Origin of the sequence: Bradyrhizobium genosp. SA-3, assembly GCF_004212635.1 — a bacterium.
GTDB lineage: Bacteria > Pseudomonadota > Alphaproteobacteria > Rhizobiales > Xanthobacteraceae > Bradyrhizobium.
The window spans coordinates 1-55,411 of sequence record NZ_PSRT01000043.1 but is presented as its reverse complement, the minus strand read 5'-3'; the positions used below and the strand labels follow the sequence as shown (position 1 = coordinate 55,411).

Genomic DNA, 55,411 nt, shown 5'->3' with positions numbered 1-55,411 from the left:
AGTGTCCGCGCCGCCTCTTCGATGGTGCGCAGCATCAGGGGCGCGAACGGCGCGGTGGCGGGGTTGTAGACGACGAAGACGCGGCGGACGGGCGGCGTGACCTGCGTCAGCATCTCCAGCCATTTGCCGGCGAGCGGGCCGTCGTAATCTGTGAAGCCGGTGACGTTGCCGCCGGGATGCGCGAGGTTTTTGACAAAACCCTGGCTGACGGGATCGGTGACGACGGCGAACACGATCGGGATCGTCGCGGTGCGCTGGCGCAGCTCCTCCACCGAGGGCGTGCCGACCGCGAGCAGGATGTCGGGCTTGAGTGCGACCAGCTCGTCCGCAAGGCGCGCGATCCGCGCCCGGTCACCGCCGCCGCTGCGCCAGTCGATCCGCAGATTATCGCGCTCTTTCCAGCCATGGCCGGCGAGCGCCTCGACCAGGATGGTGCTGCGCGCCTGCCCGATCGCATCCTCAGCGGCCGTGACGGAGAGCACGCCGAGCCGGCGCGTCGCATTCGGCTGCTGCGCCCGCACTGAGGCCGGCAGCGCCGCGATCATCCCAAGAAGCGCCAGGAGCTCGCGGCGATTCATGGGGCACACCATCAAATCCAGCCCTGAAGCTCGCGCAGCACGAGAGCGCGGATCACGTCCATGCCAGGCTCGCTGTCGTTGAGACAGGGGATCGCGGAAAACTGCTCGCCGCCATTGTGTTTGAAGATCTCGGCGTTCTCCTGCGCGATTTCCTCCAGCGTCTCCAGGCAGTCGGCGGAAAAGCCCGGCGTCACCACCGCGATGCGGCGTACGCCGTCTTTCGCCAGGCGCTCCATGGTCTTGTCCGTATACGGCTGAAGCCACTCGTCATTGCCGAAACGAGACTGGAAGGTCAGCAGCAGCTTTGTCTCGTCCATGCCGAGCCGGCGGCGCAGTGCCTCCGTCGTGGCGATGCAGTGCTGCTGATAGGGATCGCCCTTGTCGACATAGGATTTGGGCATGCCGTGGAAGGAGGCGACGATCAGCTCCGGCTTGAACGGCAGGCTCGCCAGATGCGTCTCGATCGAGGTCGCGAGCGCCTCGATATAGGCCGCGTCCTCGTAATAAGGCGGCGTGACCCGCAGCGTCGGCTGGTTGCGCAAACAGGCGAGCACGCGGAAGACCTCGTCGCAGACGGTCGCCGAGGTCGAGGCGGAATATTGCGGATAGAGCGGCACGGCGAGGATGCGCTCGCAGCCCTGCGCGATCAGCGCGTCGATGCCCGCCTTGATCGAAGGATTGCCGTAGCGCATCGCCCAGTCCACGACCACATGACCGCGATCCGACAGCGCGACCGCGAGCTTGTCAGCTTGCGAGCGCGTGATGGTCTTCAGCGGTGACTCGTTGCGCTCATTGTTCCAGATCTTGCGGTAGTCCAGCGCCTTGGTGCGGGGACGGCTGCGCAGGATGATCCCGTTCAGCACCAGCTTCCAGACCAGGCCCTGGTCCTCGATGACGCGGGCATCCGAGAGGAACTCCTTCAGATAGACCCGCACGGCGGGCGCATCGGCCGTGTCGGGCGTGCCGAGATTGATCAGGAGCACGCCGACGCGCGGCAGAGCGGTTTGGGCGGCCGGTTTCGCGCTTTCGACGGGGACGACGCTGGTCATGGTTCTGTGCCTCGCGCGTTGGTCCGAACTTGTCAAGATGAGGCCGGTTTCGCTAGGGTCGCTACCCACGGGAGGGAAGATGACACTCGCGGAATGGTGCGTCCTGGGAGCGCTGCTGCTTTATCTCTCGACGATCGCCTCGATCAAATGGATCAGGTTTCGCACGTTCGACAATTCCCGGCCGCGCGACCCCGCCTTCTATGAGGATGCCATCGCGCAGCGTGCGCTCGGTGCGCACCAGAACGGCATCGAGACCTTCCCCTTCTTCGCCTTCGCGGTGCTGCTCGCCGAATACAGGGACTCGCCGCAGCGGCTGATTGACGAGCTCGCGGCGCTGTTCCTGATCGTGCGGGTCGCCTATGTGCTGACCTATCTCGGCAACCGGCCGACGCTGCGCTCGATCCTCTGGAGCATCGGCTTTGCGATCAATCTCGGGATCTTCTTCATGCCGGCCTTGAAGCGGTTTCTGCCGGTGTGACTCTCATCCTCGCTGCCGTGTCCCGGACGCGGAGCAGCGCCCTTGCGCTGCTCCGCAGAGCCGGGACCCAGAAGGCGACACACTACCATAGGGAGAGATGGGCCCCGGCTCAGCAGCGCACCGTCGAAGAGACGCTGCGCTGCGTCCGGGGCACGAGAGTTCACCTTCAAAAACACGTCGTCCGTTCGGCGGCAATGTAGCCGAACAGCAGCCCGACGCCGAACAGCAATACCAGGCCCGCGGCGCCGAATTCGATGCCGCGCATGAACAGGGCGCCGCCGCCGTCGCGCCCGGCGCTGAGGCGGGCGGCGATGTCCTTGGCGGAGACGGCGATGATCGCAATGGCCGCGACCGTGATCGCGGTGCCCAATCCCATCAGGAAAGTCGCGGCGATGCCGGCCCAGAACAGGCCCTGCGCCAGCGCGAACACCAGCACCAGGATCGCGCCCGAGCAGGGGCGGATGCCGACGGTCAGGATCGCGGCGAACCCGCGCCGCCAGCCGCCGGGGCCGGCGAGCTCGCTGGGGGTGGGGCCATGGGAATGGCCGCAATGCTCGTCATGGACGTGGTCGTGCCCGTGGTGGTGATGTGCATGGGCGTGACTGTGATCGTGGTGATGATGATCGTGGCCATGATGGTCGTGGGCATCATGATGATGGTGATGATCGTGATCATGGTGGTCGTGCGGCACGCCGGCGATCGCCGGCACCGGGTGCGTGGCCTGGAGCGCGCGGATGAACGCACCGCCCTTGACCCAGACCAGCCTCAGGCCGAACAGCGCAATCAGTCCATAGCTCGCGATCTCGATCGCGCCTTCCGCCTTGCACATGGTCTTGGCCGTCGCATTCAGCAGCCAGGCCGAGATGCCGACGATCAGGATCGCCACCAGCGACTGCATCAGCGCGGAGGCAAACGACAGCACAATGCCGCGCCGCGCGGTTTCGCGGTTGGCGACGAGATACGAGGCGATCACCGCCTTGCCATGGCCGGGGCCGGCGGCGTGGAAGATGCCATAGGCAAACGAGATGAACAGCAACGTCCACACCGCCGAGCCGTCGGACTTCGCGGCGCGGATGGTCGCCGACATCTGGCGATAGAATTCCGATTGCTTTGCCAGCAGCCAGCCGATCAAGCCGCTTGCCTCAGGGTCCGCCGCCGGCGAGGTGCGCGGCGCGCCGAACGGGTTTTGCGCGAGAAGATCGTGGAGCGCGGCGTCGGCCACGGACACGACCAGTAGAGCGGCGGCGCAGGTGAGAAGCCCGCGCGCGAACCGGGAGAGTTGCGGTTTCAAGGGCAATCCACCGTGATCTTGTTGGCGAACATCATGCCGAAATTCGAATTCTCGCCATTCAGGAAGGTCTGCTCGTTAAGCTTCTGCGCACTCGCGGTGCCGTCGTTCGGCCGCTCCAGCTTCATCTGGCAGCCCGCGGGCGCACCCACCAGCTTCACCGGATTGTCCTTGGCCATCTGGAAGTCGATGAAGAAGGAGCGGTCGAACACTTCGAGCACCAGCTGCTTGGACTTGACCGGGTTCTTCAGCGGCAGCGTGAAGTGGAGGGTCAGCACCGTATCCTTGTAGTCGAGGAAATAGTCGACCGGCTCCTGGAATCGCTCCTTCTTGCCGTCGGCTCGCGCAAAGGTGAAGTAGGCGTATTCCTTGAGCGACTCGACATTGGTCTGCGCCAGCGGCCCGAGCTCCTCGCGCGTATAGGCGCCCTTGGTCTTGCTCTCGAGCCCCTGCACCGCATAGGCCGAGAACATGTCGTCGAATGTCCAGGCGTGGCGCACGCCGGTGACGCTGCCATCCGGCGCGTAGAGCAGCTCGCTGGTCGCGGTGATCCAGACATGCGGATGCGCGCTCGCCGCACCCGCCACGAGCGTGAGGCCCGCGGTGAGCAGCAAGCCGAACAGGCGGCGCATGCCCATCAGGCCGCCTTCGGGGCGTCGAGCAGGCCGCGGCGGCGCAGCAGCGCGTCCGGCTCCGGCGGGCGGCCGCGGAAGGCCTCATAGGCGGCTTCCGGATCGACCGATCCGCCCGAGGCGTAGATGTCGTCGTGCAGGCGCTTGGCGACCGCGGGATCGAAGATGTCGCCGGCCTCCTCGAACGCGCCGAAGGCGTCGGCGTCCATCACCTCCGACCACATGTAGCTGTAGTAGCCGGCGGCATAATGATCGCCGGTGAAGATGTGGCCGAACTGCGTGGGACGATGACGTAGCGAGATTTCCTCGGGCATGCCGATCTTCTCCAGCTCTTGTCTCTCGAAGGCGCGGACATCCTGCGCGGCGGAAGCCGGCTGGGTGTGGAATTCGAGATCGACCAGCGCCGAGGAGACGAACTCGACCGTGGCAAAACCCTGGTTGAATTTTCGCGCGGCGAGGAAGCGTTGCAGGAGGTCGTCCGGCAACGGCTCGCCGGTCTGGTAGTGGCGGGCGAACTTTTGCAGCACCTCGGGGCGCTCCTGCCAATGTTCGTAGAGCTGGGATGGCAGCTCGACGAAGTCGGTGAACACGGAGGTGCCCGACAGCGAGGGATAGGTGACGTTGGAGAGCATGCCGTGCAGGCCGTGGCCGAACTCGTGGAACAGGGTGCGGGCGTCGTCGGGCGACAGCAGCGAAGGTTCGGCCCCGGCCCCCTTGGCAAAATTGCAGATGTTGAGAACCAGCGGCGCGACGTCGCCGTCGAGCTTCTGCTGGTCGCGCAGCGAGGTCATCCAGGCGCCGGAGCGCTTCGAGGGCCGGGCGAAGTAGTCGCCATAGAACAGCGCCTTGTGCTTGCCGTCCCTGCCCTTCACCTCCCAGACCCGGACGTCCGGATGCCAGACCGGAACGTCCCTACGTTCCTCGAAGGTGATGCCGAACAGGCGCGTGGCGCAGTCAAAGGCGGCGGCGATCATGTGGTCGAGCGAAAGATACGGCTTGATCGCGGCGTCGTCGAAGTTGGCGCGCTGAAGGCGCAGCTTCTCGGCGTAGAAGCGCCAATCCCAGGGGGCGAGCTTGAAATTGCCGCCCTCTTCCGCGATCAGCGCCTGCATGTCGTCGCGGTCGGCGAGCGCGCGCGCCCTCGCCGGCTTCCAGACCCGCTCCAAAAGGCCCCGCACCGCTTCCGGCGTCTTGGCCATGGAGTCTTCGAGCCTATAGGCGGCGAAGGTCGGGTAGCCCAGGAGCTTGGCACTCTCTTCGCGCAGCTTCAGGATCTCGACGATGGTCGCGTTGTTGTCGTTGGCGTTGCCGTTGTCGCCCCGCGCGGTGAAGGCCTTGTAGACCTTCTCGCGCAGGTCGCGCCGCGCCGAGCTCTTCAGGAACTGTTCGACCGAGGAGCGCGACAGCGTGACGATGGCCTTGCCTTCCATGCCGCGCTCTTCTGCCGCAGCCTTGGCGCCGGCGACGAAGCTCTCCGGCAGGCCCTGGCGGTCGGCCTCCCCGAGCTCCAGGACCCAGTCCTGCTCGTCGCCGAGCAGGTGATGGCTGAAGCTGGTGCCGAGCTGGGCGAGCCTCTCGTTGATCTCCGCCATCCGCGTCTTGGCCTCGTCGGAGAGGCCGGCGCCGGAGCGGTGGAAGCGCGTGTAGGTGCGCTCCAACAGGCGCAGCTGCTCGGGCGTGAGACCGAGATTGGCGCGGTTCTCGTGCAGCTGGGCGATGCGGCCAAACAGCACGGCGTTCATCATGATCGGATTCCAGTGCCGTGCCATCCGCAAGGAGACCTCCTTGTCGATCTCCAGGATGGCCGGGTTGGAATGCGCCGAGACGAGGTCGTAGAAGACCGCCGCGACTTTGCTCAAGAGCTTGCCCGAGCGCTCCAGTGCCGTGATGGTGTTGGCGAAGTCGGGTGCGGCCGGATCGTTGGTGATCGCCGCGATCTCGGCGGAGTGATCGGCGAAGGCCTGCTCGTAGGCCGGGAGGAAGTGCTCCGGCTTGATCTCGTCGAAAGGCGGGGTCGCGAACGGCGTCACCCAGGCCCTCAGCAGCGGGTTGGTCTCGGCGTCCGTAGTTTGGCGCAGTTCTGACATCACAAGTCCCGATTTTTGAGCCGATTTGTTGCAGCCAGCTATAGCACGCGATGGGGCTTTTTTGGGCCGTTTGCCCTTGCTCCCGGCCGCCTTTTCAGGGAGATTGCGGCCCTCGAAGACACGGGATCCCTGAACTCATGAACGCGCCTGCCTCCTCTTCCCGCCAGATCGCCTGGCCGAGCGTCATCACCGTCATCAGCGCCGCCATCCTGATCGGCGCGGAGGTGTTCGGCGCGGCGTTTGCCGGTGGCTGGGCGCTCGCGATCCTGTTCGGGCTCGGCGACCAGGGCGCGCACATCCTTCAGGCCGTGCTGTTCACACTCGGCGTGCTGGTGATGACCGCGTTCATCCGCGGAGCTCAGCGCGTCGAGCCGTTCACGAAGCGCCGCTGACGCTCGCGCGCGACAGACGCGCGCGCTGCACGGAAAAACTTAACGCCTGTTCATCTTCCGCGTCGCTCGCGCAACACTGCGCAAGCAGGTGTTAGGCAATTCTGTTCTCAGCCTAAAAAAATTCTTGCGAAGCAGAGTCAAAACGCTTATGTGCGGATTTGCCCAATTTCGCACGTGCCTGTGGTCGTGTGTCAGTCGGTAGGTATCCGGACAAGAGGCCGGACAGCCGCCAAGGGGTGAAGAAGCCGAGGGGCTCTTCGGAAGTGCGGAAGTCAAAGGACCGAAGGTCGCAAGACCTGAAGGTCCGAAGATGAAGCAAACCCGGAGCGTCCAGCATCTCTCTCAAGAGATGCCATGTCGAAGGTGACTTCACTTTTTGCAACCGTGACTGGCAGCCGGAGGCGAACCGGCGCACCCCGCTCTCAACGGGGGACGCGACTTAAAGCAACGACGGATCGGGCTTTTTTGGTCTCTACCGGCAGTCCAACGCCGGCGCGGGCTACTGAAAAGGCTTGTCCTTCATTGCCAGGTGAGCGGGCGGGAAAATTCCCAACCAATCCACGGCAGCACAATTCGGTCCAGGGGTCTTGCCCTGTCGCGTCTCCATCGTGCGGCAGCGGCGTAGCACCCTCGTCCGAGAACCACTTTGAACGAGCTCCGTCGCTGGGGCCGCTTTGGAGAGTGCTATGACCGAACGTATCCAGGAATTCCTGCGCAACCGCCGCAAGGATGGCCTCGACACCGAGCCGTGCCTCGTCGTCGACCTCGAGGTCGTGCGCGACAATTACCAGAGCTTCGCCAAGGCGCTGCCCGACAGCCGCGTGTTCTACGCCGTCAAGGCGAACCCGGCGCCGGAAGTGCTGGCGCTTCTCGCCTCCATGGGCTCCTGCTTCGACACCGCGACGGTCGCCGAGATCGAGATGGCGCTGGCCGCGGGCGCGACGCCCGACCGCATCTCCTTCGGCAACACGATCAAGAAGGAGCGCGACATCGCACGCGCCTTCGCGCTCGGCATCCGGCTGTTCGCGGTGGATTGCGCCGCCGAGGTCGAGAAGGTCGCCCGTGCCGCGCCCGGCGCGAAGGTGTTCTGCCGCATCCTTTACGACTGCGCCGGCGCCGAGTGGCCGCTGTCGCGCAAGTTCGGCTGCGATCCGGAGATGGCGGTCGAGGTGCTCGACCTCGCCAAGCGCCTGGGCCTGGAGCCGTGCGGCATCTCCTTCCATGTCGGCTCGCAGCAGCGCAAGGTGAAGGCGTGGGACCGTGCGCTGGCGATGGCCTCGCAGGTGTTCCGCGACTGCGCCGAGCGCGGCATCAACCTGTCCATGGTCAACATGGGCGGCGGCTTCCCGACCAAGTACCTGAAGGACGTGCCGCCGGTCGTGACCTACGGCCGGTCGATCTTCCGCGCGCTGCGCAAGCACTTCGGCAACCAGATCCCGGAGACCATCATCGAGCCGGGCCGCGGCATGGTGGGCAACGCCGGCATCATCGAATCCGAGGTCGTGCTCATCTCGAAGAAGAGCGACGAGGACGAAGTGCGCTGGGTGTACCTGGACATCGGCAAGTTCGGCGGTCTCGCCGAGACCATGGACGAGTCGATCCGCTACGCCATCCGCACCAGTCACGACGGCGCGGACATGACGCCGTGCGTGCTCGCAGGGCCGACCTGCGACAGCGCCGACGTGCTGTACGAGAAGACCCCGTATCCGCTTCCTGTCACGCTCGAGATCGGCGACAAGGTGCTGATCGAAGGCACCGGGGCCTATACGTCGACCTACTCGTCGGTGGCGTTCAACGGCATCCCGCCGCTGAAGACGTACCACATCTGATCCGCCTCTCTCTCGAGGCCTGACGAACCCGGGAGCCGGCCGTGCCGGCTCTTCCCTCACATTTTCGATTTCTGACGACGTCTTGGACCGGCGTGCCTCTCGCACGTCGGTTCAAGCGGGGACTGACGCGCCATGACTGCTCCTCGGAAGCCACAGATCGCCCTCACCTCGAAAGCCGCTCCGTTCGCGATCCGCAACGAGCGTGCTGGCGACGTCGCGATGCGTGAAGCGCTGCTCGATGCCTGCTTTGGCGAGAACCGCCATGGCCGGACCTGCCAGCGCCTGCGCGACGGACGCGCGCCTGCCGCAGGTCTTGCCCTGTCGGCCGTGCGCGAGGGACGACTCGTGGGAACCGTGCGGCTGTGGCACGTCAGCGCCGGAGGCAGGCCCGCTCTGGTCCTCGGACCGCTGGCGGTCGACCCTGCCTGCCGCGAGCTCGGGATCGGCGCCACGCTGATGCATCAAGCGCTGGCCGCCGCCCGGGCGCGCGGGCATGGTGCCGTGATCCTGCTCGGCGATGCCCCCTATTACGCCCGCTTCGGCTTCTCGGCCGCCAAGACCGGCGCGCTGTCGCTGCCCGGCCCGTTCGAGCGCGAGCGGCTGCTGGCGATCGAGTTTGCGGAAGGCGCGCTCGACGGCGCCGAAGGGATGATCGTTCCGACCGGAGCGGCTCTGCCCAAACGGAGGGCGGTTCGCGCTCTCCAGGCGCACGCGGCCTAAGGGATTGCCATGATGGCAACGACCGAAGCCGCATCCAGCGGCCATCCCCGGCCGTGCCTGACTTGATGCCTGTTCCTTTGGGGTTGCGCGGGCCCAAGAAACGCCCTTTAACCCCGCGAAACATCTCCCTTCAGTCGAGGTCCGAGAGCATGTCCCGTCGCCTGATTTCCACCGGCTCCCCGTTCGAGAAGACCGCCGGCTACAGCCGCGCCGTGATTGACGGCGAGTTCGCCTTCGTCGCGGGAACGACGGGCTATGACTACACGACCATGACAATGCCGGCCGATGTCACGAGCCAGTCACGCAACTGCTTCAAGACCATCGAAGCCGCCCTGAAGGAGGGCGGTTTCGAAATGGCCGACATCGTCCGCGTGACCTACTACCTCACCGACATCAAAGATGCCGACGCGCATTTCGTCGTCTGCGGCGAAGTCCTCGGCGACATCCGCCCGGCCGCAACGCTTCTCGCCGTCTCGGCACTCTACAAGCCCGAGATGAAGGTCGAGATCGAAGTCACCGCCAAGCGCCGCAGCGCCTGATCCACCCCTCACCCCTTGTCTGCCAGCACGTTCCGGAGAAACCATCCCATGAGCCCCGCCTCGCAGATCTACGCGAAGATCACCGGTCCCATCGTCATGGTCGGCTTCGGCTCCATCGGCAAAGGCACCTTGCCGCTGATCGAGCGGCATCTCGATTACGACAAGTCGCGCGTCACCGTGATCGATCCCAAGGACGAGGGCCGCAAGGCGCATTGCGAGAAGCACAATGTGCGCTTCATCCAGAAGGGCGTGACCAAGGACAATTATCGGGACTTGCTGACCCCACTGCTCGCCGAAGGCGGCGGCCAGGGCTTTTGCGTCAATCTCTCGGTCGACACCGGCTCCACCGACATCATGGAGCTCTGCAATGAGCTTGGCGCGCTCTACATCGACACGGTCAACGAGCCCTGGCTCGGCTTCTATTTCGACGCTTCGAAGGGCCCGGAAGCGCGCTCCAACTACGCCCTTCGCGAAGTGACGCTGGCCGCCAAGAAGGCGCGGCCTAAGGGCTCGACGACGGCCGTGTCCTGCTGTGGCGCCAATCCCGGCATGGTCTCTTTTTTCGTCAAGCAGGCGCTGCTCAACGTCGCCGCTGATCTGAAGCTCAATGCCCCCAAGCCGAAGACCAAAGCCGAATGGGCGGACCTGATGCGGCAGGCCGGCGTCAAGGGCATCCACATCGCCGAACGCGACACCCAGCGCTCCAGGAAGCCGAAAGAGCCCGACGTCTTCGTCAACACTTGGTCGGTGGAAGGCTTCCTGTCGGAAGGCGTGCAGCCCTCAGAACTCGGTTGGGGCACCCACGAAAAATGGATGCCCGAGAATGCGCGGACCCACGAAGCCGGCTGCGGCGCCGCCATCTATCTGATGCAGCCCGGCGCCAACACGCGCGTGCGCACCTGGTGCCCGACCCGCGGCGCGCAATATGGCTTCCTCGTTACCCACAACGAGTCGATCTCGATCTCCGATTACTTCACGGTGCGTGACGCATCGGGCACGGCGATCTACCGGCCGACCTGTCACTATGCCTATCATCCGGCCGACGATGCCGTGCTGTCGCTGCATGAAATGTTCGGCCGCGCGGCGAAGATGCAGGAAAAGCACCACATCCTCGATGAGAACGAAATCGTCGATGGAATCGACGAGCTCGGCGTGCTGCTGTTCGGCCACGACAACAATGCCTACTGGTACGGCTCGCAGCTCTCCATCGAAGAAACCCGCAAGCTCGCGCCCTTCCAGAACGCCACCGGCCTGCAAGTGACCTCCGCCGTGCTCGGCGGCATGGTGTGGGCGCTGGAGAACCCGAACGAAGGCATCGTCGAAGCCGACGAGATGGATTTCGACCGTCTCTTGGAAATCCAGCTGCCCTATCTCGGTCCGGTGAAGGGCTTCTACACCGACTGGACGCCGCTGACGGATCGCCCGGGACTGTTCCCGGAAGATATCGATACGAGCGATCCCTGGCAGTTCCGGAATATTCTGGTGCGGTGAGGGCGGCCCTCTCGACTGGTCATTCCGGGGCGACGCGCAGCGTCGAACCCGGAATCCATCGGGCGCAGAGCCTGCGGGCAAATGGATTCCGGGCTCGCGCTTCGCGCGCCCCGGAATGACGATGGGTGCTGGCTCCCCACACCGCCGTCATGCCCCGGCTTGGCCGGGGCCTCCAGTACGCCGCGGCTTCTCCGTATCCACGCACGGTCTCTGGAATACTGGATTGCCCGCCTTCGCGGGCAATGACACCGGGTGTGTGGGGCTGGCTCCTACTTCTTCTCAATCGGCGGCGCGACCTTCTCCGCTGGAGCCGGCGGCAGCGCCGGCTTGGCGGCACCCGCAGCACCCTGCGTCTGAGGATCGGGCCGTGCGGGCTCGGGGGCCGGCGTGGTCGGGCGATCACCGCCCGGCTTGGACTCCGCGGGTGTCTTACCCTGATCGTCGGACGGAGCGCCCTGGAGCGGTGGCGTTGCCTGCGCCATCTGCATCCGGCTCTCGGCGCGAATCTGCGCCAGCGACAGGCCCGACACCACGACGCCCGCTGCGAACAGCGAGCAGGCGATCATCAGGTCGAGCTTCAGTCTGCGCTTGTCATTGCCTGTCATGTCGATCACCGCATTTGTCCGTGGGATCAACGAAATGGCCGCACGCGGGTTCCGCGCCTGGCCGGGCGGGAACCGCACGCCTGCGCGCCAGAACGCCGCGCTCAATCCGTGGTGCTGACTTCCCAGGTGGCGTGGCGCACGCCCGGAAGGTGCTGGAGATCCGTCGCCACTGCGTTCAGCTCGTTCGGATCGACCGCGGTCGCAACCAGCTTTGCGACGATCTCCAGGATGTCGTCCCCGATCTCGACCACATCGATATCGGCGACCGAATATTTCGCGGCCTCCAGCCTCTCGACGAGGCGGTCGCGCATGTCAGGCAGCGCGTCGGCCGCGACCGCCAGCTTGAAGTAGTAGGTCGCTTCCAACGCCCGCTCATTCAGTGGAATGCGGTTGATGGCATTGACCAGCGGGCGCAGCAGCGTGTTTCCGGCGATGACGAACACGGTCAGCGCGGCGGCTTGCGCCACCATGTCGGCGCCGGCACAGGAGCCGACCGCGGCGGAGGCCCACAGCGTGGCCGCCGTATTGAGCCCGCGCACATCCATGCCCTGCTTCATGATGACACCGGCGCCGAGGAAGCCGATGCCGGAGACGACGTAGGAGATCACCCGCACCGCGCCGTCGGCGCCGGTCAGATGCATGGCGAGATCGACAAAGGCGGCGGCGCCGACCGCGACCAGCACGTTGGTACGCAGGCCCGCCGTGCGCTGGCGGTACTGTCGCTCGGCGCCGATCAGCGTCCCCAGCACGAAGGCCGTAAACAGGCTGATCAGCGTGTCCGCAAAATCGGCAAGCTGGAAGGTCGTCAGAAACCGCATGGCCCCCTATACGGCGGGAACCGTGACAGATTAAAGCTCCAGTAGGCCGCCATCCCCATTTTCATCCGCGAACGCCAGCAGCGTGCCCTTGGCGTTCCAGGCGAGCGCGGCCACGGGCGGGGTGCCGTTGCGGCGGACCAGGATTTCCGCGCCGTCCTCCAGCCGCACCATCAGCACGGTGCCATCGCTGTAGCCGGCGGCGAGGATATCGTTCTTGGGGTGGCAGGCCACCACCGCCACGCGCGCTTGCAGCGGCGCGAGCATCGCGGGCTCCTTGCCCATCGGACCGTCCTTGCCGGCGAACGGCCACAGGATCACGGTGTCGGCACCCGAGGTCGCCAGCGCCTTGCCGCCGGCGCTCCAGGACATCGAGCGGACGCGGCCGGGATAGCCGGTCATGCGCATGTGCCTGTTGTCGGCGAGCCGCCAGCCGTGCAGCGCCGCCTCGTGCATCGCAGTGACCAGGAACTTGTTGTCCGGGCTGAAAGTGACGCCGAGATGCGAGCCGGCCCAGGGCAGGAATTCGGCCGATCCTTCCATATTCGGAAACCACAGCGTCGCGCCGTTGTAATGCGCGATCGCAAGCCGCAGGCCTTTTGGTGCGAAGGCAAGGCCGCCGACGGTCGAGGGCACCTCGATCGACTTCTCCTCGTTCTTGCCGCTTTTGACGGTCGCCGTCTTGCCGGCCGACCAGGCGAAGGCGCCATCTGGATGCAGCGCCACCGCGTCGATCCAGCGCCGCTTCGGATCGGTGGCGAGCAGCGTCACCTCGCCCTTGGCGTCGAGCGACACGACCTTGCCGTCGTCACCGCCCATGACGAGGCGCTTGCCGTCGGAGGCGGTCGAGAGGATGCCGCCGCTGTGCACGGCGACCGTGCTGATCTCGCCCTTGGCATCGACCAGCGCGACGTTCTCCTCGCCGCCGATGAAGGCGGCCCGATCGGCGAGGAAATGCACTGACGTCACGGCCATGCCGAGCGCGACCGGCTTGACGCGGTCGGTGACGGAGACGATCGAGGCGGAGTCGGGAGCCGGCGTAAACTCTTTCATCACAAGACGATGCAGCTCTCGAAGCCTTTGCGGATGGCCTCTTCCGGCAATTCGCGGCCGATGAAGATGAGGCGGCTCTCGCGCGGCTCGCCCTCCTTCCACTTCCGCTGATGGTTGCCCTCCAGCATCATGTGGACACCCTGGAAGACGTAGCGGTCGTCATCGTCGTGGAAGGCGAGGATGCCCTTGGAGCGCAGGATCTTGCCGCCCTCGATCTGCACCAGGTTCTGGAGCCAGGGCATGAACACGTTGGGATCGAGCGGCTTGTCGGTTTTCAGCGCTAGCGATTGCATGTCCTCGTCGTGATAGTGCTTCAGGCCATGGCTGTGATCATGGTGGTGGTGATGGTCGTGGCCATGGTGATGATGATCATGATCGTGGTCATGATCGTCGGCCTCCAGGAAATCAGGCTCGATGTCGAGGATGCGGTCGAGGTCGAACGCGCCGCGATCGAGCACGTCGGCCAGCGCCACCGAGCAGCGCTCGGTGCGATGCAGCTTCGCATAGGGGTTGATGCCGCGGATGCGGGCCTCGACCTCGGCGAGCTCGCCCTTGTTGACCAGATCGGTCTTGTTCAGCACGATGACGTCGGCAAAGGCGATCTGGTTCTTGGCCTCGGGCGCGTCCTTGAGCCGGTCGGACAACCACTTTGCGTCCGCCACAGTTACAACCGCGTCGAGCCGCGCGTTCTTCTGCACGTCCTCGTCGACGAAGAAGGTCTGGGCGACCGGCGCCGGATCGGCAAGGCCGGTGGTCTCGACGATGATGGCGTCGAACTTGCCCTTGCGCTTCATCAAGCCGTCCATGATGCGCACGAGGTCGCCGCGCACGGTGCAGCAGATACAGCCATTGTTCATCTCGAACACTTCCTCGTCGGCGCCGATGATGAGGTCGTTGTCGATGCCGATCTCGCCGAATTCGTTGACGATGACGGCGTATTTCTTGCCGTGGTTTTCCGACAGGATGCGGTTCAAAAGCGTGGTCTTGCCGGCGCCGAGATAGCCGGTCAGTACGGTCACGGGAATTTTTGGGGCAGTCGCTTCAGACATAACAACTCCGGACTTTAAGGCTTATCGCGCGACGCGAGGCGGGGTGGCCCCTGCCCTAGTGGTCAAGCGCGCTGGTCAGGGCCTTTATATTGTGCCTGACCATGTCAATGTAAGTGGGTGCAGGCCCCTTTTCGCCGGTCAAACCGTCGGAAATCAAGGTCCCGCCGACCTTTGCCCCGGTCTCGGCCGCGATCCGCCGGATCAGCCGGTCGTCGCTGATATTTTCCAGGAACACGGCCGGGATTTTCTGGGCCTTGATCTGGCCGATGATCGCGGCGATATCGCGCGCGCTGGGCTCGGTCTCCGTGGAGACACCCAAGGGGGCGATGAACTGGATACCATATTCGGCGGAAAAATAGCCGAAGGCGTCGTGGGTGGAGATTACCTTGCGCCGCTCCAATGGGATTTTCGCCACGGCCTCGCGGACCTCGCGGTCCAGCGTTTCGAGCTTTTCCAAATAGGCTTTGGCCTGGGTGCGGAAGAACTCCGCGTCGTCCGGGGCGGTCGCGGCGAGCGCATTGGCGATGTCGGTGACGTAGATCTTGGCGTTGGGGACGGACTGCCAGGCGTGGGGATCGGCGGCCGAACCTAATTTCAGGGGCGTGATACCGGCGCTTGCAGTCACGACCGTCGCCTTGCTGCCCGAGGACTGCACGAGGCGCGGCAGCCACCCTTCGAGACCTAGCCCGTTGACGATGACGAGATTTGCATCCGCGATTCGCTTCGCATCGCTCGGTGCAGGTGTGTAGACGTGGACATCGCTGTCGGCGCCGACCAGCGTGGTCAGATTGATCCTGCTACCGCTGACATTGCGGACGAAATCGGCGAGGATCGAGAAGCTCGCGACCACGTTGAGCCGCTCTGTGGCGTGCAGTGGCGGGGCGATCAGCAACAGCGCACAAAGCAGAATGAGCCGCATCGTCACGCTTCCAGATGCCGGCCGGGAAACAATTGCCGGACGATACCGCCGACGCGGCCGAACAGGACGGAGACCACGTAGAGCACCGTCGCCACGAGAATGATCGCAGGGCCCGACGGCACGCGGGTCTGGAACGACAGCACGAGGCCGGCATAGCCCGAGACGGCGGCAGCGACGACCGCGATGCAGATCATGGCGGTGAGATCGCGCGACCAGAACCGCGCAATGCCAGCCGGCAGGATCATGAGGCCGACCGCAAGCAGCGTGCCGAGTGCCTGAAAGCCGTTGACGAGGTTGACGACGACGAGCGCGAGGAAGGCGAGATGCGCAGGTCCCCCGGCGCGGCTCACCGTGCGCAGGAACAAGGGATCGACGCTCTCGATCACCAGCGGGCGGTAGATCACGGCGAGCACGAGCAGCGTCACCGTGGCGTTGAAGGCCACCACCAGCAGCGTCTGGTCGTCCATCGCGAGGATGTTGCCGAACAGCACATGCAACAGGTCGATATTGGTGCCCTTGATCGAAACGATGGTGACGCCGAGCGCGAGCGAGGCCAGATAGAAGGTGGCCAGCGAAGCGTCCTCCTTCAGCCCGGTCGAGCGTGCGACCACACCGGCGAGGATCGCGACCGCAAAGCCGGCGAAAAGGCCGCCGGCGGTCATCGCGAACAGGTTGAGCCCGGACAGCAGGAAGCCGACGGCGGCGCCCGGCAGGATCGCATGCGCCATGGCATCGCCGACGAGGCTCATCCGCCGCAGCATCAGGAACACGCCGATCGGCGCGCCCGCCAGCGACAACGCGATCACCGCGGCGAGCGCCCGCCGCATGAACTCGAATTCGGTGAACGGACCGATCAGCGCGTCATAGGCCATTTGCGATCACGCCGCCTGCGAACGCCCGTCGTCGGCCGCGCAAGCCGCGGCGCTATCGTCGAAAGCCTCGCACATCCGCATCGCGACCATCAGGTTTTCCGGCGTCAGCACCTCGGCCGTCGGTCCCCACGCCACGGGGCCGCGCGCCAGCACCAGCGTCTCGCTGAAATGGGTGCGCACCATCTCCATGTCATGCAACGCGGCCAGCACGGTGCGACCCTCGGCGTGCCAATCCTTCACCAGCGCGAGCAGATCGGCCGTGGTCTTGCTGTCGATGGCGTTGAAGGGCTCGTCGAGCACGATCAAGCTCGCGTCCTGGAGCAGCACCCGCGCGAACAGCACGCGCTGCATCTGGCCGCCGGAGAGCGTGCCGATCGGGCGGTTCTCGAAACCGTTGAGGCCAACGGCGGCGATTGCGCGCAGGATTTTTTGCCGCGCAGCCTTGCCGATGCCGCCGAACAGGCCGGTCCCGCGCCACAGCCCGGTGCCGACGAAATCGAACACCGAGATCGGAAAGCTGCGGTCGATCTCCGCGCTTTGCGGCAGGTAGGCGATATCCCTGCTATCGCGGCCGCCGAGATGGATGCTGCCGTCGAGCGGCTTGAGGATGCCGACGATACCGCGCAGCAGCGTCGACTTGCCGGCGCCGTTCGGGCCGATCACGGCGACCAGTGCACCGGGTGCGACATCGCCATTGAGATGATGCACAGCCGGATGCCGGTCATAGCCGAGCGTGACGTTGTGGAAGGCTAGCTGTGCCATGGTCACCTCATCGCCAGGAAGACCATGCCCCAGAGCGCGGCGCAGACGGTGAGCGCGGCCGCGAGGCGCCCCGCCATGGTCATGCGCAAGATCGACCACGGCGCCGCCTGGGCCGGATGCGGCGAAGCCGCGTCATGGACATGGGCATGGGTGTGGTCGTGCCCGTGCGAATGGGCGTGGTCGTGGGAATGGTCGTGATGGGCATGAGACGCGGCGGGAACCATGCCAAGACGTTATATTATAACATTGCGCCTGTCCACGCCGGGCTCAGGGCCGGCCGATCAGCATGGCGATTGCGGCGGCCACGAACGGGAACGGCACCGACACCGCGCAGCGGAACCAGACGAAGCGGGCCGGCATGAACGGGATCTCCCACAGGATCACACGCTGGAACGCGAACAGGGCCCAGGCGACGACATAGGCAACCACCTGGGGCACCCCGCCGCCCGACTTCAGCGCCACCGTGCCGATGGAGAAGCCGATCACAGGTCCGCCCGGCGTGGCGGCGCCGGCGACCACGGCAGAGGCGACCCCAAGCCAGCCGCTGTCCGGCCCGAGCCAGCCGGTAATCACCTCCTGCGGGATGATGGCGGCGATGTAACCGGAGCCGATCACCCCGAGCGCAATCCGCGGCACGATGTTGATGAAGTCCATCGAGCCTTCGCGCAGCGAAGCCTTGAACACGGCAGGGCCGCGGCGGAAGGCGATCAGGCCGACGCCGAACACCGAGCCCCACAACAGGATGTCGATCAGGAGTGCCGCGCTCACGTCTCGTCGCCCTTCGAGATCTGTTTCGGATAGAGCCGGACATAGACGAAGCGGCCGAGCGCGCCGGCGAGCACCGGCAGCGGCAGCGAGATCACGATCCGCCACAGCGTGAAATCGGTGCCCATGATCGGGATTTCCCAGGCCACCGCCCGGCCGTAGCCGATCAGGGTCCAGCTCACGACCATGGCGATGGTGGCGCCGAAATCGGCACCGACCGCGAGCAGCGCGCTCGCCACCGGATAGGCGGTGAAGGGACCGCCGGGCAGGATCGCGCCGAAGGCGGTGCCGATCAGAAGCCCCATCAGGCCGGATTTGGGCCCGAGCGAGCGCGAGACCTTTTCGTGCGGCAGGATCTCGGAGATGAACGCACCGAGCAGACAGCCGGCCAGCACGCGCGGCAGGATGCCGCCGAATAGCGAGAGGTCGTGGGTGAGAATGTCGAGAACACCATCGGTGCCGTCACGCCGCCAGACCAGACCCGCGCTCACCGCCACCAGGGCCGCGATGATGATGGTCGACCAGCCGATCGGCTTGCGCACACGCCCAGGCCGCGGCTCGGACTCCACGTCCTCGGCAGGCGCCGGGTCTTTCGGGGAAGGTTCTAACAACGGGCTCTGGTCGGATCGAGGGTGATGCCCGTCCTGCTTAAGGGGGCCGCCTGGGCGATGCAAACGGAACGATGACAGATCTATACGCGCACCGCGCAGGGCAATTCCGCACAGCAAAAAGGCGGCCGCGCGTGCGACCGCCTTGTCTGTCATTCCGGGGCGGCGCAGCAGCGCCGAGCCCGGAATCCATCGAGCGTCAGCCCGAGTGGACAAATGGATTCTCAGATGCGCAATTGCGCATCATAGCTCGCGCTTGGCGCGCCCCGGAATGACTCCAAATGCTCACGCCTTCTCGAACAGCGACTCGACGTATTCCCAGTTCACGAGGTTCTCGACGAAGGCCTTGAGATAGTCCGGACGGCGGTTGCGATAGTCGATGTAGTAGGAGTGCTCCCAGACGTCGCAGCCGAGGATCGGGGTGGCGCCGTGCACCAGCGGATTCTCGCCGTTCGGGGTCTTGGAGATCTCGAGCTTGCCGTTCTTGACCTGGAGCCAGCACCAGCCGGAGCCGAACTGGCCGACGCCGGCCGCCTGGAAGTCGGTCTTGAATTTATCGAAGCCGCCGAGGTCCTCGTTGATCTTCTTCTCGAGCTTGCCCGGCAGCTTGGTGCCGCCGCCATTGGGCTTCATCCAGCTCCAGAAGTGGATGTGGTTGTAGTGCTGGCCGGCATTGTTGAACACCGCGGGGTTCTTGCCGAACGAGCCCTTGACGATCTCTTCAAGGGATTTGCCTTCCCATTCGGTCCCCTTGAGCGCGTTGTTGCCGTTGGTGACGTAGGCCTGATGATGCTTGTCGTGATGATATTCCAGCGTCTCCTTCGACATATACTGGCCGAGGGCGTCATAGGCGTAAGGGAGTGGGGGCAGCGTAAAGGTCATGGCTTCTTGTCCGCAACTGGTGGGGAACGAGTTCTAACGGTCACCCCTTATAGAAGGTTCCTGCGTCGTTAAATACCGCCAATTTGCGAAAATGCGTGATGCCAACGCTTGGCACGATTGCATAAAATCGTCGCAGCACGCGGACATTCGCGCGGCCTTGATGGCGTGATGCAAAATATCATTGCCTTTGAGGCGCTTATGGCAGAACGAATGCACCACGGACCGACGTTGCGAAAGACAGAGCCATGAGCATCGAGATCGACATTTTGAACGGCGACGCCTCGTGGCCGATCGCAGAGCCGCTGCACCAGGCAGTCTGGGGCCCGCACATGGTTGCGGATAAGCCCTGGGCTCACGTCAAATGGGATAACGCTCATCTTCGCGTGCTGCTCGATACGCCCGAGGATGGCCTCGTCTGCCATGTCGGCGTCTACTTCCGGACCGTCACCTGGAACGGGCAGAAGGTCCATGTCGGCGGCATCGGCGGCGTCTGTACCCGCGAGGACCGGCGCGGTCGCGGCTATGCAACCATGGCGATCGACGCGGCGGTGCACACCATGCGCGCCAACGAGGCGGTGCGCTTCGCGCTGTTGTTCTGCGAGCCGCACAATTTCGCGTTCTACGAGGCGCGCCGATGGCAGCCCTTCAAGGGCGAGGTCTATTGCGAGCAGCCGGAGGGGCGAATCCGCTTCGACTACATGGCGCCCTACGTCTTCGACATCGTCCGCGCGCCGACGCTGGGTACCATCGACCTATGCGGCCTGCCATGGTGAGCCCTGCGTGAGCGGAGGGCTGCGCCGGCAGCTTCACGCCCTATAATATGTTGACCATCATTTAATATTCCGCCCGGTGAACATGACGATCGACGCCCCTGCAGACGCCGTCCCGCCGCTTGCGCCGGTCGCCTCCCCCATCGCCAGCCTGCTGACAGCGCCGATCCTGCCGACATTGCTGCGGCTCGCGATCCCAAACATGATCGCGATGGTCGGCAGCACACTGGTTGCGATCGCCGAGACCTCCTATATCGGCCGGCTCGGCACCATCCCACTCGCCGCGATCGCGCTGGTGTTTCCGTTCGCGATGCTGACGCAAATGATGAGCGCGGGCGCGATGGGCGGCGGCGTCTCGTCAGCGATCAGCCGCGCGCTCGGCGCAGGAGATCGCGACCGCGCCGCAACGCTGGCGCTGCATGCCGCCATCATCGGCCTCTGCGGCGGCCTGTTCTTCACGGTGATGATGCTCGTGTTCGGCCGCTCGTTCTTCGCGCTGCTCGGCGGCCGCGAGCGCGTGCTCGAGGAGGCCAGCGGCTATTCGCAGGTGCTGTTCTCCGGCGCGGTCGCGATCTGGCTCGTCAACACGCTGGCCTCGGTGATCCGCGGCACCGGCGACATGCGGCTGCCTTCGATGACGTTGATCGGGGCGAGCCTGCTCCAGGTCGCACTCGGCGGCACGCTGGGACTCGGCCTGTTCGGTGTGAAGCAATTCGGCATGCCCGGCGTCGCGAGCGGCCAGCTGATCGCGTTCAGCTGCGCCGCGGTCTTCTTGCTCTGGTATCTCTTGTCCGGCCGCAGCAGGCTGCCGCTCGACTTCCGCGCCCTCCATTTCGAGCGCGCGATGTTCGTGGATATTCTCAAAGTGGGCGCGGTGGCCTGCCTATCGCCGCTCCAGACCGTGCTCACCATTCTGATCTTCACAAAAATCCTCGCGACCTTCGGCACCGAGATGCTGGCCGGCTACGGCATCGGCTCGCGGCTGGAATTCTTGCTGATCCCGATCACCTTCGCCTTCGGTATCGCATCGGTGCCGATGGTCGGCATGGCGATCGGCGCCGGACATCTGAAGCGCGCGCGGCGCGTGGCCTGGACCGCAGCCGCTGCCTCCGGACTCACGGTCGGCCTGATCGGCCTTGTGATCGCGCTCGATCCGTCGCTGTGGGTCGCGCTGTTCACGCGGGATTCCGGCGTCACCGCCGCCGCGTACAGCTATTTCCACTGGGCAGGTCCGGCCTTCGTGTTCTTCGGCATGGGCGTGTCGTTGTACTTCTCCTCACAAGGCGCGGCGCGCGTCGGCGGGCCCGTGCTCGCCTCCACGGCGCGGCTCCTGATCGTCGCGATCGGCGGCGTCGGCCTCATGACGATTCAGGCGCCGGCCTGGACTCTGTTCGCTCTGGTCGGCGGCGCCATGGTCGTGTTCGGACTCTCGACCGCCGCCTCGGTCGCCTTCGTGCACTGGGGCAAATGAGCGCAGGCGAATAAGCGCAGACAGTAAGCGCAGGCAGTAAGCGCAGGAATGTGATTCCATCCAGCGTTGCACTATTCTGCCGGACTGCTATGGAGGCGCCGTCATTTTCGGGGGCTCTCTCCATGTTCAGCAGATTCGCGATTCCCTTCGTCGTCCTGGCTGCGCTGCTCGGCGCAACGAGCGCCCGTGCGCAGAGCGCCGACGGGACCTGGCTCACCCAGGCTGGTGATGCGCGCGTGAAGATCAGCAAATGCGGCGGCGGCATCTGCGGCCACATCGTCTGGCTGCGCGAACCCATGGACACCGCGACCGGCCAGCCCGCGACCGACAACAAGAATCCCAATCCCGCGCTCGCCAGGCGTCCGATGATCGGCCTGCCATTGTTCAGCGGCATGCAGCCGTCAGCTCCGAACAAATGGTCGGGCCAGATCTACAACGCCGACGACGGCAGCACCTATGCGAGCAGTATCAGCGTAACGGGCGCGGATTCGCTGCGCGTCGAAGGCTGCGTCGGCGCGCTCTGCGGCGGCGAGACCTGGACGCGCGCGGGGCGCTGAACGCCCTCGTGTCCCGGACGCGATGCAGCGTGAAGCGCTGCTTCGCAGAGCCGGGACCATGCCATTCGCAATTTTCTCCAAGATTCTGGGCCCCGGCTCGGCAGCGCATCACTGCGTGCTGCGCTGCGTCCGGGGCACGAGAGACGTGTTATCCCACCATCGCCTTCAATGCCGTCGCAGCCGAGGCATAGCCGCCCCGCGCGCCGTCGATGAAGTGGACGTGGTCACTGCGCAGCGCCGAGGGCGTGAAGCAGGTCATCATCGCCGCGTCCTGCTGGTAGAGGCCGTAGCGCACGATGCCCTCGCGCGCGGCCGCAGCGAGACGATCGCTCAGCGCGCGCTCGAGCTCGTCCGTACAGTCGAGGATCATGCGCAAGCCGTCGTCATATTTCCTGAAGTCCGAGTTCTCGACCACCTGACGCTTGTAGACATCAGGCACGAAGCCGCCGACCTTGATGTCGAAGCGCATGATCAGATAGGCGAACAACGTGTAGGCCAGGACGGCGGCGCGGCGCGCAAGCAGCGGACCGCCGCGCCTGGTGCGGGCTTCATAATCCAGCCCCTGCGGCGGCCATTTCAGCGGCGGCCCCTGCGCCGGCACCGGGCGGCCGCCATCCGGACTGCGCTCGACGAGATGGATGATGTCCTCGATCACCTTGCGGAAAGCCAGCGGGTCAGCGCCACGCGCCGGCATCACCAGCACCGACAGGATCAATCCGCGTGACGCCGGCATCACCTCGAAGCGGCAGGACAGGCCGGACAGATCGGGCTGCGCGCCGTCGGGCGCCTCGGTCACCGCGAACTCGCCGCGCTTCATCGCGGCGTCGGCCCAGGCGAGGCCTCCGCCGGAGAACATCGCATAGGACAGGTTTGCCGATGGACCGAAGCGTGCGACGCGTACGTCGAGGCCATGCGCACGGATGGCGCTGACCGGCACCAGGGCGACGCGCATCGTCAGATCGAGGTCTTCCCGCACCCAGGTCGCGGTCGCCGCCAGCGCCTCGCGGGCCAGTTCGAGATCGTGAGGCGCGACCGCAAAGCTGGCGCCGTCGCCGCCGAACACGAAGGGGAATTCGCGCCCCTCCAACGCGTTCGTCACCGCCGCGATCACGGCGGCACCGGCCATGTTCACCGCCTTGTAGCGCTGCGCCGCGATGGCCTTGGTCGAATCGACGATGTCGGCAACGCCGATACTCCAGTCGTCCGGCAGCGGCGAATACAGCACCGGATCCATCAGGCTGGTGAAACCGCGGAAGACCGGAATGCCGCTATAGAAGGATTCGCCTGATGTCATCGGGTGATGCCGGATGGTTGGGATGGCGCTTGCGGAACAGATACGTGGCAGGATCGATCCGGGTTCGCCGGCCGGCCCTCCGCGAGCTCCCGATCATTGGCCGAAATGGAGCCGGACAACAAGCTCGCACCGCGATGCAATGCCGCAGTTTGTCATTGATCGGCATCAAACAGCACACCACAAAAGGCGTTTACTCTCGATTTATCGAAAATGACTCGCCCGGGATCATCGAAGTGTCCGACTTCGGCAACAAGGCCTCGACCTCACCCGTCCGCCGGCGCACGGGCCTCGACGCAATCAGCGCGGTGAAGATGCCGGAACGGTTGACCGCCGCCGTCGATGCCTGGGCTGAAGCCCATCAGCTGTCGCGCTCGGATGCAATCTGCAAGCTCGTCGAACTGGCGCTGAAGATCGCGCCTGCAGAACCGACATCAGCGCACGCGATCACATCGGATGCCACGCAGATCGAGGACATCGCCGTACACGAGATCGACGCGCTGCTCGATCCCGCATTGCCGGCAGACGAACGCGAGCGCCGCATCCGCCGCCTCACCGAGGGACCGCCGGAGTTCTCACATGAACGAATTGACTTGCCGAAGCATCAGAGGTGAGTGGCTAGTGCAGCTTCTCGCCCTGACGCTTGCGCTCCGCTGATGCGGGGACATCATGACAGCCGACCAACCGCACGAATTGCTGCGGATACATTTCGTGGCCGTGATCACCGGAATTCTGATGCGACATCGGCTGGCAATGGACATCGTCCGGCCTCAAACGAGACTGCTCTGCTGACGCCCGGCCCAGGTTCGAAGCGGTCATGGACTGCTCCCTGTCGATTAGGGCAGATCGATTGACGTAACCCAACCGATTGCGGGGCATCTTACGACCAAATCCGGTGAATTCAAATTGGGCCGGATCGACTCTATTGCGGCGGCAGAGTTCCGCTACGCCGTATTCCCCGCGTCGATCGTGAAGACGGTGCCGGTGACGTTGCGGCCGCCCTCGCCGAGCAGATATTCCACCATGCGCGCGACGTCATCGGTCTCGGGCAGGCGGCGCAGCGCGCTGCGGCCGGCGATGCGCTTGCGTCCTTCGTCGGAGAGATTGTGCGTCAACTCGGTGTCGATGAATCCCGGCGCGATCGCATTCACGGTGATACCGAGCTTGCCGACCTCGCGCGCCAGCGAGCGGGTGAAGCCGGTCGCGGCCGCCTTGGTGGCGCCATAGACCGAGAGGCCGTTATAGCCGGTGGTGGCGATGATCGAGGAGATGTTGATGATGCGGCCGGCGCCATCGGCCATCATCTGCCGCGCGACATATTTAGTGAGGATGATGGGCGACAGCACGTTGAGCTGCACCAGCGCCTCGATCTCGGAATTGTGCATGGTCGCGAGCAGGCCTTCGGTGCCGAGGCCGGCATTGTTGACGAGGCCGTAGATCGGGCCGAATTCGTCGCGGACAAGCTTTGCAAAGGCCGGGATCGCATCGATCACGACGAGATCGCAGGCGCGAAAATGCAGGCGTCCCTCAGACGCGGCGATCCCGGCCTTGAGCTCCTCGCTCTCGCGCCGTGCGGCCGCAATCACATTGAAGCCGGCGCCGGCGAGGCGACTTGCGATCGCAAGGCCAATGCCGCGGCTGCCGCCGGTGACGAGAACATTATGCATCGGTGCGCGCCAGTTTGCCGGCCGGGGTGACGTCGAGCGCCTCGACGAAGCGGATCACCGCCGGCACCTTGTGCGAGGCGAGCTGGGCGCGGCACAGGTCCAGGATCTGGTCGCGGATCTCTTTCGCGCGGGCGGGATCGGAGCCGTCGGCGAGGATCACGTCGGCGACAACGATGCCGCCTGTGATCGGGCTGCGGCGGGATTTGGCCCGCGACATCCGCACGTCGGGATGGCGGTTGATCGTCGCCTCGATCTCCTCGGGGTGAACCTTCAGTCCGCCGATATTGATGATGCCGCCGCGACGACCGACGAAATAATAGCGATCGCCGCGCAGCTCGACGATGTCGCCGCTGTCGACAAACCCGTCGTCATCGGTGAGCGCGGCAGCGTTGCGGCCAATGTAAGCGTGCGCGGTGCGCGTCGAGCGGATGCGCAGCGAGCCGTCGACCACCTTCATCTCGACACCATTGCGGTTGCCAAGATAGTCAGCCGGAAAACCCTCAAGCCCGTCATTGACAGCGAAGCCGACGCCGGCCTCGGTCGAGGCATAGGCATGACCGACGGAGGCCTTGGGGAATGCCGCCTTCAGGCCGTCCAGCACCGCTTGATCGGCGATCTCGCCGGAGAGACGAACGTAACCCGGCGCGAACTGCGCGGCCGAGCCGCTCATCAGGAGCTTGCGCCAGTGCGAAGGCGTGCCGGAGATATGCGAGACGCCGCGCGCATTCAGCCGCGCGACGTGGTCGGCCAATGCCTCATGCGGGTCCGACAGCACCATGGAGCCGCCGGAGAGGATGGCGCGGAGGAAGATTTGCAGGCCGCCATAGCGGCGGATGTCGTAGAACGTGGCCCACACCGGCGCAGGTCCGCGCGCGGGGCCTTCGGCGACGATTGCGCCGGTGAGTGCTTCCAGCGTGTGCCCGGCGATCTTGGGCACGCCCGACGTACCCGAGGTCAGCATCAGCCATTCCGTGGCACGTTCGGTCTTCGCCGGCGCGGCCGCTTCGAGCGGTAAGTGTGCGGTGACAATGAGCGCGACGCCGGTGTTGGCCCAGCGATCCGGCTCGTCAGTAACGACGGCATCGATCCCGGCATCCGCAATCAACGCGTCGAGATGCGCCGGGTTGAGGTCGGGCGGGCACAGCAGCATGCGACGGGCGATGCCGTCGAGCTCGATCATGGCAAGGCCGGACCGGAGCTGGTCGGACAGCCTGAGCAGCACGCAGCGGCCAGACAATTCGCGCAGGCGGCCGCCGAGGACCGTCTGCGACAGGATGTCCGTCAGCGACACGCTCGTCTGCGCATCCGACAGTGTGCGGCCCTTCAGCTCCGCGCCGAGATGGTCGCGAAGCGCAAAGATCTCACGCGGGGACATTTTCGTAGGCCCGCACGAAATCGCCCACGGTGGCGGGGAACGCTGCGTCCTCGGAAATGGTGAAGGGATCGACGCCGGTCTCGTCCTCGAGGCGCGCAACCAGAATCGCGAAGGCGAGCGAGTCGAGGCCTGTCTCGTGCAGGGACAGATCGTCCGAGAGTGCGGGAAGCGTGACGTGCTGTTCCTTGGCGATCTGCTGGATCGCTTCAATGACCTTAGACCTTACCGACATAGCTGGCTCGCTTGTTGTTATCGATCGTTCGCGTTGCGGCGGCTCTTGCTGGCCGCCTCCCCATGGCCGTTTGTTTACCCGACAGAAGTAAATGGCTTCTTGGACAATTCAGATAAAATTGGACCTATCTGCGCTTTTTCGCAGCGTTACAACCTGATCGCGCCGTCGTTAATTTGGGCATAGGCCTCGGCATCCATCGCGACATAGGCGCCGGATTTCGGATCGAGCATGAGCAGCGGATCCGCTATCGCTTCCGGATCGAAACCTTCGCACGCGAGGTCGCCCTTCTTCTGCTTGAAGGTCTCGGTCGCATCGATCTCGCAAGAGATGCGAATGAAAACGGGACGGGCATAGGCCGGCAGGCGCTGCGCGAGATGGGCGGGCAGTGCGGCGATGTCAAAGCCCTCATTCACGACAAGCGCGCTCATGCCGGCGCGGCCGTCGGTGCCGGGGATGCTGATGCCGTAGGTGGTGGCATCGATCACGCCGGTGAAATCGCGCACGGCATCGTTCACCTCCGACGTCGCGACGTTCTCGCCCTTCCAGCGGAAAGTGTCGCCGATGCGGTCGACGAAGTGGAAGAAGCCCTTGTCGTCGAGGCGCATCAGGTCGCCGGTGCGGAACCAGGCATCGCCCCTGGCAAAGACGTCGCGCAGGATCTTCTTCTCGGTCTCGCCCGCGTCGGTATAGCCCTCGAAACGGCCGCCGCCCTGGTCCGCGGTACCGATGCGGCCGATCGCTTCCCCGGCCTCGCCACGAACGCAGGCGATGCAAAAGCCCTCTTCGTTGCGCAATGGCGCGCCGCCGTCGGGATCGAGCTTGACGAGACTCGCGGGAAAGCGATGCGCGAGCAGCGGCGGGATGCGGCCGATCGCGCCCGGCTGGCCCTCGACGTTGAACAGCGAGAAATTACCCTCGGTCGCAGCATAGAACTCGAGGATGCGGGGAATCGAAAAGCGCGCCTGAAAGTCTTCCCAGATGTCGCCACGCAGGCCGTTGCCGCAGACGAGCCGCAGACGATGCCGGTTCTCATATTCCGACGGCGGTGCCTTGAGCAGATAACGGCAGAGCTCGCCGATATACTGGAACAGCGTGCAGTCATGCCGGACGATGTCGGACCAGAAATGCGAGGCCGAAAACTTCTCCGCAATCACCACCGAGCCGCCGGCAGCCAGCATGCTGCAGGGCGCGACGATGCCGCCGACCGAATGGAACAGCGGCAGGCAATCGTAGAGCCGGTCCTGGGGTGTCGCGCCGGTGAGGCCGGCGAACCAAAAGCCCCAATTGAGGATACGGCGGTGACTGATGCTGGCGGCCTTCGGCAAGCCCGTGGTGCCCGAGGTATAGATCAGCAGCGCGCGGTCATCGATGGTGACGTTGCCATGTTCGTTCGGCGAGAGCGCTCCATCGTCGAGCGCGGCCAGCGCCACGTCGATCGCACGTTCGCCGCGGGCATCGCCATGGGCCCAGACCTTTGCGTCCGTCTTCAGATACGGCGCTGCGCTGTCCCACATCTCCATCAGCTCATGCGCAACGATGACATGCGACGGCTTTGCGACGTCGACGCAATGTGCGAGCGATTGCCCAATGAGCTTGGTGTTGATCAGCGCGGCCACGCCGCCGACACGGCTGATGCCGAGCCAGGCCGCGACATAATCGATGCCATTCGGCATGATCAGAGCAACGGTGTCGCCCTTGGCGACGCCAGCCGACCGAGCCCAGCGCGCATAGCGGTTGATCCTCTTCGACAGACCTTCGTAATCGAGAGTGGCATCGTCGGTCACGAGCGCTGCGCGATCGGGCTGGCGCTGCGCCCAATCGTCAACGACGTCCGCAAACAGACGACCCGGCAGCGTCTCGATCCGCGCGGTGAGCTCGATCGCCTTCAGCCAGATTTTCGAAGCCGAGGGGGCGCGCGCGGCTTTCGGTTGCTCGAGGACACCGGTGGTCATGCCGTTAATTCTTTCGGAACGTGTCTGCTGATCCGGCAGCTTAGCCCGCGCGCCCTGCCCAGATGTTAAGAGACAGGATAAAACCCCGTTAGTGCGGGATTAACGCTAGCGATCCTTTACCAAGCCGGTGGGATCGGCGGCATGCTGACGGCCGAGACGATCGCTGGCGCAAGATGGTGGAGTTGTCGGGGATCAGGAAGGGCTAGCGGCAAGCCCCAGGCGAGACCGAGCGGCAATCCGCCCGGCGCTAACCGTTTCACCTGTAACGCGGGCGCGTTGCCGGGACGTTGACGGGAAAGTACGGATTGAGATCGCAAGTTGCGGCGCGGCCCGACGCCGTGGCGCGGCACTGCGGTACCGAGACGAAGGAACACTCGTACCAGTCCCCGCCGCCGCCGTTCGAGCCGGAATAGACGTGCATGCAGACGGGGTAGCGCGGATCGAAGGTCTGCGCATGCGACGGCGCGGCCAACAGCAAGGCACCCAAAGTCACGATCAGGCCGAGTGAGTGGCGCATGAAAACTGTCCTCGGAAGTCGCATCGCGGAAGCGCTAGTATACCTTCTTGTGGCGCCGGCGTGGCGGCGGCGGTTCATCGAAAGCGTAGTAGGGATTGACGTCGCAGCTCGCGGAGCGGCCCGAGGCCGTGGCGCGGCACTGCGGCAAGGAGGTGAAAGAGCAGTCGTAATAATCGCCGCCGCCACCGGCGAAGCCGCCGGGCGTATAGACATGCATGCATACCGGGTAGCGCGGATCGTAGGTCTGGGCGCTCGCATCTGACGCCACGAACAGCGTGGCAATGGCGGTGAGGGTCAGGATCGGCAGGCGCATCGGGCAGTCCTCGAATCGTGGCAACGGCACGCATTGTTCCATTTTGATATGGCACAACAACGCGGAAGAAGCGATTGTTCCTGTTCATACCTCTCCCGCTTGTGACACGCGCCGAAACGGATGAGACACGGCGCTGCAACCACGCAAAAGCGGAAAAGAACTCCGTTTCCGGCCTGCACAGAGCGCATATCTCACGACAGCATTCCTTCGACAAAGGTCGCAAGCATCCGGAGCAGGAATCCGTTCGCAGGCTGCCGCGATCGGACTAGTCTTTCGATTACAACGCTGGCCCCGGACCAACGGCGTTCCAGGGCAATCAATAAACATATGGGCTGAAGGAAACGCACATTCGCGCTCGGGCTCTCGAGCGCGGCTCCGCCATGCGCGGGGAAAGATGCGCCGGCCGGTCTGCAGGCTCAGGGCATGCAAGAGAGCTTTTCGTCTCCCTTCATCCGTTACCCGATCGGCACCTCGCTGCTGATGGCGGGCATCCTGTTCGTAGGCCTCGTGGCCTATCCTCTGCTGCCGGTTGCACCGCTACCCCAGGTCGACTTTCCCACCATCCAGGTCTCCGCATCGCTTCCGGGCGGCAGCCCCGAAACCATGGCCTCCTCGGTGGCACAGCCGCTCGAACGCCAGCTCGCGCAAATCCCCGGCATCACGCAGATGACCTCGACGAGCTCGCTGGGCTCGGCGTCGATCACCATCCAGTTCGATCTCAACCGCCTGATCGACGCCGCCGCCAATGACGTGCAGGCCGCGATCAACGCGGCGAGCGGACAGTTGCCGAAGAATCTGCCCTCGCCGCCGACCTATCGCAAGGTCAACCCGGCGGACTCGCCGATCATGATCCTGTCGGCGACCTCCGACACGCTACCGCTGACCACGGTCAGCGACCGCACCGACGCCCAGCTCGCCCAGCAGATCAGCCAGATCCCCGGCGTGGCGCAGGTGTTCGTCGGCGGTCAGCAAAAACCCTCGGTGCGCATCCAGATCGATCCGACCAAGCTCGTCGCCAAGGGATTGTCGCTGGAGGACGTTCGCAGCCAGATCGCGACCGCCACCGCGGACAGCCCGAAGGGCAACATCGACGGTACGCGCCGCTCCTATACCATCTACGCCAACGATCAGCTGCTCGAGGCCGAGCACTGGAGGGACGTCATCGTCGCCTACCGCAACGGCGCGCCTTTACGGATCCGCGACATCGGCGAGGCCGTGGCCGGCCCGGAGGACATGAAGACCGCGGCCTGGGCCGACGGCAAGCGCGGCGTGTTCCTGGTCATCTTCAAGCAACCCGGCGCCAACGTCATCGAGACCGTCGACCGCATCAAGGAGAAACTGCCGCGGCTGATCGCGGCGATCCCGCCCGCGATCAAGATCAAGATCATCAGCGATCGCACCATCACCATCCGCGCCGCGGTCGATGACGTGCAGATCACGCTCATGATCACCATCGCGCTCGTGGTGATGGTGATCTTCATTTTCCTGCGCAGCTTCTGGGCCACGATAATCCCGAGCATCACGGTTCCGCTGGCTCTGCTCGGCGCCTGCTCGCTGATGTGGGTGTTCGGCTATTCGCTGGACAATCTCTCGCTGATGGCGCTGACCATTGCGGTCGGCTTCGTGGTCGACGATGCCATCGTGATGCTGGAGAACATCACGCGCTATGTCGAGCGGGGCGAAAGCCCACTCGCCGCGGCGTACAAGGGCGCCGCCGAGATCGGCTTCACCATCGTTTCCATCAGCATCTCGCTGGTTGCCGTGCTGATCCCGCTGCTGCTGATGGGTGGCATCATCGGGCGGCTGTTCCGCGAATTCGCGGTGACGCTATCGATGGCGATCTTGGTTTCGCTCGTGGTGTCGCTGACCCTGACGCCGATGATGGCCTCGCGCTTCCTGCGCGCCGACCACGAGGCGCGGCGCGGCCGCTTCTACCAGTGGAGCGAGCGGATGTTCGAGCGCCTGCTCGACGCTTACGAACGCGGGCTGGACCTCGCCCTGCGGCACAGCTTCGTCACGCTTCTCATCTTCTTCGGCACCGTCGCGCTCTCGGCGCTGCTGTTCATCGTGATCCCGAAGGGCTTCTTCCCGCAGCAGGATAACGGCTTCCTCACCGCGGTGTCCGAGATGCCCCAGGACATCTCCTTCACCGAGATGAAGCGCCGGCAGGAGGAGCTCAATGCCATCGTGCAGGCCGACCCTGCCGTCGACTCCATTGCGATGTTCATCGGCGGCGGCGGCACGGCGCTGAATTCGGGGCGCATGTATATCACTCTGAAGCCGATCGGTGAGCGCGATGCCAGCGCACAGCAGATTATCGCGAGGTTGCGGCCAAAACTCGCCGAAGTCGAGGGCGCACGCCTCTATATGCAGGCCTCGCAGGACGTGCGGCTCGGAGGGCGCGCCACCCGCACACAGTTCGAGTTCACGCTCCAGGACGCCAATCTCGCCGAGCTGAACGAATGGGCGCCAAAGATCCTGGCCGGCATGAGAGGCCTGCCGCAACTGCGCGACGTCGCCACCGACCAGCAGACCGAGGGCACGACGCTGCAGCTTAGGATCAATCGCGACACCGCCGCACGCTACGGCATCCAGCCGCAATTGATCGACGACACGCTCTACGACGCCTTCGGCCAGCGCCAGGTCGCGCAGTATTTCACCCAGACCAACAGCTATCACGTCGTGCTCGAGATCACGCCGGCGCTGCAGGGGCAGCTCGAGACGCTCGAGAAGCTCTACATCAAATCGCCGCTCACCGGCGAGCAGGTGCCGCTCTCGGTGATCTGCAACTGGACCAACGTGCCGGTGCGGCCGCTCGCGATCGCGCATCAGGGCCAGTTTCCGGCGGTCACGATCAGCTTCAACCTTGCCGAAGGCGTGGCCTTGGGACAGGCGACCGATGCCGTGCTGCGCGCGGTCAGCACGATGGGCGCGCCGCCGACGCTATCGACGAGCTTCCAGGGCACCGCGCAGGCGTTCCAGCAATCGCTCGGCACCGTGCCGATGCTGATCCTCGCGGCGCTCGTCGTCGTGTATCTCGTGCTGGGCGTGCTCTACGAGAGTTACATCCACCCACTGACCATCCTGTCCACGCTGCCGTCGGCCGGCGTCGGCGCGATCGCGATCCTGATGATCTTCGGCTTCGACTTCAGCCTCATCGCCCTGATCGGGGTCATTCTGCTGATCGGCATCGTCAAGAAGAACGGGATCATGATGGTGGACTTTGCCATCGTCGCCGAGCGCGAGCAGCATTTGACGCCTGAGCAGTCGATCCGCCAGGCCGCGCTGCTGCGCTTCCGTCCGATCATGATGACGACAATGGCGGCCCTGCTCGGCGGCGTGCCGCTGATGCTCGGCCACGGCACCGGCGCCGAGATCCGGCAGCCGCTCGGCTATGCCATGGTCGGCGGCCTTCTGGTGAGCCAGGCCCTGACGCTGTTCACGACCCCCATCGTCTATCTCTACCTCGACCGCTTCTCCAACCTGCTTTCGCGCTGGATGGAGGGAAAGCCGGAGGCGGAGGCAGCTGGTGACAAGCAGAAGGATGCGGCGGAGTGAGCAATGCTGTGAGGAGCACGAGCGAGCGACGTTCGAGATCGTCATGGCCGGGCTTGTCCCGGCCATCCACGTAGAGCCGCATGTGAGCAAGGACGTGGATGCCCGGGACAAGCCCGGGCATGACGATCGAGGAAGCAGTAATTCCGCCTATCCGCCCAGTCCCTGCAACACCAGCCGGTTCAACCTCGCCGCAAACGCTGCCGGATCTTCCGGCAATTCGCCGTCCAGGATCTGGGCCTGTTCGAGCAGCAGTAAGCTGAGATCGTCGACGTCGCTCGAGCCGGCCTGCGCCTTGGTGATCGCGCTCACCAGCGGATGGCGCAGATTGATCTCGAGGATCGGCTTGGTCTTCATGCCCCGGTTCTGCTGCGCCAGAATGCGCTCCAGCTCGCGGCTCGGCCCCTGGCTGTCGGCGACCAGGCAGGAGGCCGAGTTGGTGAGGCGCGTCGAGGCCTTGACGTCGCTAACGCGCTCGCCGAGTGCGGCCTTGATTACCGCGATGGTAGCGGCTTCATCCGCCTCAGGCTCATCCTTCTTCGCCTCGTCCTCGTCGTCGAGGCGCGGGATCAGGTCGAGATTGAGATCGCCCTGGCTCAGCGATTTCAGCGGCTTGCCGTCGAACTCCGAGGGCATCGAGGTCCAGAAGGCGTCGACGGGATCGGACAGCAGCAGCACCTCGATGCCGCGCGCAGTCGCGGCCTCGAGCCGCGGATTGGACTTCAGCCGCTCGATGCTGTCGCCGACGAGATAATAGATCTCGGTCTGGTTCGGCTTGAAATCGGCGATAACCTGCCTCAGCGACCGCTTTTCACCCGACGTCGTGGTGAAGCGCGACAGCGCCAGCAGCTTTTCGCGACGCTCGAAATCCTCGTAGATGCCTTCCTTCAGCACCGCGCCGAAGGCGTCCCAGATCTTGGCAAAATTCTCCGCGTCCTTCTCGGCGAGGCTTTCGAGCTCGGACACGACGCGGGTCGCCACGGCTTTGCGGATCTGCGCGAGCTGCGGATTATTCTGCAGCATCTCGCGGGAGATGTTGAGCGGGAGATCCTCGCTGTCGACGACGCCACGGATGAAGCGGAGGTAGCCCGGCAGCAGATCAGCATCATCGGTGATGAAGACCCGGCGGACGTAGAGTTTGACGCGGCCCTTACGGTTCGGCTCGAACAGGTCGAACGGTTTCGTCGAGGGTGCGAACAGCAGCACGGCGTAGGAATAGCGGCCCTCGGCGCGGTAGTGCAGCGTCATCGCGGGATCGTCGAAGGCGGAGGCGATCTGCTGATAGGCCTTCTTGTAATCGTCTGCCGTCAGCTCGGATTTCGAGCGCTGCCACAGCGCGCTTGCCGAATTGATCTGGCGCGGCTCGCCCTCGCCAGGCACGAGCTCGATGGGAAACAGGATGTTGTCGGAATAGGCACCGACGATGCGCTCGATCTCGTAGGTCTCGAGATATTTCTTGGCGTCGTCCTTGAGGTGCAGGACGATCTCGGTGCCGCGGGCCACGCGCGCCGCGTCCTCGTCGCTGGCGCGAGCGATCTCGAATCCGGAGCCGCCGGAAGACGTCCAGGTCCAGACGTCACTCTCACCGGCGCGGCGGCTGACCACGTCGATCTTCTCGGCGACCATGAAGGCGGAATAGAAGCCGACGCCGAACTGGCCGATCAGCCCGAGGCCGTCCTTGGCTTCCTTCAGCTTGGACACGAACGCCTTGGTGCCGGAGCGGGCGATGGTGCCGAGATGATCGATCAGCTCCTGCCGCTCCATACCGATGCCGTTGTCGGCGACCGTGAGCGTACCGACCGACTTGTTCGGGATGATGCGGATCTTGAGCGCGTCGCCCTCACCGAGCAGGTCCGGACTGGCGATCGCCTCGTAGCGCAGCTTGTCGCAGGCATCGGAGGCATTGGAGATGAGCTCGCGGAGGAAGATGTCGGTTTCCGAATAAACGGCGTGCACCATGAGGTGCAGCAGTTCGGAAACTTCGGCCTGGAAAGGCTGCGTGTGCACAGCCGTATCTGACGTCGTCATGCGCTTACCCGGTCAAATCAAAGGGAAGGAACCCGGATATAGCGCGATGAAACGGCGGATCAAGAGGATGTGAAGGCTCTGCCGCAAGTCGCGACAGAGCAGCCTTGGTCGGACCAATGGCGCGGATCAGGTCACACAGCGGCCGGGCTGGAGCAGCTTGGCGATCTCGGTCAGGGAACTGACCATCGGCTCGCAGGCGATCGTCGGCTTGCTGCGGCCCTGCTTCTGGTTCTTCTGGTTCTGGAGCAGCACCGGCGGCTTGGCATTGCCGGTTTCGATCACCGCGGGGACCCGCAACAGCACCGACGTGTCGGCAAGATCGTTGAGCCGCATCGACACGGTGCGGGTGGCGACCGGTGCCGGCTTGATCTCGCCGAGCCGGTCGGCCTTGCCGGCACGATTGACGTTGTGGCTCGGGGCGAAGTTTGAGCTCTGGCTGGAGATGTCGGCGACCGCCTGCCAGCGGTCGGCCAAATCATGGCCGGAGGCCAGTTGCACGGCACCCAGCGTGGCGGCAATCGCGACGGCGCCCAAAAATACCTTTTGAATCTGTGACATGGCTATGGATCCCTCGCCCCATGGCGATCGCGGGAACAACGCGGGCGGAGGATCAGGGGTTCTTGGCCGTTACGATCACTTAACCGTGTGCGAAAAATGCCGGAGGCCCGCAAAATATTTCGCAAGGCGTGGAACGACTTTTGCGGACGGGAGTCGTCTCAGCAGCCGGCTATTCCCCCCTGCCCCATAAGCCGGCGACGTAGGGCGCGACTGTGGTGATGCCAGTCGCGCCTTACTTTTATCTGGGGCTCACTTTTGCGTCGCGTTATTTGGCGGTCCCGCCAGCCAGTCCCGCCCCTCGTCATAGAGCTTCTCGACTTCGGGTCCGGTGAGGCCCGGCATGTCGCGCTTGACCTTGTAGCCGATCAGCTCCTGCATATAGGCGAGGTGGCGGTAGCCTTCGGGGAGCGCGGCGAGCGCTTTCTGGTCGAGCTGAAGCGTCGCGGCGGGATCGACCGGATCGATCCGGTCCTTCTCGTAGATCGGCTGGCGGCGGACGATGCCCCATTGGCCCTGCCGCTTCTCCAGGAAATCGTAGAAGCGGCCGGTGCAGATGACGTCGCAGAGCACGTCGTGCACCAAAGCCCGCTGCGAGATCGTCATCTTGGTCTGTGCGATGGCCCGCTCACCGCTGAGGTCGATGCTGGTGCCGCCGAGGAAATGCAGGATGCGCACCCCCTTGGCGAAGCCCTCCTGGCTGACGCGCATGAAATCCCGCGCTGGCCCCTGAAACCAGGTGGCGGACATCCAGCCTTCTTCATGCCAGACCGTCGCAAAGCGCTCCCAGTCACCGGCGTCGCGCCACACCGCCCAGTTCTCGACGAGGTCGCGGATGGCGAGGCGATCGAGCAGCTGCGGGTCCATGAGCACATCTCCGATTGTGTCGATGCACGAGGTTTGAGCGGCGAACGCGATGCCGTCAAGCGCCGCAAGCGAACACGAAAAATCCGGCGCGCCTTGCAGCACGCCGGATTAAATGCGTTACGAACGCTCAGACTACAGGCGCATCGTTACGCCGCCGGCGCCTTGGGCGTGCGGTTGCGCGAGTTGCGCTGGAAGAACAGGGCCTGGCTCGCCACCGCCGATACCATCGCGGGCTGGAACGGCTTTGAGATCAGGAATGCCGGCTCGGGACGCTCGCCGGTGAGGAAGCGCTCGGGATAGGCGGTGATGAACACCACCGGCACCTCGAAGGTGCGGAGCAGCTCGTTGACGGCGTCCAGGCCCGACGAGCCGTCGGCGAGCTGGATGTCGGCGAGGATCAGGCCGGGCCGCCTGTTCTTGGCCAGCGCCACCGCATCGGCATGGGTGCGCGCGACGCCGACGACGTTGTGGCCGAGATTCTTCACCAGGCTCTCGAGGTCCATGGCGATGAAGGTCTCGTCCTCGATGATCAGCACGTCGGTGGCGATCTCGGCCGCCATCTCGCGTCCGGCAGCGTCCGCGAGCCGCCGCGTCTCACCCACGTCGGTGCCGAGGATGAAGGCGACTTCCTCTTCCGAAAAGCCCTCGAGCGACAGCAGCAGGAAGGCCTGCCGCGGCAGAGGCGTGATGTTCGACAACCGCCGCTCCGGCGGCATCGGCAAGGTCGTCACCTCGGCATCGTCGTTGACGGAGACGGAATTCCATATCTGGGTGAAGAGCCGGAACAGGCCGGCGCGCGGCCCATGACTCTCGTCGAGCACCGACGGATCGCCAAGCATGGCTTCCAACATGGCTGCGACATAGGCGTCACCGGAGGCCTGGCTGCCCGTCAGGGCGCGTGCGTACCGGCGCAACAACGGCAAGTGTTCAGCAACAAGCTGTGAACGGGACATCCCCACTCCATTCATCTTCGGGCCAGACTTGAGGTTACCCTGAGGTCAGCGTTACGCGGGGGGCCCGGGTTCCCCTGCTCGGCTGATTACGCCTCAGCTTGAGAAAAGTTCCGTATTGGGCGGAACTTTTTCTCGCAACCCGCATTGAGCCTATCCAGGGAACGGCTCCCGGTTGAGAAAAATTCTCGATTTTACAGTCACTTAACTCGGGGAAACGTGGAACAGGTCATGAAAGATCTCAAGTCTCAAGCCAGCAAAAGCACGACCCCCGGCAAGGGAGGGCTCACTCCGGAGATCCAATCCCGGATCGGGCATCAGCTGCGCGCCATGTACGACGACGTGGTGCGGCAAGGGGTTCCGGATCGGTTCGCGGAACTGATCAAGAAGCTTGATGCACCGGGAGCGGCCCACCAAGTGGAAAATGAGGGTGGATCCAACGACAACAACAATGGGAGGGATTAATGCCTCTCACGGACTCCCTGCGTAACGACATCCTGGCGGCCGTGCCGAGCTTACGCGCGTTCGCCATCTCGCTCAGCGGCAATGCGGACCGCGCCGACGATTTGGTGCAGGAGACGCTGCTCCGCGCGCTGGCCAACATCGACTCGTTCCAGCCCGGCTCCAACCTGCCGGCGTGGCTGTTCACGATCCTGCGCAACCTGTTCCGCTCCGACTATCGCAAGCGGCGGCGGGAGGTCGAGGACGCCGAAGGCAACTACGCCAAGACACTGAAGACCCAGCCGTCGCAAAACGCGCATCTCGAATTCGAGGAGTTTCGTACGGCGCTCGACAAGCTTCCACAGGACCAGCGTGAAGCGCTGATCCTGGTCGGCGCCTCCGGCTTCTCCTACGAGGACGCGGCCTCGATCTGCGGCTGCGCGGTCGGCACGATCAAGAGCCGCGTCAACCGCGCCCGCTCGAAGCTCGCCGCGCTGCTCTATGTCGAGGGCGCCGAGGACTTTGGGCCCGACGAGACCGTACGGGCCGTGATCGGCGGCAGCGGCGGCTGACGGCAGGCATCATCAGGATCGAGACGGCATGAAGGCGGCCCCTTCCGCGGCCGCCTTTGCGTGCGTGCGAGAACCTGAGGGCGCCAAGCTTGCAGCGCCGATCACTCGTCCACGAAGGTCACGGTGTCCGCGACATTGGCCCGCGAGGTGCGGTAGCTGTTGACCTTGTGCGCGTGGTCGGCATAGCCGAACGAGATGCCGCAGACGACACGGCGATCGTCCGGCAGGTTGAAGTGACGGCGGATCAGGCCGGAATGGCGCGCGAGCGCCGCCTGCGGAATGGTGCCGAGCCTAAGCGCCTGCGCGGCCAGCATGAAGTTGGAGACATAGGCGCCGCAATCGATCGCACCATAGATGCCGAGCGGCTCGTTGGTGTGGATGATCGCCACATGCGGCGCGCCGAAGAAGTTGTAATTCTCCAGCGCCTGCCTGGCATAGGCCGCCTTGTCGCCGCGCGCGATGCCGAGCGTGTTGTAGAGCTGAAAGCCGCTCTCGCGCCGGCGTTCGAGATAGACCCCGACATATTCGCGCGGCGGGATGAAATCGTAGTCGTCGCCGAGACCGCCGGAGGCTTCCTTGTAGATCGCCTGGCGAAAGCGCTCCTTGGCCGCGCCGCTGGCGATGATCACCTGCCAGGGCTGGCTGTTGCACCAGGACGCCGTGCGCTGCGCGGTAGTCAGCACATGCTCGATGGTGGCACGGTCAACTTCCTTCGGTAGAAAGGCACGCACGGAGTAGCGCTCGTTGAGGAGCTCTTCGAGCACGCCGATGCGGTCCTGGGTCTGGCTCACTTTTGCATCCATGTTTGGCTCGCGCTCTTCGCAGGGTGGGCAAAGGCGCATAGCGCCATGCCCACCGACAGACTTACCCCGGAGCATCTGCATATGGTGGGCACGCTTCGCTTTGCCCACCCTACAAGATACAGCGAGAGGTGAGATCAACGTCCCTTGGTCGGGATCTTGTTGTACGGCACGTCCTTGTCGACGCGGATGTCACCTGGCAGACCCAGTACCCGCTCGGCGATGATGTTGCGTAAAATTTCGTCAGTGCCGCCGGCGATGCGCATCGAAGGCGAGGACAGCAGCATCTGCTGGAATTGGCCCTGCACCGTCTCCTCGTCGCTGCCGGTGAGAACGCCGGCCGCGCCCTGCAGGTCCATGGCGTAGGTGGCGATGTCCTGGAGCATCATGCCCGAGACCAGCTTGCCGATCGAATTCTCCGGGCCCGGCCGCTCGCCCTTCGACAGCGCCGAGATCGCACGCATGCTGGTGTAGCGCAGGCCGCTCGCTTTCACCGCCCAGTTCGCAAGCTTTGATCGCACCGCCGGATCATCGATCGCAAGCCCATCCTCCAGCATCAGATTCGAGCAGAACTCGAACATTTCTGGCACGCCGGTTGCGAGCCGCGCGCCGATCGACATGCGCTCGTTCATCAGCGTGGTCAGCGACACGCTCCAGCCCTCGCCGACGGCGCCGAGGCGCTGGCTGTCGGGGATCACGACGTCGGTGAAATAGACCTCGTTGAACTCCTGCATGCCGTTGGCCTGCTTGATCGGACGCACCTCGACACCCGGGCTCTTCATGTCCAGGAAGAACATGGTGAGGCCCTTGTGCTTGGGGACACCAGGATCGGTGCGCGCGATCAGGAGGCCGTAGTCGGAATAATGCGCACCCGAGGTCCAGATCTTCTGGCCGTTGACGATCCAATTATCGCCCTTCCTCTCCGCGCGCGTGCGGAGGCCCGCGACGTCGGACCCGGCCGACGGTTCGGAGAACAGCTGGCACCAGATCTCCTCGCCCGAGGCGAGCTTCGGCAGATATCGGCGCTTGGCATCCTCGCTGCCGAAGGCCATCACGGTCGGGCCGCACATGCCCTCGCCGATCTGGAACGGCTGCGTCAGCTTGCCGTAGACGCCCTCCTCCTGCTGCCAGATCACGCGCTCGATCGGCGTCGCGCCGCGGCCGCCATATTCCTTCGGCCAGTGCAGGCAGGCCCAGCCCGCTTCGAACTTCTTCTTCTGCCAGGCCTTGCCGACATCGACGATGTCCTGCTTGGCAAGCCGGATGCGGCCGAGCGAGGATTTTGACAGCTCGGCATGCAGCTCCTTCGGCGCGTTAGCCTCGACCCATTTGCGCGCGGTCTCGCGGAATGCGGCTTCTTGCGGGGTGTCGTCGAAATTCATGGCGGACCTCTAACCTCTTCCCTTCGTCGGGATCTTGTTGAACGGCACGTCCTTGTCGACACGGATATCGCCCGGCAGGCCCAGCACCCGCTCGGCGATAATGTTGCGCATGATCTCGTCGGTGCCGCCTTCGACGCGCGTACCCGGTGCGCGCAGCAGCATCGCCTGGAAGCGGCCAGCCACTTCGGCGTCTTCGGGGCCGCTGACGACGCCAGCCGCGCCTTGCAGCTCCAGCGCGTAGGTCGCGACGTCCTGGATCATGGAGCCCGCCACCAACTTGCCGATGGAATTCTCCGGACCCGGCCGCTCGCCCTTCGACAGCGCCGAGATCGCGCGCATGCTGGTGTAGCGCAGGCCGCTCGCCTTCACCGCCCAGTTCGCGAGCTTCGCGCGCACCGCGCGATCCTCGATCGCAGGTCCATCGTCGAGCATCAGGCTGGAGCAATACTCGAACAGCTCCGGAAAGCCGGTCGAGACGCCGGCGCCGATCGACATGCGCTCGTTCATCAGCGTGGTCAGCGAGACGTTCCAGCCGTCTCCGACTTCGCCGAGGCGCTGGTGGTCGGGGATACGGACATTGGTGAAATAGACCTCGTTGAAATCGGAGGCGCCGCTCGCCTGCTTGATCGGCCTGACCTCGACGCCCGGGCTTTTCATGTCCAGGAAGAACATGGTGAGGCCCTTGTGCTTTGGCACGGTCGGGTCGGTGCGGGTCAGGAGAATGCCGTAGTCCGAATAATGCGCGCCCGAGGTCCAGATCTTCTGGCCGTTGATGACCCAGTCTTCACCGTCCTTCTCGGCACGCGTGCGCAGGCCCGCGACGTCCGAGCCGCCGGCCGGCTCGGAAAACAGCTGGCACCAGATCTTCTCGCCTGAAGCGAGCGGCGGCAGATAGGTCCGCTTATGCTCCTCGCGCGCAAACGCCATCATGGTCGGCCCGCACATGCCGTGGCCGATGATGAACATGTGGGAGAGCTTTCCGAACGGCCCCTCCTCCTGCTGCCAGATCACGCGCTCGATCGGCGAGGCACCGCGGCCGCCATATTCCTTCGGCCAGTGCAGGCAGGCCCAGCCGGCATCGGCCTTCTTCTTCTGCCAGGCCTTTGCGACCTCGAGAATGTTCGCGTTCTTGAGCTGCGTGCGGCCGAGCGAGGATTTGCGCAGCTCGTCCTCGTATTGCTTGGGTGCGTTGGCACCGATCCAGGCGCGGGCGGTGGCGCGGAATTCGGCTTCCTGCGGGGTGTCGTCGAAGTTCATGGTCTCATCTCTCGGTTTCGTTCCCCGGACGCTGCGCAGCACGGAGTGATGCGCTGCAGATCCGGGGTCCATTGCGGCCTCTGGGTCCCGGCTCTGCGAAGCGGCATTGCATGCCGCATCGCGTCCGGGACACGAGCGGCGGCTTACGCCGCGTTCTTCTTCCGCATGCGATCGATCAACTGATCTTCCCAATAGGTGAGGCTGCCGAGCCCGAGCGCCATGGCGTTGGCGCGGCGGTAGTACACGTGGCAGTCGAACTCCCAGGTAAAGCCCATGCCGCCGTGAACCTGGATGTTGTTCTTGGCACAGTGCTGGAAGGCCTGCGTCGCGCTGATCCGCGCGGCCGCCGCCGCTTCCGGCAATTCGGCAGCGTTGGTCGAGAGCGCCCAAGCACCGTAATAGCTGTTGGAGCGTGCCAGCGTCGCCGAGACATACATGTCGGCGAGCATGTGCTTGACCGCCTGGAACGAGCCAATCTGACGGCCGAAGGCGATGCGATCGAGCGCATAGTCGCGGCCCATCTCCAGGGCGCGGTCGGCACCGCCGACCTGCTCGAAGGCGCAGAGCACGGCGGCGCGGTCCAGCACCTGGGTGAGGATGCTCCAGCCATCGCCGGCAGCCCCCAGCGGCTCGGCCTTGCAGTCTTTGAAGGTGATCTCGGCCTGCCCGCGGGTGGGATCGAGATTGGTGAGACTTTTCACCTCAACACCCGCGCCTTTGAGATCGACCAGGAACAGCGAGATATCATTCTCACGCCCACTCGATCCCGTGCGCGCGGCAACCACGGCGAAGTCGGCGATGGCGCCATCAGCCACCGGCTTCTTGACGCCGTTGAGCACGCCATTCGAAGCGGTCAGCTTGACGTTCTTCGGCGACGGATTGCCCTTGCCCTCGAACAGCGCCAGCGTGCCGATCGCCTCGCCCGAAGCAATCGCGGGCAGCCATTTCTTCTTTTGCGCGTCGCTGCCGGCGATCAGCAGCGCTTCGGCGGCAAGGTACACGGTCGAGGAGAACGGCACCGGCGCGTTCGCGCGCCCCATTTCCTCCGCGACCACGCAGAGCTCGAGATGGCCGGCGCCCGCGCCGCCGAATTCTTCGGGAATCGCGACGCCGAGAAGCCCCATCTCGGCAAGGCCCTTCCACAGTTCCTTGTCGTAGGGTGCCTTGCCGTCGAGTACGACGCGCACGGCCTTGGGCGAGCACTTCTCGTTGAGGAATTTGCGCGCCTGGTCGCGGAGCTGCTTCTGGTCGTCCGAAAAGTCAAAGTTCATGGCGGGCCACCTTTTTATTCGTTGTCATTCATTGATGCCGTTATTCCGGGGCGCGACGAAGTCGCGAGCCCGGAATCCATTCCACCGCGTCAATGCGGCCCGATGGATTCTCTGATGCGCAATTGCGCATCAAAGTTCGCGCTGCGCGCCCCCGGGGAATGACGAGATGAGAGAGTTGTGCATTCATCGCAGCACGATCACATCCTGATCCGGCTTGTCCGCATAAAGCCGCTCCACCAGCATCGCGCGGCGCTCCAAGCCGGCGCGCTGGTTGATGTAGCCCTTGTCGGTGAGCTCATTGCCGTCGATCGAAGGCGGCTCGACCATCAACATGGCGCGCGCGATGACGCGGCTGCTGGCGCCCTCGCACTCCCGGTTGTGCGTCTCCAGCCCGCGCCTGAAGCAGGCGATCACCTCGGGGTGCTTCACCGCATCCGTAAAGCTCAGATCGGGATTGCCGACGAGCTGGCGGCAGGCATGCAGGTTTGGCCAGGCGAGCAGGCCAATGAAGGCGCGATCCTGTCCCGCGATCAGCGCGTCATGCACGACGGGAGTCGCGGCCGCGATCGCATCGGTCCGGAGCGAGCCGACATGCACGAACGTGCCCGTGGTGAGCTTGAAGTCTTCCACCACGCGCCCGGCAAAGATGATGCCCTGCACCGGATCGGCATCGTCGACGAAGATGCCGGCATCGCCGATGCAGTAAAAGCCTTCCTCGTCGAACATCTTTTTCGTCAGCTCCGGCTGGCCGAAATAGCCAGGCGTGACATTGACGCCGCGCAGGCGCAGCTCGTATTTCGAGCCGCACGGCACCATTTTCAATTCGACCCCGGGGAACGGCAAGCCGATCAGGCCGACGCGCTCGGTGTCCCAATAGGTGCCGGTCGAGGTCGGCGCGGTCTCGGTCGAGCCCCAGCCGGTGTAGAACACGATGCGCTCACCGGTCGTCTTCACCGCCAGCGCCTGCATGCGGTCGTAGAGATCGTCGGGCAGCCGCGCGCCGCCATAGGCCATGATCGACAGGTTCTTGAAGAAGGATCGGCACAGCGCGTCGTCCTTCTCCATCGCCGCCGCCAGTGCGGCATAGCCGGCCGGCACGTTGGCGTAATAGGTCGGCGATATCTCGTGCAAATTGCGCAACGTCTCCTCGAACTGGCCCGGCATCGGCCGGCCGTCGTCGATATAGAGCGTGCCGCCGTCGACCAGCACGGGGTGGAATGCCGCATTGCCGCCCATGGTGTGGTTCCAGGGCATCCAGTCCAGCATGGTCGAGATCGGACCGCTGGGATCGCGCGGCCGCACCTGCATCATCATCGCCGCGTTGGCGCACATCATCCCTTGCGTGTTGATGACGGCCTTGGGCATGCCGGTCGAGCCGGAGGTGAACAGCAGCTTGCCGACGGTCTGCGGCGTGATCTGTGCAATCGACGCCTCAACCTCGGCGGTCACGGGCGTTGCGGCGAGCTCGGCAAAGCTGACGCTCTTGATGCCGTCGCAGGAGCGTGCGACGTGAACGACGGTGACGCCGGTAAGGTCGAGCGCCTTCAGGGCCTTCTCGAAGGTCGGGCCGTCCTGCACCATCACCACGGCCGGCTTGATCAGGTCGAACAGGTATTTCAGCTTGACGTGATCGTGGCTCATCAGCGAGTAGGCCGGCGACACGGGAGCCGCCGGGACCCGCGCCTGCATCGCGGCCTGTGTCATCAGGGCGTGCTCGATCGAATTGCCGGAAAGGATCGTGACGGGCCGTCCCTCGAGCTCGAGGTTCAGCAGCGCTTGCGTCAGCGCATCCACGGTGCGCTTGGCCTCGCCATAGGACACCTTGCGCCATTCGCGGGTGGGCCCGCCGCGCTGCGCGAGCCAGGTGCGCGCGGGCGCTTCCTTCGCCCATTTCGCCAGCGAAGCCGGGATGTGGTTCTCGTAAGGCTGCAGCGGAATGCGCGACTTCAGCACCAGCGTGCCGTCGCCGCGGCGCTCGACGTCAATGTCGCGCGCGAGCCACTCGACCTTGCGAAAGGCGGGCTTCGTCATCACCGCCGCCGCGCTTCCACTCATTTTGCGTCTCCCGGAATTAATGTCCTTTGCGGATCATTCTCGTTCAGCGCTTGATATAGACAGGCTTTCGCTTCTCAAGGAAGGCCCTGATGCCTTCCGAAAATTCCTCGGAACGACTGCACAGGACCTGGTTGCGGTCCTCCATCGCAATCGCTGCTTCCAGCGACCCGGCATCGACGCTCATGTTGAGACATTCCTTGGACAGACGCAGCCCCACGGGCGAGGCCGTCATCATCGCGTCGATATAAGGCGCCGCCGCGTCGTCGAGCTTGTCCTCATCTACGACCTCCGAAACGAGCCCGACCGCCAACGCGCGCTCGGCGCCGATGAAGCGCCCGGTGAGGATCAGCTCGGATGCCACGGACACGCCGACGAGGCGCGGCAGGAAATAGCTGGTGCCGATGTCGCAGCCGCCAAGACCAAGCTTGATGAAGGCGCAGTTCATCCGCGCCGATGTCGTCGCAATCCGGATGTCGGACGCGAGCGCCAGCGCGAAGCCGCCGCCGGCCGCGGCGCCCTGCACCAGCGCGAGAATTGGCTGCGGGCAACGCCGCATCAGCATCACGATGTCGGCGATGCGCCGCTGCGAGTCGAGCGACTCGGTCACACCGGGCGGCTCCTGCTGACCGGCGCGGCGCGCCATCGCGGCCTTGAGATCGAGGCCCGCGCAAAAATTCCTGCCGGCGCCTTTCAACACGACGACGCGGGTATCGCGGTTGCGCTGGAGGCCTTGGAAGTAGGTGTTGAGCGCGTCGATCAGCGCCGGATCGAGCGCATTGAGGTGTTCGGGCCGATTGAGCGTGACCCGGTCGACGCCATCGTTATGCTCGATCAGCAGCAGTTGGGACATGCGCAATCTCCCCATCGTCGTCCTGGACAAGCGAGCGGAGCGAGCGCTGATCCAGGACCCATAACCACAGTCCCGAGTTGTTGAACCACCGGCGTTGGTCAAGCTCGCGCGACTACTCACGCCGGTGGCAATGGGTCCTGGCTTTCGCCAGGACGACAGCGCGTCTACCGCGGCGCCATGCGAATGGCGCCGTCGAGGCGGATGGTCTCGCCGTTGAGCATCGGGTTCTCGACGATGTGCACTGCGAGCATGCCGTATTCGGCGGCGTCACCGAGGCGCGAAGGGTGCGGCACCTGGGCGCCCAGGCTCTTGCGGGCTTCTTCGTTGAGGCCCATCAGCAGCGGCGTGAAGAACAGGCCGGGCGCGATGGTGTTGACGCGGATCTTCTGGCTGGCGAGATCGCGCGCGGCCGGCAGCGTCAGGCCAACGACGCCGCCCTTCGACGCCGAATAGGCGATCTGGCCGATCTGACCTTCGTACGCGGCGACCGAGGCCGTGTTGACGATTACGCCGCGCTCCTCACCGATCGGCTCGATCGTGACGAGACGCTCTGCGAACAGCCGCAGGCAGTTGAAGGTGCCGATCAAATTGACGTTGATGATGCGCGCGAACTTCTCCAGCGGATAGACGCCGTCGCGGCCGACGATCCGCTGCGAACCGCCGATGCCGGCGCAGTTCATCAGCACGCGCGCGACGCCATGCGCGGCTTCTGCCTTGGCGATCGCCGCCTTGATCTGCTCCTCGCTGGTGACGTCGGCATGGAGCGCGACGCCCTTCACCTCAGCGGCGACCTTCTCGGCGTTTTCCTTGCTCTGGTCGATCACGCCGATCTTGGCGCCCTTGGTAGCCATGGCGCGGGCGGTCGCGGCACCCAGGCCCGAACCGCCGCCGGTGATGAGAACGGCTACGTCTTTCAACTGCATCGCTTGTACCTTTCCTTTACCTTTTCCTTGGGCGTTTCTTCTCTGGACTTGAAGGTTCGGCCGGATCATCCAGCCGCGGCAGCTTCCTCGACTTGCGTGAGGATGCCGCCGCAGATCAGCGTTTCCATGTGCTTGATGTATTGCCGGCAGACTTCGTCGGTGACCGGGCCGACGCCGGTCGCGCGAGACATCGCGTGCCGGCCGAAGAACAGGTGATCGCAGGCGCCGATCAGGCTGGTGTAGAACAGCACCGGATCGGTGGCGCGGAACTCGCCGCGGCTGACGCCGTCGGCCAGCAGGCGGCGGTGGAAGTCCAGCAGCGGCGCGACGAAGAACTTCGACACCTCATCTGCGCATTCCGGCTTGGTCTCGTGCAGGAGATAGTGGATCAGCCGGTTCATGTACGGGAACCGGTAGTAGGCCCGGATGATGCCTCCGATATGCAGCTTCAGCTTCGCGGTCGGCGTGATCGGCTGCGCCAGCAGATATTCGAGATTGGACAGTTCGGTCGCGGCGTTGCGCTCCAGCAGCGCCAGCAGCAGGCCGTCCTTGTTGCCGAAATGATATTTGACCAGCGCGGCGTTGGCGCCCGACTTCTGGGCGATGTCGGAAAGCGAGATCTCGATCGAGGAGCGTTCGATCATCAGCTCGCTCGCGGCCACGAGCAATTTCTCTGCCGTGGAATTCTTTCCGCTGGGGAGCTTGGTCGGTACGCTGGTAGCCACAGAGATCCCTGAAAATGCCTCGTGAGGCGCGCAGATAAGCGCAAGCCGCGCCGCATCACAAGAGTTAATTGATCGATTGACTAAACGATCGCGCGCCCCTTAAATCCGTCCCCGACAACCAACCCCAATCAAGAATTCAGGGAGAAACCGAATGGCCGAGGCTTACATCGTCGCCGCTGCGCGCACTGCGGGCGGGCGCAAGGGGGGCCGCCTCGCCGGCTGGCATCCGGCCGATCTGGCCGCAAAAGTGCTGGACGAGCTGGTCGACCGCACCAAGGTCGATCCAGCCCTGGTCGAGGACGTGATCATGGGCTGCGTGATGCAGGTCGGTGAGCAGTCCAACAACGTCGCACGCAACGCGGTGATGGCGTCAAAACTGCCGGAGAGCGTGCCGGGGACCTCGATCGACCGCCAGTGCGGCTCCTCGCAGCAGGCGCTGCACTTCGCCGCGCAAGCCGTGATGTCCGGCGCGATGGACGTGGTGATCGCCGCCGGCGTGGAATCGATGACGCGGGTGCCGATGGGCCTGTCGTCACAGCTCCCGGCCAAGAACGGTTTTGGCAATTACAAGAGCCCGGGCATCGAGAAGAAATATCCCAACATCGTGTTCAGCCAGTTCACCGGCGCGGAGATGATGGCCGAGAAGTACGGCCTCTCCAAGGATGAGCTCGACGAGTACTCCTACAACAGCCATCAGCGCGCAATCGCGGCGACCCAGGCCGGCCACTTCAAGAAGGAGATCGTGCCGCTCCAGATCACCCGTGCCGACGGCAGCAAGGACACTCACCACATCGACGAAGGCATCCGTTTCGACGCAACGATCGAAGGCATCAAGGGCGTCAAGCTGATCGCCGAGAACGGCAAGCTCACCGCGGCCAGCGCCAGCCAGATCTGCGACGGCGCCTCCGGCGTCATGGTGGTGAATGAGCGCGGCCTGAAGCAGCTCGGCGTCAAGCCGCTCGGTCGCATCCACCACATGACCATGACCGGCGGCGACCCCGTCATCATGCTCGACGCTCCGCTGCACGCGACCAAGCGCGCGCTGGAGAAGGCCGGCATGAAGATTGGCGACATTGATCTGTTCGAGGTCAACGAGGCCTTTGCCTCGGTGCCGACTGCCTGGCTCAAGACCACCGGCGCCGATCCGGAGCGTCTCAACGTCAACGGCGGCGCGATCGCGCTCGGCCACCCCCTCGGCGGCTCCGGCACCAAGCTGATGACCACGCTGGTCCACGCCCTGCACCAACGCGGCAAGCGCTATGGCCTCCAGACCATGTGCGAGGGTGGCGGCATGGCCAACGTCACGATCGTGGAGCGGCTGTAAGCTGCGGCCACGCAAACGGTGTCGTCCCGGACCAGCGCGCCTCAAGCGCGCGCCGATCCGGGACCCATAACCACAGGAAGCTGTGGTTGTGCTGCGCTGGAGCTCCATCTCGTTTCAACAACCGAGGCCCGTGGTTATGGATCCCGGCCTTCGCCGGGATGACACCTTTTTTGTTGCGAGACCTCCCCGATGACCCACCCCTCCATCCACGCCCGCACCACGCCGAACAAGATCGCCTATCAGATGGCCGGCACCGGCAAGGCGATTACCTATCGCGAGCTCGACGAGCTCTCGAACCAGGGCGCGCAGCTCTTCCGCTCGCTTGGCCTCAAGGCCGGCGACCACATCGCGCTGTTGATGGAGAACCGGCTCGCCTTCATGGAGATCTGCTGGGCGGCACAACGCAGCGGGCTCTATTACACCGCGATCAGCCGCTATCTGAAGCAGGACGAGATCGACTACATCGTCAAGGATTGCAGCGCCAAGGTCGTGATCACAACGCCGAAATGCACCGACCAGATCAAGGGCCTGATCAAGGGCGCCGCCGGCGAGCCGATCTTCTACATGATGGACGAACCGCTACCGGGCTTCCGCTCCTACGACAAAGAAGCCGCCGCGCAGCCGACGACGCCGATCGCGGACGAGGTCGCCGGCTACGACATGCTGTATTCGTCCGGCACCACGGGCCGTCCGAAAGGCGTCAAGAAGGCGTTCGAGGGCAAGCCGATCGACGAGCCGAACGCATTCCTGCGCGTGCTCTGTGCCAATATGTGTGGCATGAACGCCGACACAATCTACCTTTCTCCGGCGCCGCTCTATCACGCGGCCCCGTTGCGCTTCAACATGATGGCGGTCGTGCTCGGCGGCACCTCCATCATCATGGAGCATTTTGACGCCGAGGAATTTTTGAAGCTCGTCGAGCAATACAAGGTCACGCAGTCGCAGCTGGTGCCGACCATGTTCGTGCGCATGCTGAAGCTGCCGGACGAGGTGCGCACCAAATACAATGTCTCCACGCTGAAGGGCGCGATCCACGCCGCCGCGCCCTGCCCCGTCGACGTCAAAGCCAAGATGATCGAATGGTGGGGACCGATCCTGATCGAGTACTATGCCGGCTCGGAAGGCAACGGCGTCACCGTCTGCAATTCGAAAGATTGGCTGGCGCACCGCGGCAGCGTCGGCCGCGCCGTGGTCGGCAAGGTCAAGATCTTGGACGAGAACGACGAGGAGCAGCCGGTGGGCGAAATCGGCACGGTCTATTTCGCCGACGCGCCGGCCTTCACCTATCACAACGATCCTGAAAAGACGAAGAAGGCCTACAATGCCAAGGGCTGGTCGACGCTTGGCGACGTCGGCTATCTCGACAAGGACGGCTTCCTCTATCTCACCGACCGCAAGTCCTACATGATCATCTCCGGCGGGGTGAACATCTATCCGCAGGAGACCGAGGACGTGCTGATCACCCATCCAGAAGTCGCTGACGTCGCCGTGTTCGGCGTTCCGAATGAGGAGATGGGCGAAGAGGTCAAGGCGGTGGTGCAACCGCACGACATGAAGCGTGCCGGCAAGGCGCTCGAGGCCGAGTTGATCGCCTATTGCAAGGGCCGCCTCTCCGCCATCAAGTGTCCGCGCTCGATCGATTTCGAGGCCGAGCTGCCGCGCACGCCCACGGGTAAGCTGGTGAAGCGGCATTTGCGCGACAGGTATTGGCCGAAGACGGCAGCGGAGATTTAGCGGGGGATTCGTAGGATGGGTTAGCGTAGCGTAACCCACCACTGTTTGTCTCCACGGAGACGAAAGAGGTGGGTTACGCCTTCGGCTAACCCACCCTACGCGTCCCGCAACCTCAATCAAACAGGCTCGGCGTGTGGTTCACCAGCGCGCCTTCGATCTCGAGCATCTTCAGCTTCGTCACCACGCCGCCATTCGCCGAGAAGCCGCCGGGCTTGTTGCCGGCCGCCAGCACGCGATGGCAGGGCACGACGATCGGGCACGGATTGCGGCCGAGCGCCTGGCCGACGTCGCGCGACAGTTCGACGCCGCCGAGTTGCTTCGCAATGTCGCCATAGGTCATGGTCTTGCCCGGCGGGATGGTGCGGGCAATGTCGTAGACGCCGCGATTGAACTCGGGCACGCCGTCGAGATCGAGCGGGATGTCGGTGAGATCATCCGGCTCGCCCGCGAGCAGCTTGACGATGCGGTCGATCGCCCGCTGCACCTCGGCGGTGGGCTCGGCTTCGGTCGCCTCCGCATGGCGCTGATGGATACGGGTGCGGATCTTCTGCTCGCCGCCCATCGGCAATTGCGTGCCGTTGATGCCGCGCGGGCCCCAGGCGATGGCGCACAGGCCGATCCTGGTATCGAACAGGGCAAAATGCTGGTCGGTCATGGCTTGGTTCCTGGCTTGCTTCCTCGTCGCAGGCCCCCTCTTTGATCTCCTGCGAAATCTAGGCTTGGAAATAGTTGCGATCCACCCGGTTTCCGGGAATCTTGCACAGGAGTTCCTGTTCCTTCGCGCGAGCCCAGAATGCAAAGCCTCCACGTCAACGGATACGACATGCCCTACCTCGACGTGGGCGAAGCCAAAGGCGGACCGCCACTGGTCTGCGTGCACGGCTCGCTCTCGGACTTCCGCATCTGGGGCTGCGTGCTTGGCCCGTTCTCGCAGCGGCACCGGGTGATCGCTGTCAGCTTGAGGCACTTCTTCCCGGCGCGATGGGACGGCCTCGGTGACACCTATTCGATTGCCCAGCACGTCGACGACGTCATCGCCTTCATCGAGAAGCTCGACCTCGGCCCGGTCGACCTGATGGGCCATTCCCGCGGCGGGCACATCTGCTTCCGCGTGGCGCAAGCGCGCCCCGACCTATTGCGGCGGCTGATCCTGGCCGAGCCCGGCGGCGAGCTCGATGCAAGCCTCGATCCCGATTACGTCGGCGGCCCCTCGCCGCTACTGGCGCGCTTCACGGCCTCGGCTGAGAAGATCGCAGCCGGCGATGTCGACGGTGGCCTCGCAGTCTTCGTCGACACGCTGGAGGGCCCCGGCACCTGGCCGCGACTGCCGGCGATGGTGAAGCAGAATCTGCGCGACAACGCCATGACGCTGATCGGCCAGGTCCGCGACAATCGCCCGCCGTTCTCGAAAGCGGATGCGGAGTCCATCAAAATGCCGACGCTATTCATCCTTGGCGCGCGGACCAAGGGCCTGCTTCCAAAGGTGCTGCATGCGCTCGCGGCGCATGTGCCCTATTCGAAGACCGCGATCATCCCGAACGCGACACATCCGATGTTCGAGCAGGCGCCGCAGAAATACTCCGAAGTGGTGCTGGATTTTCTGGCGAGCTGACCCATGCAGACATTTCGCGTCAACGGTTACGACATGGCCTATCTCGAAATCGGAGACGGCCCACCGCTGGTCTGCGTGCACGGCACGTTAGGCGATTTCCGCACCTGGTATTCGGTGCTCGGCCCACTGTCGAAGAACCATCGCGTGATCTCGGTCAGCCTGCGGCACTTCTTTCCCGAGCATTGGGATGCCGTCGGCGACGACTACAAGATGGCCCGGCATGTCGCTGATACGATCGCCTTCATCGAGCAGGTCCAGCCCGCACCGGTCGACCTGATGGGCCATTCGCGCGGCGGACACATCGCCTTCCGTGTCGCGCAGGCCCGGTCTGATCTCCTGCGAAAACTGGTGCTGGCCGAACCGGGCGGCGATCTCGATGCCAGCCTGCCGGTGCCCGCCGGCACGCCCACGCATCCGCCGTTGGCCGCGCGCACCGCGCGCTCGGTCGAGATGATCCGCGCCGGCGACATCGAGGGCGCGCTGCAGAATTTTTACGAAGGCATCGAGGGCGACGGCTCCTGGCGGCGCGTGCCGGCGGCGGCCAAGCAGCAACTGCGCGACAACGCACTGACCTTCATCGGCCAGATCAATGAGCAGCGCAAACCCTACACACTCGCGGATGCGCAGGCGATCAGGACGCCGACGCTGCTGATCGGCGGCGGCGCGACCACGGGAAGTCTGTCGGTGATGTGGCGCGTGCTGGCCGAGCACATCGCAGGCAGCAAGACGGCGGTGATCCCGAACGCCGGCCACTGGATGTTCGAACAGGCGCCGCTGGAGTTCGGGGAAGTGGTGAACAGGTTCTTGGCGGAGTAGGCGCGCTGCGTAAGGCGCGCACCGTCGTTGATCTCCCTCGCCCCGCCTGCGGGGAGAGGGAGTGCGCGGTCAGTGCCTCCCTCACACGCGCTCACATCTTCCAAACGCCGACCGGCATCTTGATCGTCGCGTTCAGCCGGTTCCAGACGTTGATCGTTGCGATCGAGAGGATCAACGTGGCGAGCTTGCGCTCGTCAAAATGCTTGGCGGCCTCGTTCCAGATCGCATCGGGCACCGGATCCTCGCGATCGGCAAGACGCGTGACCGCCTCGGTCAGCGCCAGCGCGGCGCGCTCGGCCTCGGTGAAATAGGGCGCCTCGCGCCAGGCGGACACGGCGAAGAGGCGTTCATCGGTCTCGCCAAGCTTGCGCGCGACCTTGGGATGCATATCGACGCAGACGCTGCAGCCATTGATCTGGCTGGCGCGCAGGTGCACCAGTTCCAGGAGCTTTTCCGGCAGACCCTGCTTGGTCAAATTGCCGAGGGACTGAAGGACATTCATGGCCTCCGGCAGGACCATGACCGGGTGATTCATGCGGGCGTGCATCATCTTGCGTCTCCGTTAGAGAATTTCGAAGGTTCCGGTCACATCGACCGGATTGGCTTCGTCATGGGCATGACGGATCGCGATGAGGGAATGTGACCGATGACTGAAGAAAATCTTCTCACCCGCCAGTTCGAGGCCAGCCGGGACCATCTGCGCGCGGTCGCCTACCGGATGCTGGGCTCCCGCGCTGAGGTCGACGATGCCGTGCAGGAGGCCTGGCTGCGGGTCAGCCGCTACGATATGTCCGACGTCGCGAACCTGCGCGGCTGGTTGACCACCGTGGTCGCGCGCATCTGCCTCGACATGCTCCGCGCCCGGAAATCGCGCCGCGAGGATCCGATGGGTCCGCACGTGCCCGAGCCGGTCGACGAGACGCGGGAGCGCGAGGCGGAGATGGCCGATTCCGTCGGCGCGGCGCTGCTGGTCGTGCTGGAAACGCTGCAGCCGGCGGAAAGGCTCGCCTTCGTGCTGCACGACATGTTCGCCGTTCCCTTCGATGAGATCGCGCCAATCGTCGGCCGCTCGGTCGATGCCTCGCGGCAGCTGGCGAGCCGCGCGCGACGCCGTGTGCAGGGTGCGCCGGTGCCGGAGACGGATCTGTCGCGCCAGCGCGGAATCGTCGATGCCTTCCTCAAAGCTTCGCGCGAGGGCGATTTCGAGGGCCTGCTGGCCGTGCTCGATCCCGACGTCGTATTCCGCGCCGACCAGGCCGCGGTGCGGCTTGGCTCACTGCCCGAAATCCGCGGCGCGGACGCGGTGGCGCAGACCTTCAAGGGCCGCGCCCAGGCCGCGCGGACTGCGCTGGTCGATGGCGAAATGGGCGTCGCCGTCGTTCTCGGCGGCCAGCTGCGCATCGCGCTACGCGTCAGCTTCAGGGACGGCCGGATCGCCGGGATCAATGCTACGGCCGATGCCGAGCGAATTGCGACGCTCGATGTGGAGGTGCTCGAGCGCTAGGTAGTAACAGGCCGGCGGTGGTCTTGCGCTGCTCCGTGGTGGCGGCGAGCGCATTCAGGCGAGCTTCGGTGAAGTCGGCCATCTTCATCCGCCTCAACCATCCCTGAGGGCATCGCCCGGGGCCAGATCATTTTTCTCGAAAAACAACCCCATGCACAGTAGATGGCGCTAGCAATATCAATAGCTTAGCTGCTCCAAATGGAAGGTCGGGCCACCCTCTGGTACCGCTTGACGCGGTCGATCCCGCAGCGTAGCTTCGAATACGGAATTCCGTATTCCCTCTTTACGTCTCGGAGCTGCCGGCGTGATCCCTCTCGACCCGCTCCCGAACCTGATCGACCAGGTCTATGCGCGGATCCTGGAGGCGATCTCCGACCGCACGCTTCAGCCCGGCCAGCGCATCCGGCAGAACGAACTCGCCGACAAGCTCGGGGTGTCGCGCCAGCCGGTGTCGCACGCGTTGCATTTGTTGCACCGGCAGGGCCTGGTCGCCGAGAGCGGCAAGCGCGGCTTCGAGGTGACCCAGCTCGACCCCTCACGCATCCGCCAGCTCTACGAGGTGCGCGGCGCCATCGATGCGCTGGCCGCCCGGCTGGCCGCCGAGCGCGCAGGCACTGACGCCGCGGCTTGCG

The 55,411-nt window shown here is 64.7% G+C and carries 57 protein-coding genes (1 of these 57 cut by a window edge); 19 read left to right on the top strand and 38 right to left on the bottom strand.

The window, feature by feature from the left end; genetic code table 11:
* Both CWO91_RS17110 and hemH read right to left on the bottom strand, forming a co-directional pair.
* Positions 1-578, bottom strand: the 5' portion of a protein-coding gene (locus CWO91_RS17110; RefSeq protein ID WP_130214610.1) for an ABC transporter substrate-binding protein. 400 nt of this gene lie to the left of the window's left edge; the window shows 578 of its 978 coding nt (coding positions 1-578); it begins with the start codon at positions 576-578; its stop codon lies off the left edge, out of view.
* A gap of 11 nt (positions 579-589) precedes the next feature.
* A complete protein-coding gene (hemH, locus tag CWO91_RS17105) occupies positions 590-1,627 on the bottom strand; it encodes a ferrochelatase (protein WP_130214608.1) in 1,038 nt (345 codons plus the stop codon).
* 79 nt (positions 1,628-1,706) lie between these two features.
* Here hemH and CWO91_RS17100 point away from each other — a divergent pair, with 79 nt between their 5' ends.
* The gene (locus CWO91_RS17100) at positions 1,707-2,105 is read left to right on the top strand and encodes an MAPEG family protein (protein ID WP_130214606.1); all 399 of its coding nucleotides are present in this window, start codon (positions 1,707-1,709) and stop codon (positions 2,103-2,105) included.
* A gap of 166 nt (positions 2,106-2,271) precedes the next feature.
* Here CWO91_RS17100 and CWO91_RS17090 read toward each other — a convergent pair whose 3' ends face one another.
* The 3 genes from CWO91_RS17090 to CWO91_RS17080 are packed head-to-tail and all read right to left on the bottom strand — an operon-like array spanning position 2,272 to position 6,112.
* Positions 2,272-3,396 carry a nickel/cobalt transporter gene (locus CWO91_RS17090; RefSeq protein ID WP_208753038.1) on the bottom strand — a complete coding sequence of 375 codons (1,125 nt, stop codon included), beginning with the start codon at positions 3,394-3,396 and terminating at the stop codon, positions 2,272-2,274.
* Positions 3,393-4,031: a DUF1007 family protein gene (locus CWO91_RS17085; RefSeq protein ID WP_130214602.1), complete on the bottom strand. Its 639-nt coding sequence runs from the start codon at positions 4,029-4,031 to the stop codon at positions 3,393-3,395. The genes CWO91_RS17090 and CWO91_RS17085 overlap by 4 nt, the downstream gene beginning before the upstream one ends.
* Positions 4,031-6,112 (bottom strand): M3 family metallopeptidase, encoded by a 2,082-nt coding sequence (locus CWO91_RS17080; protein WP_130214600.1) that lies wholly within the window; start codon positions 6,110-6,112, stop codon positions 4,031-4,033. Before CWO91_RS17080 ends, CWO91_RS17085 begins: the two co-directional genes overlap by 1 nt.
* A 137-nt stretch (positions 6,113-6,249) precedes the next feature.
* On the opposite strand from CWO91_RS17080, the gene CWO91_RS17075 reads away from it, so the two are divergent.
* From CWO91_RS17075 to CWO91_RS17050, 5 genes are all read left to right on the top strand, one after another.
* Complete coding sequence (locus CWO91_RS17075) at positions 6,250-6,504, top strand: hypothetical protein (RefSeq protein ID WP_091892120.1); 255 nt, start codon at positions 6,250-6,252, stop codon at positions 6,502-6,504.
* A 686-nt stretch (positions 6,505-7,190) separates the two neighbouring features.
* Positions 7,191-8,333 (top strand): type III PLP-dependent enzyme, encoded by a 1,143-nt coding sequence (locus CWO91_RS17065; RefSeq protein WP_130214598.1) that lies wholly within the window; start codon positions 7,191-7,193, stop codon positions 8,331-8,333.
* Between the two features lie 132 nt (positions 8,334-8,465).
* Complete coding sequence (locus tag CWO91_RS17060) at positions 8,466-9,053, top strand: GNAT family N-acetyltransferase (RefSeq protein WP_130214596.1); 588 nt, start codon at positions 8,466-8,468, stop codon at positions 9,051-9,053.
* 149 nt (positions 9,054-9,202) lie between these two features.
* Positions 9,203-9,592, top strand: a complete 390-nt coding sequence (locus CWO91_RS17055) for a RidA family protein (RefSeq protein WP_130214594.1) — start codon at positions 9,203-9,205, stop codon at positions 9,590-9,592.
* 48 nt (positions 9,593-9,640) lie between these two features.
* Positions 9,641-11,083 (top strand): homospermidine synthase, encoded by a 1,443-nt coding sequence (locus CWO91_RS17050; RefSeq protein WP_130214592.1) that lies wholly within the window; start codon positions 9,641-9,643, stop codon positions 11,081-11,083.
* Positions 11,084-11,352: 269 nt separating this feature from the next.
* On the opposite strand, the gene CWO91_RS43015 is transcribed toward CWO91_RS17050, so the two are convergent.
* From CWO91_RS43015 to CWO91_RS17000, 11 genes are all read right to left on the bottom strand, one after another.
* Entirely contained in the window at positions 11,353-11,688 is a 336-nt protein-coding gene (locus CWO91_RS43015; RefSeq protein WP_165405510.1) for a hypothetical protein, read from the bottom strand.
* Between the two features lie 101 nt (positions 11,689-11,789).
* Entirely contained in the window at positions 11,790-12,506 is a 717-nt protein-coding gene (locus CWO91_RS17045; protein WP_130214590.1) for an MgtC/SapB family protein, read from the bottom strand.
* 30 nt (positions 12,507-12,536) lie between these two features.
* A complete protein-coding gene (locus CWO91_RS17040) occupies positions 12,537-13,556 on the bottom strand; it encodes a WD40 repeat domain-containing protein (protein ID WP_165405508.1) in 1,020 nt (339 codons plus the stop codon).
* The gene (locus CWO91_RS17035) at positions 13,556-14,605 is read right to left on the bottom strand and encodes a CobW family GTP-binding protein (protein ID WP_130214586.1); all 1,050 of its coding nucleotides are present in this window, start codon (positions 14,603-14,605) and stop codon (positions 13,556-13,558) included. Before CWO91_RS17035 ends, CWO91_RS17040 begins: the two co-directional genes overlap by 1 nt.
* A 55-nt stretch (positions 14,606-14,660) precedes the next feature.
* Positions 14,661-15,524, bottom strand: a complete 864-nt coding sequence (locus CWO91_RS17030; protein WP_130214584.1) for a metal ABC transporter solute-binding protein, Zn/Mn family — start codon at positions 15,522-15,524, stop codon at positions 14,661-14,663.
* Positions 15,525-15,526: 2 nt separating this feature from the next.
* Positions 15,527-16,396 carry a metal ABC transporter permease gene (locus CWO91_RS17025; protein WP_130214582.1) on the bottom strand — a complete coding sequence of 290 codons (870 nt, stop codon included), beginning with the start codon at positions 16,394-16,396 and terminating at the stop codon, positions 15,527-15,529.
* Between the two features lie 6 nt (positions 16,397-16,402).
* Positions 16,403-17,158, bottom strand: coding sequence for a metal ABC transporter ATP-binding protein (locus CWO91_RS17020; protein WP_165405507.1), 756 nt, complete (start codon positions 17,156-17,158; stop codon positions 16,403-16,405).
* A 2-nt stretch (positions 17,159-17,160) separates the two neighbouring features.
* Complete coding sequence (locus CWO91_RS17015; protein WP_130214578.1) at positions 17,161-17,382, bottom strand: hypothetical protein; 222 nt, start codon at positions 17,380-17,382, stop codon at positions 17,161-17,163.
* A gap of 43 nt (positions 17,383-17,425) precedes the next feature.
* Positions 17,426-17,926, bottom strand: a complete 501-nt coding sequence (locus CWO91_RS17010; RefSeq protein ID WP_130214576.1) for a hypothetical protein — start codon at positions 17,924-17,926, stop codon at positions 17,426-17,428.
* On the bottom strand, positions 17,923-18,534 hold the full coding sequence (locus tag CWO91_RS17005) for a permease (RefSeq protein WP_130214574.1): 612 nt from the start codon (positions 18,532-18,534) through the stop codon (positions 17,923-17,925). The genes CWO91_RS17010 and CWO91_RS17005 overlap by 4 nt, the downstream gene beginning before the upstream one ends.
* A 282-nt stretch (positions 18,535-18,816) precedes the next feature.
* Entirely contained in the window at positions 18,817-19,413 is a 597-nt protein-coding gene (locus CWO91_RS17000) for a superoxide dismutase (RefSeq protein ID WP_061846478.1), read from the bottom strand.
* 245 nt (positions 19,414-19,658) lie between these two features.
* On the opposite strand from CWO91_RS17000, the gene CWO91_RS16995 reads away from it, so the two are divergent.
* The 3 genes from CWO91_RS16995 (at position 19,659) to CWO91_RS16985 (ending at position 22,211) form a co-directional block, all read left to right on the top strand.
* Positions 19,659-20,186, top strand: coding sequence for a GNAT family N-acetyltransferase (locus tag CWO91_RS16995; protein WP_130214572.1), 528 nt, complete (start codon positions 19,659-19,661; stop codon positions 20,184-20,186).
* 82 nt (positions 20,187-20,268) lie between these two features.
* On the top strand, positions 20,269-21,654 hold the full coding sequence (locus tag CWO91_RS16990) for an MATE family efflux transporter (RefSeq protein ID WP_165405506.1): 1,386 nt from the start codon (positions 20,269-20,271) through the stop codon (positions 21,652-21,654).
* A gap of 122 nt (positions 21,655-21,776) precedes the next feature.
* Complete coding sequence (locus CWO91_RS16985; protein WP_130214568.1) at positions 21,777-22,211, top strand: DUF2147 domain-containing protein; 435 nt, start codon at positions 21,777-21,779, stop codon at positions 22,209-22,211.
* 148 nt (positions 22,212-22,359) lie between these two features.
* Here the strand turns inward: CWO91_RS16985 and CWO91_RS16980 are convergent, their stop codons facing one another.
* Positions 22,360-23,505: a DUF3095 domain-containing protein gene (locus CWO91_RS16980; protein ID WP_130214566.1), complete on the bottom strand. Its 1,146-nt coding sequence runs from the start codon at positions 23,503-23,505 to the stop codon at positions 22,360-22,362.
* A gap of 224 nt (positions 23,506-23,729) precedes the next feature.
* Here CWO91_RS16980 and CWO91_RS16970 point away from each other — a divergent pair, with 224 nt between their 5' ends.
* A complete protein-coding gene (locus CWO91_RS16970) occupies positions 23,730-24,116 on the top strand; it encodes a hypothetical protein (protein WP_130214626.1) in 387 nt (128 codons plus the stop codon).
* Between the two features lie 4 nt (positions 24,117-24,120).
* Here the strand turns inward: CWO91_RS16970 and CWO91_RS16965 are convergent, their stop codons facing one another.
* The 7 genes from CWO91_RS16965 to CWO91_RS16935 form a co-directional block, all read right to left on the bottom strand.
* Complete coding sequence (locus CWO91_RS16965; protein WP_130214564.1) at positions 24,121-24,321, bottom strand: hypothetical protein; 201 nt, start codon at positions 24,319-24,321, stop codon at positions 24,121-24,123.
* A 125-nt stretch (positions 24,322-24,446) separates the two neighbouring features.
* Positions 24,447-25,169: an SDR family NAD(P)-dependent oxidoreductase gene (locus CWO91_RS16960; RefSeq protein WP_130214562.1), complete on the bottom strand. Its 723-nt coding sequence runs from the start codon at positions 25,167-25,169 to the stop codon at positions 24,447-24,449.
* On the bottom strand, positions 25,162-26,544 hold the full coding sequence (locus CWO91_RS16955) for a class I adenylate-forming enzyme family protein (protein ID WP_165405504.1): 1,383 nt from the start codon (positions 26,542-26,544) through the stop codon (positions 25,162-25,164). The genes CWO91_RS16960 and CWO91_RS16955 overlap by 8 nt, the downstream gene beginning before the upstream one ends.
* Positions 26,531-26,776 (bottom strand): acyl carrier protein, encoded by a 246-nt coding sequence (locus CWO91_RS16950; RefSeq protein WP_130214558.1) that lies wholly within the window; start codon positions 26,774-26,776, stop codon positions 26,531-26,533. Before CWO91_RS16950 ends, CWO91_RS16955 begins: the two co-directional genes overlap by 14 nt.
* Before the next feature lie 146 nt (positions 26,777-26,922).
* Complete coding sequence (locus CWO91_RS16945) at positions 26,923-28,737, bottom strand: long-chain-acyl-CoA synthetase (RefSeq protein ID WP_130214556.1); 1,815 nt, start codon at positions 28,735-28,737, stop codon at positions 26,923-26,925.
* A 247-nt stretch (positions 28,738-28,984) separates the two neighbouring features.
* Positions 28,985-29,245: a DUF3551 domain-containing protein gene (locus tag CWO91_RS16940; protein WP_130214554.1), complete on the bottom strand. Its 261-nt coding sequence runs from the start codon at positions 29,243-29,245 to the stop codon at positions 28,985-28,987.
* A 34-nt stretch (positions 29,246-29,279) separates the two neighbouring features.
* Positions 29,280-29,558, bottom strand: coding sequence for a DUF3551 domain-containing protein (locus CWO91_RS16935; protein WP_130214624.1), 279 nt, complete (start codon positions 29,556-29,558; stop codon positions 29,280-29,282).
* 423 nt (positions 29,559-29,981) lie between these two features.
* On the opposite strand from CWO91_RS16935, the gene CWO91_RS16930 reads away from it, so the two are divergent.
* Positions 29,982-33,116 carry a multidrug efflux RND transporter permease subunit gene (locus CWO91_RS16930; protein WP_130214552.1) on the top strand — a complete coding sequence of 1,045 codons (3,135 nt, stop codon included), beginning with the start codon at positions 29,982-29,984 and terminating at the stop codon, positions 33,114-33,116.
* 147 nt (positions 33,117-33,263) lie between these two features.
* On the opposite strand, the gene htpG is transcribed toward CWO91_RS16930, so the two are convergent.
* From htpG to CWO91_RS16910, 4 genes are all read right to left on the bottom strand, one after another.
* Positions 33,264-35,141, bottom strand: a complete 1,878-nt coding sequence (gene htpG, locus CWO91_RS16925; RefSeq protein ID WP_130214550.1) for a molecular chaperone HtpG — start codon at positions 35,139-35,141, stop codon at positions 33,264-33,266.
* 126 nt (positions 35,142-35,267) lie between these two features.
* Positions 35,268-35,699 carry a hypothetical protein gene (locus CWO91_RS16920; RefSeq protein ID WP_128939958.1) on the bottom strand — a complete coding sequence of 144 codons (432 nt, stop codon included), beginning with the start codon at positions 35,697-35,699 and terminating at the stop codon, positions 35,268-35,270.
* Positions 35,700-35,948: 249 nt separating this feature from the next.
* Positions 35,949-36,563, bottom strand: a complete 615-nt coding sequence (locus CWO91_RS16915; protein ID WP_130214548.1) for a nuclear transport factor 2 family protein — start codon at positions 36,561-36,563, stop codon at positions 35,949-35,951.
* Between the two features lie 146 nt (positions 36,564-36,709).
* Positions 36,710-37,516, bottom strand: a complete 807-nt coding sequence (locus CWO91_RS16910; RefSeq protein WP_164934704.1) for a response regulator — start codon at positions 37,514-37,516, stop codon at positions 36,710-36,712.
* Positions 37,517-37,744: 228 nt separating this feature from the next.
* Between CWO91_RS16910 and CWO91_RS16905 the strand changes: the two genes are divergently transcribed.
* Both CWO91_RS16905 and CWO91_RS16900 read left to right on the top strand, forming a co-directional pair.
* A complete protein-coding gene (locus CWO91_RS16905; RefSeq protein WP_164934705.1) occupies positions 37,745-37,978 on the top strand; it encodes a NepR family anti-sigma factor in 234 nt (77 codons plus the stop codon).
* Positions 37,978-38,526: a sigma-70 family RNA polymerase sigma factor gene (locus CWO91_RS16900; RefSeq protein ID WP_008543571.1), complete on the top strand. Its 549-nt coding sequence runs from the start codon at positions 37,978-37,980 to the stop codon at positions 38,524-38,526. The genes CWO91_RS16905 and CWO91_RS16900 overlap by 1 nt, the downstream gene beginning before the upstream one ends.
* A 101-nt stretch (positions 38,527-38,627) precedes the next feature.
* Here CWO91_RS16900 and CWO91_RS16895 read toward each other — a convergent pair whose 3' ends face one another.
* The 8 genes from CWO91_RS16895 to CWO91_RS16860 all read right to left on the bottom strand — a co-directional run bounded on the left by CWO91_RS16895 (position 38,628) and on the right by CWO91_RS16860 (position 47,789).
* Entirely contained in the window at positions 38,628-39,329 is a 702-nt protein-coding gene (locus tag CWO91_RS16895) for a nitroreductase (protein ID WP_130214546.1), read from the bottom strand.
* A gap of 134 nt (positions 39,330-39,463) precedes the next feature.
* Positions 39,464-40,708: an acyl-CoA dehydrogenase gene (locus CWO91_RS16890; RefSeq protein WP_130214544.1), complete on the bottom strand. Its 1,245-nt coding sequence runs from the start codon at positions 40,706-40,708 to the stop codon at positions 39,464-39,466.
* Between the two features lie 9 nt (positions 40,709-40,717).
* Positions 40,718-41,965 (bottom strand): acyl-CoA dehydrogenase, encoded by a 1,248-nt coding sequence (locus CWO91_RS16885; protein WP_130214542.1) that lies wholly within the window; start codon positions 41,963-41,965, stop codon positions 40,718-40,720.
* A gap of 143 nt (positions 41,966-42,108) precedes the next feature.
* Positions 42,109-43,236, bottom strand: coding sequence for an acyl-CoA dehydrogenase family protein (locus CWO91_RS16880; RefSeq protein WP_130214540.1), 1,128 nt, complete (start codon positions 43,234-43,236; stop codon positions 42,109-42,111).
* 183 nt (positions 43,237-43,419) lie between these two features.
* On the bottom strand, positions 43,420-45,291 hold the full coding sequence (locus CWO91_RS16875) for an AMP-binding protein (protein WP_130214538.1): 1,872 nt from the start codon (positions 45,289-45,291) through the stop codon (positions 43,420-43,422).
* A gap of 43 nt (positions 45,292-45,334) precedes the next feature.
* On the bottom strand, positions 45,335-46,141 hold the full coding sequence (locus CWO91_RS16870) for an enoyl-CoA hydratase/isomerase family protein (RefSeq protein ID WP_130214536.1): 807 nt from the start codon (positions 46,139-46,141) through the stop codon (positions 45,335-45,337).
* 164 nt (positions 46,142-46,305) lie between these two features.
* Entirely contained in the window at positions 46,306-47,064 is a 759-nt protein-coding gene (locus CWO91_RS16865) for an SDR family NAD(P)-dependent oxidoreductase (RefSeq protein WP_130214534.1), read from the bottom strand.
* 65 nt (positions 47,065-47,129) lie between these two features.
* On the bottom strand, positions 47,130-47,789 hold the full coding sequence (locus CWO91_RS16860; protein ID WP_208753037.1) for a TetR family transcriptional regulator: 660 nt from the start codon (positions 47,787-47,789) through the stop codon (positions 47,130-47,132).
* A 151-nt stretch (positions 47,790-47,940) separates the two neighbouring features.
* Here CWO91_RS16860 and CWO91_RS16855 point away from each other — a divergent pair, with 151 nt between their 5' ends.
* Positions 47,941-49,113, top strand: a complete 1,173-nt coding sequence (locus CWO91_RS16855) for an acetyl-CoA C-acetyltransferase (RefSeq protein WP_130214530.1) — start codon at positions 47,941-47,943, stop codon at positions 49,111-49,113.
* A 189-nt stretch (positions 49,114-49,302) separates the two neighbouring features.
* The gene (locus tag CWO91_RS16850) at positions 49,303-50,847 is read left to right on the top strand and encodes an acyl-CoA synthetase (protein ID WP_130214528.1); all 1,545 of its coding nucleotides are present in this window, start codon (positions 49,303-49,305) and stop codon (positions 50,845-50,847) included.
* Positions 50,848-50,959: 112 nt separating this feature from the next.
* Here the strand turns inward: CWO91_RS16850 and CWO91_RS16845 are convergent, their stop codons facing one another.
* On the bottom strand, positions 50,960-51,502 hold the full coding sequence (locus tag CWO91_RS16845) for a methylated-DNA--[protein]-cysteine S-methyltransferase (RefSeq protein WP_128931243.1): 543 nt from the start codon (positions 51,500-51,502) through the stop codon (positions 50,960-50,962).
* A 138-nt stretch (positions 51,503-51,640) separates the two neighbouring features.
* On the opposite strand from CWO91_RS16845, the gene CWO91_RS16840 reads away from it, so the two are divergent.
* Both CWO91_RS16840 and CWO91_RS16835 read left to right on the top strand, forming a co-directional pair.
* Positions 51,641-52,459 (top strand): alpha/beta fold hydrolase, encoded by an 819-nt coding sequence (locus CWO91_RS16840; RefSeq protein WP_130214526.1) that lies wholly within the window; start codon positions 51,641-51,643, stop codon positions 52,457-52,459.
* A gap of 3 nt (positions 52,460-52,462) precedes the next feature.
* Positions 52,463-53,275 (top strand): alpha/beta fold hydrolase, encoded by an 813-nt coding sequence (locus CWO91_RS16835; RefSeq protein ID WP_130214524.1) that lies wholly within the window; start codon positions 52,463-52,465, stop codon positions 53,273-53,275.
* Between the two features lie 91 nt (positions 53,276-53,366).
* Here CWO91_RS16835 and CWO91_RS16830 read toward each other — a convergent pair whose 3' ends face one another.
* Positions 53,367-53,822, bottom strand: coding sequence for a carboxymuconolactone decarboxylase family protein (locus CWO91_RS16830; protein WP_130214622.1), 456 nt, complete (start codon positions 53,820-53,822; stop codon positions 53,367-53,369).
* Positions 53,823-53,921: 99 nt separating this feature from the next.
* On the opposite strand from CWO91_RS16830, the gene CWO91_RS16825 reads away from it, so the two are divergent.
* Both CWO91_RS16825 and CWO91_RS16820 read left to right on the top strand, forming a co-directional pair.
* Positions 53,922-54,779 (top strand): sigma-70 family RNA polymerase sigma factor, encoded by an 858-nt coding sequence (locus tag CWO91_RS16825; RefSeq protein ID WP_130214522.1) that lies wholly within the window; start codon positions 53,922-53,924, stop codon positions 54,777-54,779.
* Between the two features lie 304 nt (positions 54,780-55,083).
* Positions 55,084-55,411 (top strand): GntR family transcriptional regulator (locus CWO91_RS16820; RefSeq protein ID WP_130214520.1); only part of this gene is annotated, 328 nt, incomplete at its 3' end.

Excerpts from the sequence above, each read along its gene's own strand:
- hemH (WP_130214608.1), bottom strand. The coding sequence starts at position 1,627 with ATGACCAGCGTCGTCCCCGTCGAAAGCGCGAAACCGGCCGCCCAAACC.
- CWO91_RS17100 (WP_130214606.1), top strand. The coding sequence starts at position 1,707 with ATGACACTCGCGGAATGGTGCGTCCTGGGAGCGCTGCTGCTTTATCTC.
- CWO91_RS17085 (WP_130214602.1), bottom strand. The coding sequence starts at position 4,031 with ATGGGCATGCGCCGCCTGTTCGGCTTGCTGCTCACCGCGGGCCTCACG.
- CWO91_RS17080 (WP_130214600.1), bottom strand. The coding sequence starts at position 6,112 with ATGTCAGAACTGCGCCAAACTACGGACGCCGAGACCAACCCGCTGCTG.
- CWO91_RS17075 (WP_091892120.1), top strand. The coding sequence starts at position 6,250 with ATGAACGCGCCTGCCTCCTCTTCCCGCCAGATCGCCTGGCCGAGCGTC.
- CWO91_RS17065 (WP_130214598.1), top strand. The coding sequence starts at position 7,191 with ATGACCGAACGTATCCAGGAATTCCTGCGCAACCGCCGCAAGGATGGC.
- CWO91_RS17060 (WP_130214596.1), top strand. The coding sequence starts at position 8,466 with ATGACTGCTCCTCGGAAGCCACAGATCGCCCTCACCTCGAAAGCCGCT.
- CWO91_RS17055 (WP_130214594.1), top strand. The coding sequence starts at position 9,203 with ATGTCCCGTCGCCTGATTTCCACCGGCTCCCCGTTCGAGAAGACCGCC.
- CWO91_RS17050 (WP_130214592.1), top strand. The coding sequence starts at position 9,641 with ATGAGCCCCGCCTCGCAGATCTACGCGAAGATCACCGGTCCCATCGTC.
- CWO91_RS43015 (WP_165405510.1), bottom strand. The coding sequence starts at position 11,688 with ATGACAGGCAATGACAAGCGCAGACTGAAGCTCGACCTGATGATCGCC.
- CWO91_RS17045 (WP_130214590.1), bottom strand. The coding sequence starts at position 12,506 with ATGCGGTTTCTGACGACCTTCCAGCTTGCCGATTTTGCGGACACGCTG.
- CWO91_RS17040 (WP_165405508.1), bottom strand. The coding sequence starts at position 13,556 with ATGAAAGAGTTTACGCCGGCTCCCGACTCCGCCTCGATCGTCTCCGTC.
- CWO91_RS17035 (WP_130214586.1), bottom strand. The coding sequence starts at position 14,605 with ATGTCTGAAGCGACTGCCCCAAAAATTCCCGTGACCGTACTGACCGGC.
- CWO91_RS17030 (WP_130214584.1), bottom strand. The coding sequence starts at position 15,524 with ATGCGGCTCATTCTGCTTTGTGCGCTGTTGCTGATCGCCCCGCCACTG.
- CWO91_RS17025 (WP_130214582.1), bottom strand. The coding sequence starts at position 16,396 with ATGGCCTATGACGCGCTGATCGGTCCGTTCACCGAATTCGAGTTCATG.
- CWO91_RS17020 (WP_165405507.1), bottom strand. The coding sequence starts at position 17,158 with ATGGCACAGCTAGCCTTCCACAACGTCACGCTCGGCTATGACCGGCAT.
- CWO91_RS17015 (WP_130214578.1), bottom strand. The coding sequence starts at position 17,382 with ATGGTTCCCGCCGCGTCTCATGCCCATCACGACCATTCCCACGACCAC.
- CWO91_RS17000 (WP_061846478.1), bottom strand. The coding sequence starts at position 19,413 with ATGACCTTTACGCTGCCCCCACTCCCTTACGCCTATGACGCCCTCGGC.
- CWO91_RS16995 (WP_130214572.1), top strand. The coding sequence starts at position 19,659 with ATGAGCATCGAGATCGACATTTTGAACGGCGACGCCTCGTGGCCGATC.
- CWO91_RS16990 (WP_165405506.1), top strand. The coding sequence starts at position 20,269 with ATGACGATCGACGCCCCTGCAGACGCCGTCCCGCCGCTTGCGCCGGTC.
- CWO91_RS16985 (WP_130214568.1), top strand. The coding sequence starts at position 21,777 with ATGTTCAGCAGATTCGCGATTCCCTTCGTCGTCCTGGCTGCGCTGCTC.
- CWO91_RS16980 (WP_130214566.1), bottom strand. The coding sequence starts at position 23,505 with ATGACATCAGGCGAATCCTTCTATAGCGGCATTCCGGTCTTCCGCGGT.
- CWO91_RS16965 (WP_130214564.1), bottom strand. The coding sequence starts at position 24,321 with ATGACCGCTTCGAACCTGGGCCGGGCGTCAGCAGAGCAGTCTCGTTTG.
- CWO91_RS16960 (WP_130214562.1), bottom strand. The coding sequence starts at position 25,169 with ATGCATAATGTTCTCGTCACCGGCGGCAGCCGCGGCATTGGCCTTGCG.
- CWO91_RS16955 (WP_165405504.1), bottom strand. The coding sequence starts at position 26,544 with ATGTCCCCGCGTGAGATCTTTGCGCTTCGCGACCATCTCGGCGCGGAG.
- CWO91_RS16950 (WP_130214558.1), bottom strand. The coding sequence starts at position 26,776 with ATGTCGGTAAGGTCTAAGGTCATTGAAGCGATCCAGCAGATCGCCAAG.
- CWO91_RS16940 (WP_130214554.1), bottom strand. The coding sequence starts at position 29,245 with ATGCGCCACTCACTCGGCCTGATCGTGACTTTGGGTGCCTTGCTGTTG.
- CWO91_RS16935 (WP_130214624.1), bottom strand. The coding sequence starts at position 29,558 with ATGCGCCTGCCGATCCTGACCCTCACCGCCATTGCCACGCTGTTCGTG.
- CWO91_RS16930 (WP_130214552.1), top strand. The coding sequence starts at position 29,982 with ATGCAAGAGAGCTTTTCGTCTCCCTTCATCCGTTACCCGATCGGCACC.
- htpG (WP_130214550.1), bottom strand. The coding sequence starts at position 35,141 with ATGACGACGTCAGATACGGCTGTGCACACGCAGCCTTTCCAGGCCGAA.
- CWO91_RS16920 (WP_128939958.1), bottom strand. The coding sequence starts at position 35,699 with ATGTCACAGATTCAAAAGGTATTTTTGGGCGCCGTCGCGATTGCCGCC.
- CWO91_RS16915 (WP_130214548.1), bottom strand. The coding sequence starts at position 36,563 with ATGGACCCGCAGCTGCTCGATCGCCTCGCCATCCGCGACCTCGTCGAG.
- CWO91_RS16910 (WP_164934704.1), bottom strand. The coding sequence starts at position 37,516 with ATGTCCCGTTCACAGCTTGTTGCTGAACACTTGCCGTTGTTGCGCCGG.
- CWO91_RS16905 (WP_164934705.1), top strand. The coding sequence starts at position 37,745 with ATGAAAGATCTCAAGTCTCAAGCCAGCAAAAGCACGACCCCCGGCAAG.
- CWO91_RS16900 (WP_008543571.1), top strand. The coding sequence starts at position 37,978 with ATGCCTCTCACGGACTCCCTGCGTAACGACATCCTGGCGGCCGTGCCG.
- CWO91_RS16895 (WP_130214546.1), bottom strand. The coding sequence starts at position 39,329 with ATGGATGCAAAAGTGAGCCAGACCCAGGACCGCATCGGCGTGCTCGAA.
- CWO91_RS16890 (WP_130214544.1), bottom strand. The coding sequence starts at position 40,708 with ATGAATTTCGACGACACCCCGCAAGAAGCCGCATTCCGCGAGACCGCG.
- CWO91_RS16885 (WP_130214542.1), bottom strand. The coding sequence starts at position 41,965 with ATGAACTTCGACGACACCCCGCAGGAAGCCGAATTCCGCGCCACCGCC.
- CWO91_RS16880 (WP_130214540.1), bottom strand. The coding sequence starts at position 43,236 with ATGAACTTTGACTTTTCGGACGACCAGAAGCAGCTCCGCGACCAGGCG.
- CWO91_RS16875 (WP_130214538.1), bottom strand. The coding sequence starts at position 45,291 with ATGAGTGGAAGCGCGGCGGCGGTGATGACGAAGCCCGCCTTTCGCAAG.
- CWO91_RS16870 (WP_130214536.1), bottom strand. The coding sequence starts at position 46,141 with ATGTCCCAACTGCTGCTGATCGAGCATAACGATGGCGTCGACCGGGTC.
- CWO91_RS16865 (WP_130214534.1), bottom strand. The coding sequence starts at position 47,064 with ATGCAGTTGAAAGACGTAGCCGTTCTCATCACCGGCGGCGGTTCGGGC.
- CWO91_RS16855 (WP_130214530.1), top strand. The coding sequence starts at position 47,941 with ATGGCCGAGGCTTACATCGTCGCCGCTGCGCGCACTGCGGGCGGGCGC.
- CWO91_RS16850 (WP_130214528.1), top strand. The coding sequence starts at position 49,303 with ATGACCCACCCCTCCATCCACGCCCGCACCACGCCGAACAAGATCGCC.
- CWO91_RS16845 (WP_128931243.1), bottom strand. The coding sequence starts at position 51,502 with ATGACCGACCAGCATTTTGCCCTGTTCGATACCAGGATCGGCCTGTGC.
- CWO91_RS16840 (WP_130214526.1), top strand. The coding sequence starts at position 51,641 with ATGCAAAGCCTCCACGTCAACGGATACGACATGCCCTACCTCGACGTG.
- CWO91_RS16835 (WP_130214524.1), top strand. The coding sequence starts at position 52,463 with ATGCAGACATTTCGCGTCAACGGTTACGACATGGCCTATCTCGAAATC.
- CWO91_RS16830 (WP_130214622.1), bottom strand. The coding sequence starts at position 53,822 with ATGCACGCCCGCATGAATCACCCGGTCATGGTCCTGCCGGAGGCCATG.
- CWO91_RS16825 (WP_130214522.1), top strand. The coding sequence starts at position 53,922 with ATGACTGAAGAAAATCTTCTCACCCGCCAGTTCGAGGCCAGCCGGGAC.